At 32.3% G+C, this 57,671-nt stretch carries 56 protein-coding genes and 1 riboswitch (1 of these 57 running past the window's edge); of the genes, 26 read left to right on the top strand and 30 right to left on the bottom strand.

The window, feature by feature from the left end; genetic code table 11:
• The 5 genes from FOF46_RS05545 to FOF46_RS05525 form a co-directional block, all read right to left on the bottom strand.
• Positions 1–1,001, bottom strand: partial view of a tetratricopeptide repeat protein gene (locus FOF46_RS05545; protein ID WP_143915761.1) — the 5' portion only. It extends 634 nt beyond the left edge of the window; 1,001 of the gene's 1,635 nt are visible here — the first part of the coding sequence; it begins with the start codon at positions 999–1,001; its stop codon lies beyond the left edge, outside the window.
• Between the two features lie 272 nt (positions 1,002–1,273).
• Positions 1,274–2,251 (bottom strand): TolB family protein, encoded by a 978-nt coding sequence (locus FOF46_RS05540; protein WP_143915760.1) that lies wholly within the window; start codon positions 2,249–2,251, stop codon positions 1,274–1,276.
• 6 nt (positions 2,252–2,257) lie between these two features.
• Positions 2,258–3,166, bottom strand: coding sequence for a TolB family protein (locus FOF46_RS05535; protein WP_167571752.1), 909 nt, complete (start codon positions 3,164–3,166; stop codon positions 2,258–2,260).
• A 13-nt stretch (positions 3,167–3,179) separates the two neighbouring features.
• The gene (locus FOF46_RS05530; RefSeq protein WP_143915758.1) at positions 3,180–4,232 is read right to left on the bottom strand and encodes a DUF2911 domain-containing protein; all 1,053 of its coding nucleotides are present in this window, start codon (positions 4,230–4,232) and stop codon (positions 3,180–3,182) included.
• A 244-nt stretch (positions 4,233–4,476) separates the two neighbouring features.
• Positions 4,477–4,950 carry a hypothetical protein gene (locus FOF46_RS05525; RefSeq protein WP_109434017.1) on the bottom strand — a complete coding sequence of 158 codons (474 nt, stop codon included), beginning with the start codon at positions 4,948–4,950 and terminating at the stop codon, positions 4,477–4,479.
• A 99-nt stretch (positions 4,951–5,049) separates the two neighbouring features.
• On the opposite strand from FOF46_RS05525, the gene FOF46_RS05520 reads away from it, so the two are divergent.
• The gene (locus FOF46_RS05520; protein WP_143915757.1) at positions 5,050–6,156 is read left to right on the top strand and encodes a sensor histidine kinase; all 1,107 of its coding nucleotides are present in this window, start codon (positions 5,050–5,052) and stop codon (positions 6,154–6,156) included.
• A 2-nt stretch (positions 6,157–6,158) separates the two neighbouring features.
• Positions 6,159–6,914 (top strand): LytR/AlgR family response regulator transcription factor, encoded by a 756-nt coding sequence (locus tag FOF46_RS05515; RefSeq protein WP_143915756.1) that lies wholly within the window; start codon positions 6,159–6,161, stop codon positions 6,912–6,914.
• 83 nt (positions 6,915–6,997) lie between these two features.
• On the opposite strand, the gene FOF46_RS05510 is transcribed toward FOF46_RS05515, so the two are convergent.
• The 6 genes from FOF46_RS05510 to FOF46_RS05485 all read right to left on the bottom strand — a co-directional run bounded on the left by FOF46_RS05510 (position 6,998) and on the right by FOF46_RS05485 (position 11,469).
• The gene (locus FOF46_RS05510) at positions 6,998–7,819 is read right to left on the bottom strand and encodes an MOSC domain-containing protein (protein WP_143915755.1); all 822 of its coding nucleotides are present in this window, start codon (positions 7,817–7,819) and stop codon (positions 6,998–7,000) included.
• A 29-nt stretch (positions 7,820–7,848) separates the two neighbouring features.
• Positions 7,849–8,259, bottom strand: coding sequence for a nuclear transport factor 2 family protein (locus tag FOF46_RS05505; RefSeq protein WP_200825072.1), 411 nt, complete (start codon positions 8,257–8,259; stop codon positions 7,849–7,851).
• A gap of 164 nt (positions 8,260–8,423) precedes the next feature.
• Positions 8,424–9,176: a LytR/AlgR family response regulator transcription factor gene (locus FOF46_RS05500; protein ID WP_143915754.1), complete on the bottom strand. Its 753-nt coding sequence runs from the start codon at positions 9,174–9,176 to the stop codon at positions 8,424–8,426.
• Positions 9,157–10,239 (bottom strand): sensor histidine kinase, encoded by a 1,083-nt coding sequence (locus FOF46_RS05495; RefSeq protein WP_235010881.1) that lies wholly within the window; start codon positions 10,237–10,239, stop codon positions 9,157–9,159. Before FOF46_RS05495 ends, FOF46_RS05500 begins: the two co-directional genes overlap by 20 nt.
• A gap of 10 nt (positions 10,240–10,249) precedes the next feature.
• Positions 10,250–11,050 (bottom strand): hypothetical protein, encoded by an 801-nt coding sequence (locus FOF46_RS05490; protein WP_143915753.1) that lies wholly within the window; start codon positions 11,048–11,050, stop codon positions 10,250–10,252.
• A complete protein-coding gene (locus FOF46_RS05485; RefSeq protein ID WP_109434025.1) occupies positions 11,047–11,469 on the bottom strand; it encodes an ABA4-like family protein in 423 nt (140 codons plus the stop codon). The genes FOF46_RS05490 and FOF46_RS05485 overlap by 4 nt, the downstream gene beginning before the upstream one ends.
• A gap of 354 nt (positions 11,470–11,823) precedes the next feature.
• Here FOF46_RS05485 and FOF46_RS05480 point away from each other — a divergent pair, with 354 nt between their 5' ends.
• Positions 11,824–12,894 (top strand): DUF5700 domain-containing putative Zn-dependent protease, encoded by a 1,071-nt coding sequence (locus tag FOF46_RS05480; RefSeq protein ID WP_143915752.1) that lies wholly within the window; start codon positions 11,824–11,826, stop codon positions 12,892–12,894.
• Positions 12,895–12,998: 104 nt separating this feature from the next.
• On the opposite strand, the gene FOF46_RS05475 is transcribed toward FOF46_RS05480, so the two are convergent.
• From FOF46_RS05475 to FOF46_RS05460, 5 genes are all read right to left on the bottom strand, one after another.
• A complete protein-coding gene (locus tag FOF46_RS05475) occupies positions 12,999–13,565 on the bottom strand; it encodes an RNA polymerase sigma factor (protein ID WP_160114004.1) in 567 nt (188 codons plus the stop codon).
• A gap of 318 nt (positions 13,566–13,883) precedes the next feature.
• Positions 13,884–14,552: a response regulator gene (locus FOF46_RS05470; protein ID WP_143915751.1), complete on the bottom strand. Its 669-nt coding sequence runs from the start codon at positions 14,550–14,552 to the stop codon at positions 13,884–13,886.
• A 12-nt stretch (positions 14,553–14,564) separates the two neighbouring features.
• Positions 14,565–16,544, bottom strand: a complete 1,980-nt coding sequence (locus FOF46_RS05465) for a tetratricopeptide repeat-containing sensor histidine kinase (RefSeq protein ID WP_143915750.1) — start codon at positions 16,542–16,544, stop codon at positions 14,565–14,567.
• A 32-nt stretch (positions 16,545–16,576) separates the two neighbouring features.
• Positions 16,577–16,741, bottom strand: a complete 165-nt coding sequence (locus FOF46_RS31380) for a hypothetical protein (RefSeq protein WP_160114005.1) — start codon at positions 16,739–16,741, stop codon at positions 16,577–16,579.
• 572 nt (positions 16,742–17,313) lie between these two features.
• Positions 17,314–17,559, bottom strand: a complete 246-nt coding sequence (locus FOF46_RS05460; protein WP_109434030.1) for a hypothetical protein — start codon at positions 17,557–17,559, stop codon at positions 17,314–17,316.
• A gap of 812 nt (positions 17,560–18,371) precedes the next feature.
• Between FOF46_RS05460 and cobW the strand changes: the two genes are divergently transcribed.
• The 12 genes from cobW to FOF46_RS05400 are packed head-to-tail and all read left to right on the top strand — an operon-like array spanning position 18,372 to position 29,308.
• Entirely contained in the window at positions 18,372–19,451 is a 1,080-nt protein-coding gene (gene cobW / locus FOF46_RS05455) for a cobalamin biosynthesis protein CobW (RefSeq protein ID WP_143915749.1), read from the top strand.
• A 4-nt stretch (positions 19,452–19,455) separates the two neighbouring features.
• Positions 19,456–20,043, top strand: coding sequence for a cob(I)yrinic acid a,c-diamide adenosyltransferase (locus tag FOF46_RS05450; protein WP_143915748.1), 588 nt, complete (start codon positions 19,456–19,458; stop codon positions 20,041–20,043).
• A gap of 2 nt (positions 20,044–20,045) precedes the next feature.
• On the top strand, positions 20,046–20,738 hold the full coding sequence (gene cobI, locus FOF46_RS05445; RefSeq protein WP_167571751.1) for a precorrin-2 C(20)-methyltransferase: 693 nt from the start codon (positions 20,046–20,048) through the stop codon (positions 20,736–20,738).
• The gene (gene cobJ, locus FOF46_RS05440) at positions 20,735–22,090 is read left to right on the top strand and encodes a precorrin-3B C(17)-methyltransferase (protein WP_143915746.1); all 1,356 of its coding nucleotides are present in this window, start codon (positions 20,735–20,737) and stop codon (positions 22,088–22,090) included. The genes cobI and cobJ overlap by 4 nt, the downstream gene beginning before the upstream one ends.
• Before the next feature lie 5 nt (positions 22,091–22,095).
• Positions 22,096–22,758, top strand: coding sequence for a 5,6-dimethylbenzimidazole synthase (gene bluB, locus FOF46_RS05435; protein WP_143915745.1), 663 nt, complete (start codon positions 22,096–22,098; stop codon positions 22,756–22,758).
• A gap of 24 nt (positions 22,759–22,782) precedes the next feature.
• The gene (cbiE, locus tag FOF46_RS05430) at positions 22,783–23,973 is read left to right on the top strand and encodes a precorrin-6y C5,15-methyltransferase (decarboxylating) subunit CbiE (RefSeq protein WP_143915744.1); all 1,191 of its coding nucleotides are present in this window, start codon (positions 22,783–22,785) and stop codon (positions 23,971–23,973) included.
• Positions 23,970–24,509 carry a hypothetical protein gene (locus tag FOF46_RS05425; RefSeq protein ID WP_143915743.1) on the top strand — a complete coding sequence of 180 codons (540 nt, stop codon included), beginning with the start codon at positions 23,970–23,972 and terminating at the stop codon, positions 24,507–24,509. The genes cbiE and FOF46_RS05425 overlap by 4 nt, the downstream gene beginning before the upstream one ends.
• Positions 24,510–24,549: 40 nt before the next feature.
• The gene (gene cobM, locus FOF46_RS05420; RefSeq protein WP_244299570.1) at positions 24,550–26,403 is read left to right on the top strand and encodes a precorrin-4 C(11)-methyltransferase; all 1,854 of its coding nucleotides are present in this window, start codon (positions 24,550–24,552) and stop codon (positions 26,401–26,403) included.
• Positions 26,403–27,134: a precorrin-6A/cobalt-precorrin-6A reductase gene (locus FOF46_RS05415; protein WP_143915742.1), complete on the top strand. Its 732-nt coding sequence runs from the start codon at positions 26,403–26,405 to the stop codon at positions 27,132–27,134. Before cobM ends, FOF46_RS05415 begins: the two co-directional genes overlap by 1 nt.
• 3 nt (positions 27,135–27,137) lie before the next feature.
• Positions 27,138–28,235 (top strand): cobalt-precorrin-5B (C(1))-methyltransferase, encoded by a 1,098-nt coding sequence (locus tag FOF46_RS05410; RefSeq protein ID WP_143915741.1) that lies wholly within the window; start codon positions 27,138–27,140, stop codon positions 28,233–28,235.
• Positions 28,232–28,942, top strand: coding sequence for a hypothetical protein (locus FOF46_RS05405; protein ID WP_109434040.1), 711 nt, complete (start codon positions 28,232–28,234; stop codon positions 28,940–28,942). Before FOF46_RS05410 ends, FOF46_RS05405 begins: the two co-directional genes overlap by 4 nt.
• A 48-nt stretch (positions 28,943–28,990) precedes the next feature.
• Entirely contained in the window at positions 28,991–29,308 is a 318-nt protein-coding gene (locus tag FOF46_RS05400; RefSeq protein WP_109434041.1) for a histidine kinase, read from the top strand.
• Positions 29,309–29,338: 30 nt separating this feature from the next.
• On the opposite strand, the gene FOF46_RS05395 is transcribed toward FOF46_RS05400, so the two are convergent.
• The gene (locus tag FOF46_RS05395) at positions 29,339–30,502 is read right to left on the bottom strand and encodes a response regulator (protein ID WP_109434042.1); all 1,164 of its coding nucleotides are present in this window, start codon (positions 30,500–30,502) and stop codon (positions 29,339–29,341) included.
• Positions 30,503–31,245: 743 nt separating this feature from the next.
• Between FOF46_RS05395 and FOF46_RS05390 the strand changes: the two genes are divergently transcribed.
• The 4 genes from FOF46_RS05390 to FOF46_RS05375 all read left to right on the top strand — a co-directional run bounded on the left by FOF46_RS05390 (position 31,246) and on the right by FOF46_RS05375 (position 39,532).
• Entirely contained in the window at positions 31,246–32,910 is a 1,665-nt protein-coding gene (locus FOF46_RS05390; RefSeq protein ID WP_143915740.1) for an AAA family ATPase, read from the top strand.
• Between the two features lie 11 nt (positions 32,911–32,921).
• Positions 32,922–34,253: a cobyrinic acid a,c-diamide synthase CobB gene (locus FOF46_RS05385; RefSeq protein WP_143915739.1), complete on the top strand. Its 1,332-nt coding sequence runs from the start codon at positions 32,922–32,924 to the stop codon at positions 34,251–34,253.
• A 134-nt stretch (positions 34,254–34,387) separates the two neighbouring features.
• Positions 34,388–38,134 carry a cobaltochelatase subunit CobN gene (gene cobN / locus FOF46_RS05380; protein WP_143915738.1) on the top strand — a complete coding sequence of 1,249 codons (3,747 nt, stop codon included), beginning with the start codon at positions 34,388–34,390 and terminating at the stop codon, positions 38,132–38,134.
• A 96-nt stretch (positions 38,135–38,230) separates the two neighbouring features.
• Complete coding sequence (locus FOF46_RS05375) at positions 38,231–39,532, top strand: serine hydrolase domain-containing protein (protein WP_143915737.1); 1,302 nt, start codon at positions 38,231–38,233, stop codon at positions 39,530–39,532.
• Between the two features lie 93 nt (positions 39,533–39,625).
• Here the strand turns inward: FOF46_RS05375 and FOF46_RS05370 are convergent, their stop codons facing one another.
• The 12 genes from FOF46_RS05370 to FOF46_RS31375 all read right to left on the bottom strand — a co-directional run bounded on the left by FOF46_RS05370 (position 39,626) and on the right by FOF46_RS31375 (position 50,772).
• Positions 39,626–40,027 carry an HIT family protein gene (locus FOF46_RS05370; RefSeq protein ID WP_143915736.1) on the bottom strand — a complete coding sequence of 134 codons (402 nt, stop codon included), beginning with the start codon at positions 40,025–40,027 and terminating at the stop codon, positions 39,626–39,628.
• Positions 40,028–40,060: 33 nt separating this feature from the next.
• Positions 40,061–40,999 carry a sirohydrochlorin chelatase gene (locus tag FOF46_RS05365; protein ID WP_109434049.1) on the bottom strand — a complete coding sequence of 313 codons (939 nt, stop codon included), beginning with the start codon at positions 40,997–40,999 and terminating at the stop codon, positions 40,061–40,063.
• A 71-nt stretch (positions 41,000–41,070) separates the two neighbouring features.
• On the bottom strand, positions 41,071–41,793 hold the full coding sequence (gene cobA / locus FOF46_RS05360) for a uroporphyrinogen-III C-methyltransferase (protein ID WP_143915735.1): 723 nt from the start codon (positions 41,791–41,793) through the stop codon (positions 41,071–41,073).
• Between the two features lie 2 nt (positions 41,794–41,795).
• On the bottom strand, positions 41,796–42,608 hold the full coding sequence (locus tag FOF46_RS05355) for an NAD(P)-binding domain-containing protein (protein ID WP_109434051.1): 813 nt from the start codon (positions 42,606–42,608) through the stop codon (positions 41,796–41,798).
• A complete protein-coding gene (locus tag FOF46_RS05350; RefSeq protein ID WP_109434052.1) occupies positions 42,598–43,422 on the bottom strand; it encodes a (2Fe-2S) ferredoxin domain-containing protein in 825 nt (274 codons plus the stop codon). Before FOF46_RS05350 ends, FOF46_RS05355 begins: the two co-directional genes overlap by 11 nt.
• 2 nt (positions 43,423–43,424) lie before the next feature.
• Positions 43,425–45,686: a TonB-dependent receptor gene (locus FOF46_RS05345; protein ID WP_143915734.1), complete on the bottom strand. Its 2,262-nt coding sequence runs from the start codon at positions 45,684–45,686 to the stop codon at positions 43,425–43,427.
• 104 nt (positions 45,687–45,790) lie between these two features.
• Positions 45,791–45,980: riboswitch (cobalamin riboswitch) on the bottom strand.
• Positions 45,981–45,992: 12 nt separating this feature from the next.
• Positions 45,993–46,517, bottom strand: coding sequence for an AAA family ATPase (locus FOF46_RS05340; RefSeq protein ID WP_109434054.1), 525 nt, complete (start codon positions 46,515–46,517; stop codon positions 45,993–45,995).
• Complete coding sequence (cbiB, locus tag FOF46_RS05335; RefSeq protein WP_143915733.1) at positions 46,514–47,443, bottom strand: adenosylcobinamide-phosphate synthase CbiB; 930 nt, start codon at positions 47,441–47,443, stop codon at positions 46,514–46,516. Before cbiB ends, FOF46_RS05340 begins: the two co-directional genes overlap by 4 nt.
• Complete coding sequence (locus tag FOF46_RS05330) at positions 47,428–48,447, bottom strand: pyridoxal phosphate-dependent aminotransferase (protein ID WP_143915732.1); 1,020 nt, start codon at positions 48,445–48,447, stop codon at positions 47,428–47,430. The genes cbiB and FOF46_RS05330 overlap by 16 nt, the downstream gene beginning before the upstream one ends.
• Positions 48,444–49,913 carry a cobyric acid synthase gene (locus FOF46_RS05325; RefSeq protein WP_143915731.1) on the bottom strand — a complete coding sequence of 490 codons (1,470 nt, stop codon included), beginning with the start codon at positions 49,911–49,913 and terminating at the stop codon, positions 48,444–48,446. The genes FOF46_RS05330 and FOF46_RS05325 overlap by 4 nt, the downstream gene beginning before the upstream one ends.
• An 87-nt stretch (positions 49,914–50,000) precedes the next feature.
• Positions 50,001–50,498: a DinB family protein gene (locus FOF46_RS05320; protein WP_143915730.1), complete on the bottom strand. Its 498-nt coding sequence runs from the start codon at positions 50,496–50,498 to the stop codon at positions 50,001–50,003.
• Between the two features lie 106 nt (positions 50,499–50,604).
• A complete protein-coding gene (locus tag FOF46_RS31375; RefSeq protein ID WP_160114007.1) occupies positions 50,605–50,772 on the bottom strand; it encodes a hypothetical protein in 168 nt (55 codons plus the stop codon).
• A 354-nt stretch (positions 50,773–51,126) separates the two neighbouring features.
• On the opposite strand from FOF46_RS31375, the gene FOF46_RS05315 reads away from it, so the two are divergent.
• The 4 genes from FOF46_RS05315 to FOF46_RS05300 all read left to right on the top strand — a co-directional run bounded on the left by FOF46_RS05315 (position 51,127) and on the right by FOF46_RS05300 (position 55,827).
• Positions 51,127–53,004: a sulfatase family protein gene (locus tag FOF46_RS05315; protein WP_143915729.1), complete on the top strand. Its 1,878-nt coding sequence runs from the start codon at positions 51,127–51,129 to the stop codon at positions 53,002–53,004.
• 381 nt (positions 53,005–53,385) lie between these two features.
• The gene (locus tag FOF46_RS05310; RefSeq protein ID WP_143915728.1) at positions 53,386–54,084 is read left to right on the top strand and encodes a hypothetical protein; all 699 of its coding nucleotides are present in this window, start codon (positions 53,386–53,388) and stop codon (positions 54,082–54,084) included.
• A gap of 898 nt (positions 54,085–54,982) precedes the next feature.
• Positions 54,983–55,618, top strand: a complete 636-nt coding sequence (locus FOF46_RS05305; RefSeq protein WP_143915727.1) for a hypothetical protein — start codon at positions 54,983–54,985, stop codon at positions 55,616–55,618.
• Positions 55,618–55,827 (top strand): hypothetical protein, encoded by a 210-nt coding sequence (locus FOF46_RS05300; RefSeq protein ID WP_143915726.1) that lies wholly within the window; start codon positions 55,618–55,620, stop codon positions 55,825–55,827. Before FOF46_RS05305 ends, FOF46_RS05300 begins: the two co-directional genes overlap by 1 nt.
• A gap of 5 nt (positions 55,828–55,832) precedes the next feature.
• Here FOF46_RS05300 and FOF46_RS05295 read toward each other — a convergent pair whose 3' ends face one another.
• On the bottom strand, positions 55,833–56,276 hold the full coding sequence (locus FOF46_RS05295) for a hypothetical protein (RefSeq protein WP_143915725.1): 444 nt from the start codon (positions 56,274–56,276) through the stop codon (positions 55,833–55,835).
• Between the two features lie 152 nt (positions 56,277–56,428).
• Between FOF46_RS05295 and FOF46_RS05290 the strand changes: the two genes are divergently transcribed.
• From FOF46_RS05290 to FOF46_RS31370, 3 genes are all read left to right on the top strand, one after another.
• A complete protein-coding gene (locus FOF46_RS05290) occupies positions 56,429–56,707 on the top strand; it encodes a hypothetical protein (RefSeq protein WP_143915724.1) in 279 nt (92 codons plus the stop codon).
• Between the two features lie 131 nt (positions 56,708–56,838).
• A complete protein-coding gene (locus FOF46_RS05285) occupies positions 56,839–57,036 on the top strand; it encodes a hypothetical protein (RefSeq protein WP_143915723.1) in 198 nt (65 codons plus the stop codon).
• A 21-nt stretch (positions 57,037–57,057) separates the two neighbouring features.
• Positions 57,058–57,219, top strand: coding sequence for a hypothetical protein (locus FOF46_RS31370; RefSeq protein WP_167571750.1), 162 nt, complete (start codon positions 57,058–57,060; stop codon positions 57,217–57,219).
• The last annotated feature ends 452 nt before the right edge of the window (positions 57,220–57,671 follow it).

The raw sequence follows: 57,671 nt of genomic DNA, 5'->3' as shown, positions 1-57,671 counted from the left end.
TCTAAGGCTTGTATTTTTTTGACATTTTCAATATTAAATACAGAATCAGAGTACTTCTTATACATTCGATAATCTTCTAAAGCTTTTTCATAATCCTTTAACTTTTTCTTGAGAAAACTCCTTCTTAAATATGATTTTGAAATCCTGGATTTGGCGTCTTGCTCCTTGGCTATTATTAATGCTTCATTGACATAGGTCAATGCTGTTTCATACTCTTTAAGTTGCATATAACTTCCTGCAATATTATAATTCGCCCTTTGTTGAGAAAGTTTCTGATTGGTTTTAATATCATATGCCAAATTCTCAAGGTAGATACGTATTGCTTTTTCATAATCTTTTTTAGTATGATACCATGCTGCCAGATTAGAGTTTACTCTATATATATTTTCTTTATCTTTTAATATATTAAAACTTTTCTTCGCTACCTGGTAACAGTAAAATGCAGAATCCATTTGTTTAGCTTGTCGATACGCTACTCCTAGCATATTATAACCAATAGCGACACCTAAGTCTTCTTGGAGCAAGTCTTTTATTATAATGGTTCTTTTAAAATAATCTATTGCTTTTTTATAATCTTTTTGATCCCTATATACCATAGCCATATTATGATATATATCTGCAATATTAGAAGAGTCGTTTAGCTTTTCATAAAATGTTTTGGATTTTAGATAGGAGTCAACAGCTTCTGGATAATTACCTTTTCGTTTATGCACTATCCCTAAAGCTTCATATACAGTTGCATAATGTTGTAATTGTTTATGTTCGGGATTCTTTTTTATAAGTTCTAAAGCTTCTAACAAGTAACGTTCTGCTTTACTAAAATCTCTGCTAATTTGATAATTCCCTAACAATAATAGAGCATCGATTTTCTCGACATCTTTATCTGCATACTCAACTTCTTGCTGTAGACGAAGCAGTAACGTATCCTTTTCTTGAGAGTACATGGTGATTGTAATCCATAGAAAAATTATACTACAGCAATATGAGGGGTATTTTTTCATTTTGACAGTACACTATTTTGTGGGTATTCTTAGTACTAAGATAAGGCTAATTAAAGAAGTTATAAGCATTATCCTTGCAACAATCTTCAACAGTTACAATACTATGTTTTATTCCTAGTTCTAGATCCAAAAAAGTACTCATACCACAGAATTCTTTGATACTTTCTAAAAAAAACTTCTAGCTTATACTGTATTAAAATCAAAAACCCAATTGCGTTTTAATAAAAAGTAAAGTAAACTCTTAATAGACTTTTAATCGTTTTTTACACATACTATTTATCCAATTGGATTGCTCCCCAAACAGGTGTATACTCGGATTCTGGTGTTTCTGTTATTTGTTTTAAATTCGATCCGTTTTTTGCAATGGTGAATACATCAAAATTATCATTTGTAATATTAGAAAAAACCAGTTCTTGTCCATCGGGTGACCAAGATGTTTTTACTATCCAATATAGATTAGAATCTTTATAATAATTATAGGTATTGTTTTTATTTTGAAGGTTAGCTGTTATGTTCTTTTGATTTGCGCCTGTGCTATCCATTACATAAAGATCCAGATAGCCATTCCTATCTGAGAAAAATGCAATTTTTTTTCCGTCAGGAGATACAGCAGGAGCAAAATCATTACCAGAAAGATTATTAGTCAGGTTTGTTATCTGATTATCTTTTATAGTAACTTGGTAAATATCGTTTACCCTATTCTTTTCACTATAAAATACTATTGATTCCCCATCAGATGACCAACTGGGTATTCTGTTTTCATTCCCCATTGTTCCAGTAAGCATTTTTTCATTATTTCCATGTTTATCAGCTATAAAAATATGAGTACTTCTTTGAACATTTTTTTCATATGCAATCATTTCTCCATTTGGAGAATACACACCATTAGTGTAATAATTAGAATTAGGTGAAATTCTTTTTGTCGTATTATTTTCTATATTATGAGTTGCTAGTTTCCAACCTCCATAACGATATGTATTGAAAAGGATGGTTTTACCATTTGGAGATATCTCGGCATTATACTCTCCCATTCCAGACTTAAAAGGGATTAACACTTTTTTATCTGAACCATCAGGATTCATCATATATATTGACCAACCGCTATAGCTTTTGTCTTTTTTAGAAAAAAGGATTTTTGATGATACGGATATTTTGTCTACACAAAAAATCTTATCTTCCGACGTATGATTCTCAAATTGTGAATTATAAAATGATAGTATACATAAGCATCCTAAAACAAGCTGTTTCATAGTATTTTAATTCATCCAATATGGTGTCATATCGGTATCATTATTATGAGTTATCTGTTCTAAACCTGATCCATCGCTATTAATAATAAAAAGTTCTAAATTACCTTCTAACATGATATTAAAAACAATCTGTTTACCATCTGCCGACCAACTTGTTTTATAAGCCCAACACTCTTTTGTTTTAAAATCATCTGTTTTTAATTTCGGAGTCAAATTCATCATATTCTTACCTTGTAAGTCCATCACATATAAATGAATTTGTCCTTTCCTATTTGATAAAAATGCAATTCTATCTTCTTTTCTAGAAGTTGAAGAAGCAAAATGATGCGAAGTGTCATCAGTTAACCTTTTAAGATGCATGCCATCACTACCTTTACTGTAAATATTGTAATATTGATCTCTTCTGGAGGCAAACACAATTTGTTTGCTGTCTTTGCTCCAATCAGGAGTACGATGACTCCCCAAAGCCTTTGTTAATTGCTTTACATTTTTACCGTTGATATCGGCTATAAACAAGTCTGCATTACGAGTATTCCAATTGTATTCGTGGTAAACAATGTGTAACCCATCAGGAGAAAACATTGCATTGTATTCGTAGTTAGAACGATTCGTTAATTTTTTTACATTATGAATTTTTCCATTTTTAAAATCCGCAATTCCTAGTTTCCAACCGCTAAAGCGATAGGTATTAAAAATTATTTTGGAACCATCTAATGAAGTTACAGCATTATATTCTCCTCTCCTTGGTACCGTTCCTTTTAATAATAATTTTGTACTCTTTGTTTCTGTATCATATATCATTATCCCTGGTGTTTCTTCAGTATTAAGTCCTCCTAGGCTTCTAGAGAATATTATTTTTGATTGGGCATTACCATATAACGTTAAACTGAATAGAAGTATGAATAGCAATCTCATTTTCATAACAATTTTATTCTTTTTCAATTTTAGCAATAACTCCATCTAAATATGCATATTGATTTTGAGGTGCTTTTTGTTTCGCTTGCTTATAAAACTTCAAAGCCATTTTTTTATTTCCACTTTTTAAATACGCTTCTCCTAAACTATCGGTAAATCCCCAAATAAAAGGGTGACTCTGATTTTGTTTGATATTGAAGGAGAAAACTTCAATTGCTTTTTTAGTTTTGCCCATGTTTAACAACTGGTAGCCGTAATTATTCAATTGATTTGGAGTCCCCATTGGAATGGCCTCTTCCATTATTTTTTCTGCAAGATCTGGTTTTCCTTTTTTCATTAGTAAACCGGCTTTAACCTGTAAGTTACTAAATCCTTTACTTGCATTTATAGACTTGTCAATCCAAGCCATTGCTTCTTCGGGATTGACATCATTTTGCAAGCAATAATTTGCGGCCTGCATATGACCACGCCAACCAAAACCCGCCAATCCTTTTAATTCTTGTCGAATATTATTCAATACTACGGTAGTAACATCAAATTCTATTTTAAAAGGTATTTTAGTTTTTTCCCATTGCAAAGAAGCTGTTAGACTTTTATTTCCACGCTCTGTAAAATCATAGCTTAACCATTCTTGAAAAGGAATTGTTTCTGGTTTTACAGTTACTTGTAATGCAATCTCTTTTTCTAAAGGGATATTCGTACCCCAGGATTTTGAAAATTTTGAAAATAAAACTTTAACCTCATCTCTATCAGGAATCATATATAACCCATAAGTACCTGCTGCTATAGGCTTGCCTTCTATCATAGCATCGTGTGTAAAATGTATCGTTGTATTTTCGTTTGCTCCTGCACGCCAACCTGTGCCATAGGGTACTATGTTTCCAAAGATTTGCCTCCCTCTTACACTAGGACTATGATAAGTAATCGTTACATCAGAAAGCCCCAAACGTTGAGTTATTGTTGATTGTTGACTCACACGAGGTAAGCTAATATTTTGTGAATATGTGATTGAAGTTATTACTGTAAAAAACAATACTAATACTATTTTTGATGCTACACTTTTCATGATTGTATGGTTTTATATATGTCACAAATGTATTGGACAGAATATGTTCATACCATAAAATTGTGATCAACGGTTAGTTTTGTGATCAACCGTTAAAAAAGAAGAAATAAAGATTATATTGTATAGCTTCTGATAGATTAATTTAAGTAAACTAACCATCCATCACAAAACCAACAGAACGTCACATTTACATTTCCTGAAGATTGTACTTCAATTAATTTTGTGGATTAATAATAGAATTATGTTAATTAGTAGTAAACCCTGCAGAAATGATCTCTCTTTTAATATCATATTCTTTATTATCATAACATAATATAGAATTACCAATAGAGATTTTTTCGTTAGGATTTATGGTATACGCTCTAACCATAGTTGCGTTGGGGTTTCCAGGAAAATTAAAACTAGCTTCTATGGCTAATGTTATAATTTTATCGGCAGTATTCGATAAAAATAAAACATTACCACAATCACTGGGATGTTCGCTTATAGATAGATTAGAAATTGCTTCTTGACCATATAGATCACCATGTGCATCAAATCCTCCACTTTTATTGGAAAAAAGTTGATGATAAATTTCAAGATAAGATAACTCACTAATGTCTTTCTGTTCTTTTTCAGTAGAATTTACATTAATTTTATCTGAATTTTGTTTATCACTTTTACAATTTGTAAAAATTGTGAAAGGTAAAAGACAGAGTATAATAATGTAAAATTTCATTTGGAAATATTTAAAATTGAACTCATAACAAATATATAGATAATTTTAAAGGATACTAATTAATGCCTTTCGATAGGGCAAAATTGCTAATGTCAATTTATGCATTTAACTAAAAAGTTATATTATAAAAATTTACCTATATCTATAAAAAAAATAGTTTGGGGAGCATTGGCGACAAGTATATTTTTTGTTTTAAAAGCATATACCAACCATTTAATCAATGCATACAATTATGAGTTTAGCTGGGTACTAATTTCGTTAAAAACAGGGATTACATATTTTATCTGGGTGGTTTTAACACCTTTAGTTTATCAACTAACTAATACTCTTCAAAATACTAAAGCAAATATTAGTATTAAAATCTTTAAATTTTTATTAGGAGCAATGCTTCTTGCTTTTTTTCATCAATTGCTTATTTCGAGGTTGAATGATGGTATATACTATCTTAATAGTGGTTATTTCAAATCTTTTTTTGGACATAATAACCTTGTTGTACTTGTGATTGGTAGTTTTTCAAGTTTTATAGAACTTCTTGTGATTTCGGCCGTTTTTTTGGCTTCGGACTATCAAAAAAAATACATATTAAATCAAAAAGCACTTATAGCTGCCCAACTTAATGCTTTACGAATGCAGTTACAACCTCATTTTTTATTCAACACCTTACATTCTATTGCCGCAATGATCGATATTGACACCAAAAATGCTCAGAAAATGTTAAGCAAATTAGGGCTTTTATTACGCAATATGTTAGAGTATGATGCAGAACAAATGGTAACCGTAAAAGAAGAACTCAACTTTATTAAAGATTATCTGGATCTTGAACAGGTGCGCTATCAAGACAGGATAACTATAAAATATAATATTTCTGAAGAGACTTTATCACTAAAAGTACCTAGTATGATTTTCCAGCCTTTGGTAGAAAATGCAATCAAATATGGGGTCATTCCAACTGTAGATGAGGGGGAAATTAATATCAATATACATTTAGAATACTGTGATATACTGCAAGAACGAGGGTTAATATTAGAAATAACCAATACCGTACATATACAAAATGGTTATAAAAAACCCGAAGGAACTGGCTTAGGCCTTAAAAATGTTAATAAAAGACTGCAACAGTTTTATGACAATACATATACTTTCAATGCTCATTTTGAAACTCCTGATGTATACATAGCAAAAATAATAGTCCCCATAATCAAATAATTATGAAACTTAGATGTATTATAATTGATGACGAATACTTGGCTAGACAACGTCTACTAAAACTTCTTGAAAATTTTGAAGATCTTCTGGTGGTTGCGACATGCAAAAATGGAAAAGACGCTTTAGAAAAAATTACATTGAAGGAACCTGACTTGATCTTTTTAGATATCCAGATGCCTGATATGAATGGGTTTACTGTTTTATCAAAATTACATTTAAAACCTCATGTTATATTTACCACTGCTTATGATACTTTTGCATTAAAAGCATTTGAAATTAATGCAGTTGACTATCTCTTAAAACCATTTGATGAAGATCGCTTAAGTATCGCAATAGAGCGTATTATCCAGCTAAAAAAAAGAAAAGAGTCCTCTCTTTTAGAAGATCAAATCAAGAAACTTCTCTCCACATACCAATCTACTCAAACAAATTACTTACATAAAATTACCCTTAAAACCAGAGGTAAAGATGTAACTATTTTTATTGATGATGTTATCTGCTTTAAAAGTGATGGAAATTATGTTAAGGTAATCACCGAAGCCAAAACTCATCTTCATAGAATTACAATGAACACTTTATATAAAAACCTGGATACTAATCAATTTTTGAGAATTCACAGATCCATAGTATTAAATAAAATCTATATAAAACAATGCACATATGTCAATAACAATGAGTTTAGATTTGTACTAAAAAATGGAGAAGAATATATTTCATCTCGCAAATACAGTACTTCTATTACAGCATATTTGTCTTAACTAATTGCTTTTTACGTTACGGTATTTATTTATACTCTAAATGAAGTGTTTTTTTATTTAATTCTCACCTTTTTATCTTCATATCAATGAGTTTGTGAATCATTGTATCTAAGGTTTACAGGTTCTAATATTTCTATGGTATCTCCTAATATAATCTTCTTTCCTTTTTCTGTATCTGGTAAATATGTATTCACAGTTAAATGATACATACTTCCGTAATGTGCCAAATCACTATTTTCTGGTAAACTTTTGGCTCTGCTTTTCATCATTTTTCTAGCAAACGATCGATCTGATTCTCCTGTAAAAGGGTCTTGTGGAGGGACATTGCATCTCGCTCTTGGGCTTACTCCTATCATTTCGACATCACCTATTTTAAAACGCATTCCAATTCCTGGAGTTTTAAATAGTTTTTCTTCCCAAAATTCGGCAACACCTTCGATTTCTATATTTGCTCTAAAACGTAGTCGAATATTTTCAAGTGAATAGCTATTTAGGTCTTTGTGTATAGAAACTAAAGACTTTTTACTCACTATAGTTACACTACTTGCTGAAGGAATATCCATTAGTTCTCCTTCAGTTCGATGTATTAGAATTACTTTTAGATCAAAAAAATTGGATAGATAAGCATCCAGATCTGTATTACCTTCTCTAAGTTCAAATTCACTTATATCACCGCCTTCTCGATGGGATAATTGTACAATTCCTTTTTGCAGATCGTATGTAGCTTTTAATTCATTGACCCTACCTGTGCGTTTACCATTGACATAGCGACCATCTTCAGCAACCATTGCATAGGCTCTATCATACTTAAGAGATCGTATTCCTATTTCTGCTTCAGAAACTTCAATAGGGTCAAGAGATTTTATTGGATAAATACGAATTTTGGATACATAAGGATTTTTCATAATTTATAGTATACATTTAATGCTCATAACTACAATTTTCTATCCTCTTCAGAAATAGGGAGGTCGTTAATACTAGCATAACGTTTTTCCATCAGTCCGTTTTCATCAAACTGCCAGTTTTCATTTCCGTATGCTCTAAACCATTGACCTTCGTTATTGCGATATTCATATTCAAACCGAACAGCGATTCTATTTTCTCTAAATCCCCAAAGTTCTTTTTTAAGTTTATACTCTAACTCATGATCCCATTTATTTGCTAAAAACGCTTGTACCTCATCTCTACCATTAATAAAATCAATACGGTTTCGCCATTCTGTATCTTTACTGTAGGCCATAGATACTTTTACAGGATCTTTACTATTCCAGGCATCTTCTGCCATTTGGACTTTCTGTTTTGCAGTTTCCTCATTAAATGGAGGAAGTGGATGTTTTTGTTCCATTATTATTTTATTTTTTAACCTTTAGCTAATATTCTTTCTTGTTGAAAACATCTTAGTCGTATCAACATTACAAAGCTTAGAAGTATAAATACCTTTTCTTTAAAAAATAAATATGAAGACTCAATTTTTAAAAGTGAAGAATTGCTTTAATATGAAAATAATGGTTACTTATTCATCCATTCTTTAAAATCACTTGTCTTTTGTCTGCTAACAATAAACCCTTGATCTCTTGGATTCAAAACAGAAAGCTTAACTCGGTGATTAAAATATGGTTCTATTTTCTGAATTGAATTTTTAGAAATAATTTGTCCGCGATTAATTCTATAGAATTGATCATGATCCAAAGAGTTAAATAATTGATCCATGGTCTCATCAATAATATATCTTTTACCAGAAGTTACTCCAAAAGTGATGCTTTCTTGAGAATAAACATATAAAAGATCTGAAATTCTAATTTGTACAAATCCGTTTCCATCTTTAACAAGAATCCCTTCTCGTATATTGGTTGATTGTATACTCCCCAAGAGTTGTTTTAATATAGCAGGCTCTAATGCATTTGGTTTATTTGATTTATTGAATTTATTTAACGCAATACCTAATTCATTTTGTTGAATAGGTTTTAGTAAATAGTCTATGCTATTTACTTTAAAAGCCTGAATCGCATATTGGTCAAAAGCTGTTGTAAAAATAATTGGTGCTTCTACGTCAATTTTCTGAAAGATTTCAAAACTCAATCCATCAGCCAATTGAATGTCCATGAATACTAAATCCGGGGTAACATGTTTTTGAAACCATAATACTGCGTCTTCAACCGTATCAATTATATCTAACAGTTGATAATCGAAATTACATACTTTTAGCATGTTCTGTAATTGATTTGCTGCTCTTGGTTCATCTTCAACGATCAGTATATGCATAGTTATTTTTTTGATTAGACAATTTTAATAACGGAAGGGATACTATAAATCGATTTCCTTCATTTTTGATTTCAAGTGTTTTACTAGAAATTAATGCGTATCGTTTTTTAATATTCTTTAACCCAACTTTGGTTGATGGTAGTTGAGTAGATTTTGGTTGCATCTTATTATCAACTATTAAGTGGTTATCCTTTACTCCTACATTGATTACTAATGGTTTTGCTTTAGAAATTACATTGTGTTTAATTGCGTTTTCTAATAAAAGTTGCAAACTCATTGGCACAATCATCTCATCTAATGAAACTTCAGAAATATTCCAATTCAGTTTTAAATTGTCTCCAAACCTTTCTAATTGTATATGGATATAAGCTTGAGCAAATTTTAATTCCTCTCGTAGCGAGGTAAGGTTAATCCTTCCAGATTCTAATATAAAACGATATACATCTGATAATTTATCTACAAATTCTTTTGCCTCCTTCTTAGAATTTTGATCAATAATATCTCGAAGTGTATTGAGTGTATTGAATAAAAAATGAGGTTGTGCTTGATTTCTTAGTGTGTCTAATTGCACTTGTACAATTATTTGTTTTGCCTCTTCCTCTTCTCGAATAGACTTTTTAAGTCTTAAATTATAATAAATGGCTTCATATATTGCCATAGTCATTGTACTAATTATAATAATAGGTAATAATACTTTAGAGGCGCTAATAGGATTATAATTTTTATCAAAAATAAATGACAACAGTCTATTTCCTAATACATCCACCAATATTACGGTACTAACAATGGCAATAAACAATAGTATAAGTCGCTTTAAGTCATCTTTTAAATCAGGGTATTTCTTTCGTAAAAGAATGATTATCGCACGTATAATAAACCAATCACAAATGGTCATGAATAGTGATGTACTCCAATTCATAACAGCTTCTGCAAAAGGAAAATGAACAAATGAATTATTAAAGAGAAAGTCTGTAATAAAACTTAGGACTAAAATACCAATCACAACAAACCAAAAGTCATTAAAACCTAAATATTTTATACGTTTCTCCCTGTTGATTAGCATTATAATTTAATTACAGTTTAATTAAAGCCATACCTTGTTTGGCTTGATAGAAAGTAAACCCAATCCATGTTGCATATAATAATCCAAAAACAGTTACAGCAATAATCTGATTTCTACTTTTTGTATTCCATTTCTTAGATAGCCATAATGCGAATAACGGAATTATTTGTATGCCATGCAATCCAAAAAAGTGCGCTATCCTTAAATCCCCTCCAACGGTACTCCAATTAACCAATGGCAGCCCCGCTCCACCATCTGCTACACCAACATTATGAGAAAATTGACTTATCATTTGACCACCTATCCAGCTGCCTATAACTATAATTATCCAACCTAGTAATATTGCCCATTGTACCGATGCGGTAGTTTTTAATTTTAACCTAATAGTTTCGAAGATAAACAATACCATGATTAAAACATTTATTCCAATCAAAATACCCATCGCTGCAAAAAGCAAACCATCAAACAAGGAAGATTGGTTATAATGAGATTGTACCCCTCGAGATGCCTGATAAATGATAATACCTATTTCTAATAATAAGGTCCATGAATTGATATTATTTAAGATATTTTTCTTCCTTTTAGAAAAAGGATATAATGTCATAAGGTATCCTACCGTCAAGATATAAATACTACCAGAAATTGAGAATTTCAGTGGTTTAATCCAAACATTCACTCCCATTAGTGTTCTATCATCTACCAGAAGTCCTATTATACATCCAATAGCAGAAATTAGAAGGGTAATAACTATCCAATATAATATTGGACTTTCTTCTTTTACTGTGCTAAATATTTTTTTAATGTAAATCATGATTGTTTTTGTTTAAATGCTCTGATAATCATAAAAAGCAGGAACCCAACCGGACCAAACATAAATGTTGCAAAAAGACAGGGAGCCATTATCAATTGATGAATACCTAGTTTTTTATTTTGATCTAGCATCCACATACCTACTACAAGATCAAAAGCGAGGTAATGCACCCAGCCGGCGAGAACGGCATTTTCTTCTGTAAATAATGCCATGACCGAACTAAGGCTACCAAAATCCATCATCCCACCTATCTGTATCGCTAGAAAAATATAGATGGCATATACTGCAGATAACAGCAATGGAATTACTTTAAAATCAATTAAAAACCTGGTGACTTTCCATTTAGGTAACAGGATCATCAAGATCCACATGGGCATAGCAGTCATATTTGCAAGTGAAAAAACTTCTGTGGGTGTCATATTTATTTATTTTTAAAAAAGGTATAATTTGATTAGTTGATGGTTCAAATATGGAATGGTTTGACAGAAAATGAAATGAGTTTAAGTTCAACCGTCGTTAAATCCACTTGAATCGTAACATTTCTCTTTCAATCCAAAATGGTGCTCGTCCAAATAATGAATGACCCTGCAGGTTGATACTAAAAGAGGTATCAAATTACTCATCTACCAAAGCATGTTAAATGTATTTTTAGGATCAATCCCTTTAATAAAAACCACCCTGCTTTCCTTTTTATAAAATAAAACCAGTCTATAACTGTAACCTTACTTATTTATATGTATCTATACTTTATAACACTCAATTCAAAAAAAGTAATGAAAAAGATATACCTTATCCTGATGGTTCTTTTATCTCTTCCAAAACTATATACGCAAGAGATTAATATTTCATATGATTATTCTTCTGTGAAAAAACTAATAGAGATATTGGATAGTGATGAGCTTAATGAAAAGGATTTTAAAGAACTGGTTGCACTGCATGGTACCAAAGCTTATTTAAGAAAGTTGTCTACTTTTTTTCCAGGGATTAATGAATCTAGCTTTAAAAAAAGTTTAACAGCTGCATTAAAAGGAGAATATCTGGACAAAGACCCTTTTATGTTTAGCAAACTGACACCTCTTATTCCACATGCACAAAAACTCCTTGCAGAAGTGATTCAAAAAGAAAAAGAACTTGCCAAAAATTCAGTATTTCTATTAAAAGAATATTCTCCTAAAAATGTAAAGTTGGATGTTACTGTATATATGATTTTAGGTGTTATTGGTGGTGGTTGGACTTTTGATGATGCTCCTAATTCATTTTATGTTGATTTTGCTTCTATGAAAGGTGATTATAATGGATTATCATACTTATCAACACATGAACTATTTCATTTAGTCCAATATCAATACATGAATGAATCTCCAGAACAAAGTTCTGATAAAGTGAATTATCTTTTGGATCAAATGATAAGAGAAGGAACTGCTACATATGTAGCCGATTTTTCAAAAATCTCATCTTCTGGACCGTATATTGATTTTAGTAAAAAGGAATATAGTAGAAATTTTAGACGAATGGAAACTAACTTTGCTCTTCTGGAGACAATTCTATTCCGGGCAAAACATGATGCTACTGTAAACATCGATTTGCTTTACAATATTGGTCTTAGTGGAATGTACCAAAGTCCAATGTATTATGTAGGATATCATATGATTAAATTAATTGAGAAATATAATGATAAACCAGAACTTTTAGCCTTATTACGCAAACCTCCTGTAGACATCATTCTTAGCTATATACAACTATGCGAAGCTTATAAGGATAAAGATAATGAGTTTGTAGTATTTTCTGAAACGACTGTAAAAATTCTGGAATCAATGAAAAGTCAAGAAAGCAACAAAAAATAAAATGATTCAATTAAAAATCACCATTACATTATAGTTTTCTTTTTGTTTAAAATAGTACTATTTAAATATAAATAAACTTAAGGGTAGTATAATTTTAATCTGAATTAACATATGGCCCTTAACTCTTCATACATTGGGTCTTTTTCGATCATTTTTAATAATTGTCTTTTTGCCTCGAATTTCTTTTTTCTAGTATACCCTTCAGAATATCCTGTGATTATCGATATTTCTTTCATTGATTTCCCTTCAAAAAAAAGATATAATAGTTTCTTATTATCTGCACTCAGCTTCTGAAAGTGTTTTCTATAGAGGTGTTCTCGTTCTTGATTTTCAATATTAGCTATTAAAGGATCATTAATTCCTTCTTCAAAACGATTTTGTCCGTCATCGATAATAAGTTTTTCTTTTTTCTTTAACCGATTTCTCCAAAGGTTTCTGCAAATACCATAAAAATAAGTTTTTATAGGTACTCTAATTTCTAAAAGACCTGATCTTAACTTCTGATATAATACAACCAAAGCGTCCTGAAAAACATCTTCTACATCCTCCAGGTTTCCATAATTACGAAGAATATACCCTTGGATATATCGTATATTATCCCTGTAAAAACAAGTTAGTATTCTTTCATCTCCTTCAATAATTCCAGCTATGATTACTTGATCGTTGTTCATCGTTATAGTTAGTTTATACCGTTTCGAGATTATAGATAAGCTCTTCACCATTGATCATTCACTTGCTTTTACGATGCAAACATAAATTGACTATAACATATGTCCTTACAGATTTCTGTAATATGGTCTATTTTTTTGAAAAAAAACGTACCCTATACATTTATTAATCATGTTTAATACTTTATCAATCAATTTTAAAAATTGGTAAGAAGGAAGAATTTCTTTTACCTAATGATCCAAAGTATCAAATAATTGTTGTAGAAATCATTTACACAACTCGTTGTCTATTCTAGAATTTAATTAGTATTGTTTACACTGCTATAACAATCCTAAATCCTTTACAATAGCCACTAAATGAGTAGTGTTTTTGGCTTTAAAATCATCAAAAAGTTTACTGACTCTTTTGTCGATAGCGCTTTCACTATTCGGAGATATTTTTTGTTTTTTAAGCTTGGTTCTGATTTCTTTTTTAGTAAACCCTTGTGATAATTCTTCTAGCAACATCATATCCAAATCATCAAGATGAATCATTGTATTTATTGCTGTATTATTAGTTAGTTCTGGTGGTCGTACAGTATTATTCTGATATACTCCATTCACACATGCTATTAATTCTTTTATTGCGTGCTGACCTTTACAGACATATCCATTGATGTCGAGTTTTTCGAATAACATATTAATTTTGTCCGGTCTATTTTCTTGAGAATATACAATTACTTTGATATCTGGTTGTACACTTCTAATATCCTTTATCAAATCGATGCCCGAAGCTCTGGTTTGAATTTTATGATCTTCTCTAAAAGAAAGATCTGTAATTAGTAATTCGAATGCTTCCTTGTCATTATAGGCTTTTCTGAATTTTAGATAAGCATCATCACAGTATTTGGCCTCCTGGATATTATGAATTCCAATTTTATCATTAAGTATTTTTATAATGCCTTGATTGGCAATTTCATAGTCTTCTGCCACCAATACTTTAGTAAACATTTTGCTAACTTTTTAATTAGGGATTTGTATCACGGCCTTGAAGCCTTTATCTTTTTCTGAATCAAAGATAAGAGTTCCACGTATAGCCTCAATACGCTTTTCTGTATTCCGAAGTCCATTTTTGGATTTTACATGTTCTTCTGCCATCCCTACACCATTATCTGAATATTTAATCTGTAATGTATTATTTGTATTAGAAAACATTAATTTAACTAAACTCGCTTGACTATGCTTCTGCATATTCGTCATTAATTCCTGTAGCACTCTGTATACAGTTAGTTTTATGGTTTTATCCATATCATTCCAATCCATTTTATCAAACCCAATGACAATCAATCGAATACCATTCTGCGCATAGTTTTGTAGCATGTTATTCAATTCTTCAGCATAGGTCTCTCCGGTTTCGAATTCATTATTTTCACGGGATATATCTCGTGCTCTTATATAAGTACTATTGAGTTTATCTTTAATTTGGGGGTCATGTGGATCATTCTGATATTGTAGCATCACCTGGAAAATATCATTACCCAGTTCATCATGTAAGCGTTTAGAAATACGTGTCTCTGTTTCATAACTAGCTTCAAATTGCGCTATTTTATTTTGCTGATTGAGGTTACGCATTTGTTGTCTAAAAAAGTAAACCACAAACCCAATACCTGTAAGTAATAATAATATTCCTAGCAGGTATATTGCGTTTTGATTACGAACTCTGGAGATTTTCCAGTTTTTCCGTTCGTTCTCTTTTAGTAGATTTTCATTCTCAAACCGTGTGGGTGCATAGATTTCTCGTGTCTTTTTTCTGAGCTCCATGAGCTGAAGGCTTGCTTCTTTAAAACGTTGATGGTCTTCTAAAGAATCTGGATCCAGTTCTGTAATCAAAGTCAACACTTCTAATGATGCTTCATAATCACCAAAATCTTTTATTGTTTGATAAGCCTCATGAGCATGATATTTTGCTTTTTCTAGATCTTTATTTCTGTAGTATTTAGTGAGATGTATATTGCTAGCAAATAGACCGAACTGATTATTTTCTTTTTGTCTAATGCTTAAGGCTTCTATAAGCATCTCTTCACTTTCAAAATTTTCAGGATTATCTAAAAATTTGACATGACCAAGATTACTTAGGATTTGTGCGTATTGTGTTTGTTTTTGAATTACATTTTCATCTTTTAGTAAGGTTTGTAAAATATCAATACTTTCCTTGTATTTTTTTTGTTTTGCCAAAATACTAGCCCGGGAGTTTCTAAAAATTGGTAAATTTTTTACCCCTATTTTATTTTTAGCAATTGAATCATTAAATAGATTTAAAATTTTAGAATTCCAAAGTAAAGCTTCCTCTTGATTTCCTAGCTCATAAAAAGATAGACCTATACTTTGATATAATCCAGATATAATTCTATGTCGAGAAGAACTTTCTACATACTTTAAACCGTCTGTAGCGGTTGTTTTACTGGCATTATAATCTCCTAAAGCAATCTGAATATTAGCCATAGACTTTAAACATTTACCTGCATTGATACTGTCTTTAAGGTTTCTAAGAATCTTAAACGATTGGTTATAATATTTAAAAGCTTCCAAGTAATTGTCAGTTTCTTTATAGAAATACCCGATTTTATAATACGCTTTTCCCAGATTATTACTATCGGTATTTTTTTGAGCGAGTTTTACCATCAAATTAGCTTGTCCAATTGCTTTTTGATAATGACCAGATTTGAATAAAATGTTTGATTTCAATCTAAGTCCTTTATATACTAATGAGTCCATATTAAGATTATTAGCAGCATTTAAAAAACTATCAATCGCTTCTAATTTTTCAGTTTCCGTATTGGATCGTTGAGAAGCTCGATTAAAATATGTATTTAAAGTATCAATTTTTTTTTGTATTGGTATTGAAGATAAATTATTAGGTTTAGTATCAGTACGGCATGAATAACAAAGTATTATGAAAAAAACACCTAAAAAAAAGAGGGACGTAAACGTATATCGTTTCATCCCTCAAAAGTACTAAATTAAATTATTTGAATTTAATCTATATCGCCATCATCTTCTAATACGTCTTGATCTCCTTTAGTACTTAACACCTCAGTATGTAGTTTTTCATTTTCTGTCACACTATCATCGGGTGTACAAGAAGTAAGGTTAACGCATAGGAGTAGAGCTATTAATAATATGTGTTTTAAGGTTTTCATTGTGCTAAATTTTTTGTTTTCCAATTGTTTGGGGTACGCCCATAGGTGTCAACCCCAGATTGATATACTACTGTATACCCATACCTATGGGAATTAATTGATCGTTTTTGGGAAAGTAAATCCTGTACAGTCACCATACCCTACTTTCCCCTTTTTTGGGTAGCAGTGAGCTGTAATTGGATCTTTTTGGTGGGTCAGTTTTCTGTATTCTCTATACAATCCAGGTGTAAACCAAACATTTTGTTAGGCTCACATATACTGTGGGTATCGATTTTTAGATATACTCCGTTTTTAGGGGCCATTTATCCCAAGAAAACGTTATATAGATCTAAAAAATCTACATTGCTATAAAAAATACTGACTATTGATGTCGGTAACAGTTAGAGTACATAATCAAATACTAAGTGATTCTAAATAGTAGGTATATCATTGATTATCTTGGTTCGTTCTTCAAATTAGCATGCTAATATGATCTATTGATTGCTCCTAAAGAAATCGTTGTTTTTATTACTATTTTTCAGTTTGTCTTGGGAGACAAACTCAATCGCTTATAATAATTACCCTTATAAAGCTTATGAAACTATAGCTTTACAAGAAGTGTAACTGCCTTTGATTACTACTTCATCTTCATGGAAATTCTTACTTATAAAGTGAAGTGTTTTTTCCAGTTCTTTGTTACCATCAGATTGGGTCATCTTTTCTGGAAGAGGATTTACAACCGAAGTATATAAACCCATTCCAAGGATGCTTCCGAATACATCGGCTAACAGGCAATTTCTGATCTCCTGCTCCTTGTTATAAAATTTATTATACTTCATTGTTTTTGTCTTTTTTTGTTATTGTTAATTGTTCTACAAAGATGCGAATATTTTTTAATATACGCAACTATTTTTTGAGTTTATTTTACTGAAAATCAAATAGTTAAACTACAAATTAAGCATAGAAATCCCTATCCGTTTTACAACGAATTTTGGGTGTTTTGGTAATTATCTGTATATATGATACTTACTTTCCAATTTCTATTTTTTATGTACTAATCAATCTTTATTCATTCATTTAAAAAGTTTTACAATTTTGTTTTAATTCATTTAATTATAATTGACATTTCAATTCTTTTTATAGTATACTTACTATTCTACTTCATGATTTAGAATAGATCTTAAGGTTTTATTTTACTTTGCATCAAAAAATACTCCATAAAAAAAGCGTCCAATATATTGGACGCTTGCTATTCTGTATTAGTTCTCTAATTTATATCATTCTAAAAAATGATTAAAATAGCTACATAGCGTCCGATCATCGATAGATACTTCAGTAATCCATCGAGTATCACCTGTATTAAACAGTGACTTTATTATGATATGTATACTATTTGGTTTCATTGTGTTATACAAATATTAATGATTCTAGTATTATTTTCCAAATTAAATCTTAAATATTTCTAACACCTATTATATTTTAGATACCACAGAATAAAAAAAGCCAACTGTTTGAAGCAAGTTTAGTTTTTATGAGACTTGATATGTAGAAGTCGAGCACATCAAAATTGTTATCATAAACATATTAGAATTTCCTTTTTCATTTAAGTTATAATAGATAGTTTTGTTAGGAATCATTTTTGACAAAATTTATGGCTTTAAACACTCAAAAAATACCAGTAACGATAATTACTGGTTTTCTAGGATCTGGTAAAACAACCTTAATACATAAAATCGCTAAAAATGCCAATGGTAGACGATTAGCAATTATCGTTAATGAATTTGGAGAATTAGGAATGGATGGTGAGATCCTAAAAGGAAATGATTGTGGATGTGAAGAGGAAAATATACTCGAATTGAGTAATGGATGTCTTTGCTGTACAGTTCAAGAAGAATTTCTCCCCACAATGCTTCAGTTAATGGAGCGTAAACAAGATATTGACCATATCATTATAGAGACTTCGGGGTTAGCATTGCCTAAACCATTATTGAAAGCGTTTAATTGGCCGGATTTAAAACCTCAAATAACAGTAGATGCAGTAATTACAGTTGTAGATTGTGTAGGACAAGCGACTGGAGAAATTTGTGATCGAGATAAAGTACAATCTCAACGTTTGGATGATGAAAACTTAGATCACGAATCTTCTATCGAAGAATTATTTGAAGACCAACTTTCTTGTGCAGATCTTATTGTAATGACCAAATCTGATTTGATTGATGATTCAGCATATACACAAGTACATGATATTATTCAGAATCGTGTAGGAGACAACATAAAATTAATTTCTGCTGTAAAAGGAGATATTCCTGTAGAAGTATTATTAGGAATCGATGCTAAGGCAGAAGATCATGTGGATAGTAAACATTCTCACCATGAAAATCATCATCACCATGATCATGACCATCACCATGATCACGATCATGACGAAACCATCAATTCTATAGTAATTGAAGTGAAAGCCCCACATACTCCCCAACAATTAGTTGATACGCTAAAATCACTAGTGGTTGAGCATCATATCTATCGAATCAAAGGAATTATTCATGTTCCTGGAAAACCTATGCGTATGATAGTTCAAGGAGTAGCTGATAGATTTGAGAATTATTTTGACAGAAAGTGGGCTGATGACGAAATAAAAGCTACACGATTAGTAATAATAGGAGAAGAAATAGAAGAAGAAAAATTACAGCAAGCGTTAGAACAAAAACTAATGACAACTATAGAAGCCTAGTCCTATGAAAATATATACACGAAAAGGAGACACTGGCATGACAGGTGTTTTTGGAGGAAAAAGAGAATCTAAGGATTCAGCTCGTATTGAATGTAATGGAGCATTAGACGAAGCCAACTCTACTATCGGGTTACTGCGATCAAAATTAGGCAATGATCATGAATGGCAACAAAACTTGCATAAAATCCAAAAGGATTTAATGGATATGATGTCTCATTTGGCAAGACCCTCTGATTCTAAAAAAGAAAACCCTAATCCAAAACCTATAGATGGAGCCGATTTTTGCGAACAATGGATGGATGATATGGAATCTAAAATAAGCTCTCCTTCAGATTATTTTCTACTACCAGGTGGAAACGAAATTTCAGCACTATGCCATGTATGTCGCACACAGATTAGAAGAGGAGAGCGCAGATTGGTAACGTTAATGCACGAAGATCCTGCATCTGTAGAAGAATATGTAGTCGCTTATATTAACAGATTGTCAGATTTGTTCTTCACCATGGCCAGAGCCGAAATGGATAAAGCAGGTGTTGCAGAAGAAAAATGGCAACTCTTCTTATATAAGCGAAAAAAGAAAAAAACGACATAATTTTGAATAGTATATACGGAATTGCCTTAGGGCCAGGAGATCCAGAGCTCCTTACCCTAAAAGCTTTACGAATATTAAAAGAAGTAGATCTTATTTTTTATCCCGGATCAATCACAGAAGGAATAAAAAAAAGTTTTGTGTTTCCTATTCTACAATACCACAAGTTAGAAAACAAAGAACTAAGAGGTTTCTTTTTAAAAATGTCGAATGATAGAAAACAGGCTTCAGAAATTTATGACTCCACAGCAAAAGAAATTCAGGAAGCGTATCATTCAGGAAAAAAAATAGCCATTGTTTGTGAAGGAGATATTAGTTTATATGCCTCTTTCTCCTATATATTGGCCGAACTTCAAAACTTACAATTACCTGTATCATTAGTCCCTGGAATCAATTCTTTTTCTTTAGGAGCAGCGCAACATAAGATTCCGTTAAGTTTGCTCAATGATAAAATAGTTGTTATCCCCAGAGTTAAACATATCACAGAAATCACTACATATTTTTTAGAGTTTGATACCGTGATATTAATGAAAATAAGATCTGGGTGGAGTAATTTTCAATCAGAATTAGCAAAAAAAGATTGGAAATGTTACTATTGTGAACGTTTAGGAACCAAGCAGGAATATATAACAACAGATTTAACGACACTGACTCATAGAGAAATACCATATTTCTCTTTATTAATTATTAAAAAATGATCAAAGTTGTAGGGCTTGGCCCTGGACATTCAGACTATATTATCCCGATGGCTACACAAGCAATTTCTGAAGCTACGGTAGTAATTGGGTATCACTATTACTTTCAATTCATACAACATCTGGTTCATCCTGATGCTTTATGCATCGGAAAAGAACTTAGTGAGGAGGAAAAAAGAGCAGAAATTGCAATACAACATGCCTTAGAAGGAGAACATGTGGTCGTGATTGGTTCTGGAGATGCTAGTATATATGCAATGGCATCTATCGTATATCAAAAAGTTGCTGAGCAAGCATTAGATATTCCTATAGAAACAGTACCTGGGATTTCTGCTTTTATTACAGCAGGGAGTAAACTGGGTGCAATACTAGGTCACGATTTTTGTTGTATCTCATTATCTGATTTAATGACACCATGGACAACTATTGAGAAACGTATTCGCGCTGCGGCAATGGGTGATTTTGTAACGGGGCTATATAACCCTAAAAGCAAAAAACGATACTGGCAACTTCAAACTTTGCAACGTATTTATCTGGAGTATCGCTCCGCTGAAACACCAGTTGCTATCTGTAAACAATTAGGAAGAACAGAAGAAGAAATCAAGATCACAACCTTAGGAGATTTTGATGTCAATGATGTGGATATGTTTTGTGTAGTACTTATAGGGAACAGTCAAACGTTTAACTATAAAGATCATTTGATCACTCCAAGAGGCTATTTAAACAGGAAACCAGAAACAGGATCAGAAATTCAACAAGCTAGTTTTTCTGAAATAACAAATAATATACCTCAAAACACACTAGAAAAAGATGCCCTTTGGGCAGCTATACGATGCATTCACACTTCGGGAGATTATGAGTACATCAAGTATTTGAAAACTTCAGAACAGGCAATAACAATTTGGCATAAATATCTTCAGGCTGGAGGTACGATTGTGACCGATGTTACTATGGTTCAAGCTGGTATCACAAAAGGGTATATTTCCAAATATAACAATAAAGTAGTATGCTTATTAAATGATCCTGAAACATTAAAATTAGCTGAAGAAGAAGGCTTAACAAGAACACAAGCTGGTATAAAACTAGCAGCAAAAAAATATCCAAAGGCATTATTTGTTATTGGCAATGCTCCAACTGCATTAATTGAAATCACGGATCAAATCCAGGAAGGCACCCTATCTCCAACAGGAGTTATCGGAGCGCCTGTAGGGTTTATCAATGTCATCGAATCTAAAGAAAGATTAAAAACAATAACAGAGATCCCATATGCTCTGATTACAGAAAAACGAGGAGGAAGTAATTTTGCTGCAGCTATTGTAAATGCAGCTTTTACTCTTGAAGAAGCTAAACTATAAGTATTATGGAGGAACAACCACAACGCATATTTACTAAAGAAGAGCAACAGTTACTCGAAGAAATCTTGGCACATCGAAGAGATGTTCGAGGGAATCATTTTCTAAATACTCCTATTCCTCAAAACGCTATTGACACTATTTTAGATGCTGCGCTTGCAGCTCCTTCTGTAGGCTTCTCACAACCTTGGGAATTTGTATTAATTAAAGATCAAACCACAAAACAAGCAATAAAAGCAACTTTCTCTGAAGAGACACAACGAGCAGCTCTGTTGTTTGAAGACCAAAAACAAAAAGAATATATCAAACTTAAGTTAGAAGGGATTGTAGAATCTCCTCTAAACATAGCTGTATTTTACAAACCAAAAGATGGCCCTGTACTAGGACAAACTAGCATGCCTAATATGGGTAAATACAGTGTAGTTTGTGCAATACAAAATATGTGGCTCATGGCTAGATCCCTCAATATTGGAATGGGATGGGTGAGCATTTTGGATCCTGAAAAAGTAAAAACTGTACTTAACGCTCCCTCTGAGAATCAATTAATCGGTTATTTATGCTTTGGATATACTGATATGTTTTATAATCAACCTGAATTAGAACTCAAAAAATGGGATCGCAAAAAACTCCAAAAAGACGTAGTCTTTGAAGAAAAGTATAAATCTCCTTAGATTACAGAATATTATATTGACATTATGATGATTTTTCATGTAATAGGTATCGCAAATAAGACACCCAGTTTCACGATAGAGCAGCAACAGGTGATTCTTAACACTGCAATATTCAGCGGAGGAAAACGCCATTATAAATTAGTCAAAAACAAACTTCCGGAAAATCATAAATGGATTCACATTGCATCGCCAATGGCAGATGTATTTAATGCTTATCAAAAAGCAAACGAACCTATTGTCATTTTTGCCTCTGGAAACCCTTTATTTTATGGATTCTCAAACACATTACAACATAAATTTCCTAATGCAAAAATTATAACCACACCGTATTTTAGTTCAATTCAACTACTTGCCAATGCAACAAATACAAATAGTAATCAATTACAAACTGTAAGTGTTCATGGAAGAAACTGGAATGCTTTTGATGCTATTCTAATTCAGCAAAAAGAATTGATCGGTGTATTAACCGATACAGAAAAAACTCCGGCCATCATTGTGCAACGCATGTTAGAATATGGTTATTCGAATTATGAAATCATTATAGGAGAAGATATTGAAGGGGATCGGGAACAATTTCATGAGTTGACATTAATAGAAGCTTCAAAAAGAATGTTTCATCCATTAAACTGTGTGCTCCTCAAAAAGAAATTTCATCGTACTATTGATTTTGGAATAAAGGATCTTGATTTTATAGGTTTACCGAATAGGCCAAATATGATTACTAAGATGCCTATTCGACTAACAACATTACATCTTTTAGAGGTTATAAATAGTAACATACTTTGGGATATCGGATTTTGTACCGGATCTATAACTATTGAAGCAAAACTAAAAAATCCAAACCTCGAAGTCATTGCTTTCGAAAAAAGACAAGAATGCGAACGTATTATTATAGAAAACCAGAAACGTTTTGGTGTTCCTGGTGTTAAGATAATAATTGGAGATTTTTTTGAACAAGACCTTAGTCAATTTCCAAAACCAGATGCTATTTTTATTGGCGGACATGGTGGTAAATTAGAAGAACTCTTTCTCAAAATTCATCCTTTTCTAAAACCAGAAACCAATATTGTCATTAATACAGTCAAAGAAAACTCAATAGAACTGTTTAAAAAAGGTTGTTCAAAAATCGGATACAGTATCAATAATACTCATAAAATAAGCTTGGATTTACATAATACAATTACCTTACTAAAAGCCAAAAGGGAAATAAAATGATAAAAAAAATATTCTTCTGGGGTTGTGTTTTAATCGGATATACAGTTTTTGGGCAGGATATTGTAAAAAAAGAAGTTCTTAAACAAGAAGTAGATACACTACATTTTCAACCTGGAAACTTCACCACAGTAAGGCAAATTTCAGTACGTATAGGTGCAGGGTTACAAAATGATTTTTATTCTGAAGTTGGAGCAGCATTACATACCTGCAGATATGGAGATACAGGTTATTTTTCTAAAACTTATTATGCAGCTTTAGAATGGATGCCTGATCAAAACAATGATATTTATGGCATAAAAATCGGTTACGAGACAAGTGCTTTATTATTAATTACAGGCTTAGAAATAAAATATCAAACAGATTTTAAAATAAATGATATTGTAATCACTCCAAAAATAGGTTTAGGTATATTTGGTGATGCCAATATATTTTATGGATATAATATATCTACAAATAACACCCCTTTTTCTAGAATAAGGAATCATCAATTTTCGATTGTATTTAATTTAAATAAACATTTTCTAAGATATCCTTAACCAATATCTTTGACAATTAAAAGGTCCTAATAACATACGCATGTCAGAACCCATTATAAAAGTTGCAATACTCTGTTTTACAGATCAAGGATTATCTATCGCTAAAACATTACAAAAAGAGTTTTATCGTTCCAAAATTCTCACAACCAGAGATACTACTTCCAGTAAGGATATCAAACAGATTGATTCTGTAGCCGAGCTAATGAAAAATTCTTTTCACAACTATGATGCTTGGATTTTTATAGGAGCTTTGGGTATTTGTGTTCGTAGTATAGCACATCATATCGAGGACAAAACTACAGATCCAGCTGTTATTAATATAGATGATCAAGGTAAATTTGTCCAGTCGGTATTAAGTGGTCATATTGGTAGAGCAAATGTTGTTACCAAACAAATAAGTAAAATACTAGATGCACAAGCTGTGATATCTACTTCGAGTGATTTGCAAGAATTATGGGCATTAGATACACTTGCAGAAAGATATCGCTGGAAAGTAAAAAGTTCTATTAGCACCAATGAAATTATCTCTTTGTTTGTAAATAGAAAATCAACTGCACTGATCCTAAAAACCAAAGACAAAGGAACTCAATACCTCGAAAAAACATGTCCAGATTTTGTTGACATATTTTACAACCTCGATGATTGTGATATAAACGAATACGAGTTACTAATTTATATAGGGTATGAAGTTTTTGATAGTAAAACTCCAATAATCTCATATTATCCTGCTTGTATTGCAATAGGAAGTGGTTGTGCTAAAGACATAGAACCTTCGTTATTAATCAAGGGATTAGAATCTGCATTAGAAAAAGAAAATGTAGCTATAGAAAGTGTATATGCTATCGGATCTGCAACAATCAAGAATAAAGAGCAGGCTTACCTTGATTTTGCAAAACAATATAACATCCCATTTATAACATATTCAGGCGAAGAACTTAATACTATTACCGTAGCTAACCCATCAGAAGTAGTAAAAAAGAAAGTTGGAGTATATGGCGTTTCTGAAGCAGCAGCTGCTTTGATTGCTGATCAGTCAACTTGGCTTACAGAAAAAACAAAAGTGTTGACTCAATCAGGTAAGAAATTCACCTATGCTTTTAGTTTATTAAGCGTATATGAACGTAAAGCTAGTATTGCTATTGTAGGTGCTGGATCTGGAGATCCAGAATTATTAACTCTAAAAGGACAATACATTTTAGAAAATGCAGATTGTATTTTATATGCAGGTAGTTTAGTACCAGAAGCATTAACTCATATGGCAAAAGAAGGTGCTTTGGTTCGCAATTCTGCCTCTATGACCCTAGAAGAACAAGTAGCGATCATGGATCAATATTATGCACAAGGAAAATCCATTGTTCGTTTACATTCTGGTGACCCTTCAATTTATGGAGCGATACAAGAGCAAATGACCATTTTTGACGAAAAAGGATATGAATATTATATCGTTCCGGGGATTTCATCATTTCAGGCTGCGGCAGCACATCTAAAATCAGAATTTACTATTCCCGAAATAGCGCAAACTATTATCCTTACCAGAGGTGAAGGTAATACTCCAATGCCAGAGCATGAGAAAATAGCAGATATGGCAAAATTGAGAGCTACCATGTGTATTTTCTTAAGCGTGGGTATTGCAAAAAAAATACAGGAGCAACTCTTAGAACATTATCCAGAAGACACTCCGTTAGCCATATTGTATCGAGTGAGCTGGCCAGATGAGCAGGTATGGACAGGTAAACTTTCAGAGTTAACTACAATAATTAAAGAAAATAAACTCACTAGAACGGTTATGATTGTAGTAGGAGAAGCTATTGGAGCTCGAAAAAATCGCTCTTGGTTGTACGATGATAAATGGCATCATATTTTTAGAAAAAAAGAAAAAACAATTCAATCCTGATGATACTTGTATTTGGCGGAACTACAGAAGGTAAATGTGTTGCTAAAACATTGGATGAACTAGATATTCAATACTATTATTCTACTAAAACCAAAGTAGAGTATATTGGAAAAGGAATTCCGATATTTGGTGAAATGACTACAACGTTATTAGAAGCTTTCTGTAAGAAACAGAATATTACTCATATCATCAATGCTTCTCATCCTTTTGCGATACAATTACATCAAACCATTGCTAATATTTCTCTGGAATTACCTTTAATACGTTTTCAGAGAAAGCATTCTCCCAAAACTTTACATCGACTTGTTTCTTATGTTGATACCTTTGAAGAAGCCATACATCATTTTAATAAAAACCACTATCAATCATTACTTGCTCTATCTGGAGTACAAACTATTATAAAGTTAAAAATGTATTGGAAAACCTATCCTACTTGGTTTCGAATTTTGGATAGAGATTCTTCCCGAGTAATAGCTACAGCAACTAACTTTCCTAAAACTCATTTACTATTTGGGTATCCACAAACTAAAAATGAAGAAATAGCTTTGTTTACTAAAATAGCGCCAGAAGTAATTTTTACCAAAGAAAGTGGAAATAATGGAAAATTAGAAGAGAAAATACAAGCTGCATTGGCTGTAAATATTCCTATTGTTATTTTAAAAAAACCAGAAATTTCTAATCGGTATCTTTGTGTTGATACAGCAGATGAATTAAACAAGTTAGTAACTTAATTTTTGGGAGAACTAAAAGACATACCAGATAAACCATTACGTAGAGGTTATACTACAGGAGCTTGTGCAACTGCTTGTACAAAAGCAGCTTTATTAAGTTTAGTCACTCAACAAAAAATCAAAGAAACACAAATACAATTACCTATTGGGGAAACGGTTACATTTCTGGTTGAGTTAGTTTCACTCACCCAAAAAGAAGCTACATATTCTACCATAAAAGATGCTGGTGATGATCCTGATGTAACCCATCAGGCAGAGATTATGGCTACTGTCAATCTTAATACCACTGGGGACATTATTTTTAAAAGAGGAGAAGGGGTTGGACTAGTAACACTTCCCGGGTTAGAAATCTCTGTAGGAGAACCTGCTATTAATCCAGTACCCAGGGAAATGATGAGCATCGTTTGCAAAAAAATACTATCTGATTACCAACTCGAAACTAATGGTGTGACAATCACAATATCTGTAAAAAACGGCGAACAATTAGCAAAAAGAACACTTAATAGTCGTCTGGGGATTTTACATGGAATTTCAATTTTAGGAACTACCGGCATTGTGACTCCTTTTTCTGCTGCCTCTTACATTGCTAGTATTCGACAAGGAATAGATGTTGCCATAGCTAATGGAAAAACTCAATTGTTAATTAATTCGGGGGCACGTAGTGAAAAAATGTTGAAAGCATTATTTCCTGAAATTGATGATATTTCATGTGTGCACTATGGTAATTGGATACAAGAAACTTTTGAGAAAATTGACAAATCCCCGCAGATTACTAAAGTATTTATGGGTATAATGTTAGGTAAAGCAGCAAAATTAGCACAAGGTAATACCAACACCCATAGCGGAAAAACAACTTGGGATAAAAACTTCATCCATCAACTGGCGATAGAAGCAGGCTATCCAATAGAAATTGCCAACAAAGTTTTATCACTAAATATGGCAGGACGTCTAAGGGAAATTTTTACTTTTACAACCCAAGAAAAATTTTATCAAAAACTAATAGAACGATGCCATTACCATTGTCAGAAAATAGCTCCAAAAGTGCAGCTTCAAATATATTTGATCAATAATGATGGAATCCATATAGCATATACTTTATGAACATAATGAATCTTGCCCGACCTCTAATCGCAGGAGTATTACATTCTTTTGAACCCGATCATATGTCCGCGGTTTCTGTATTGGCAGCAGAAAATGCTATTAAGAAGAAAAAAGTATCTTTTAAAACTGTATTTACAGCATCTCAGTGGGCATTAGGACATTCTGTTACTTTGTTAATGTTTGGTGGAATTGCGCTAGTATTTAGAGCGGCGTTGCTCACTTTTGTTGAAAGTATTTCCTTCTGGGCAGAATTTTCTGTTGGTCCTATTATGATTTGGCTAGGCGTAATGGCAATTCGTAGAAATCATAAGATCAATGCAATGATGGCTGATCATAAAAAAATAGAAGCCCATGAACATCTTGCTAATAACCCTATTCATTTACATGGTAAAACCGGTGAAGAAATAGCTATGAATCCTATCAATCGATCTTTTTGGATCGGTATGCTCCATGGGTTAGCTGGAACTGGAGGTGCACTTACCTCAGCACTTATTATTAGTGCTGATACTATATCCGATGCAATATTAATCCTAATTGTAGAGTCTATTGGTATTATTTTCTCTATGGCTGTCTATAGCTATGTCCTTATTTTTACCATGAGTCGTTTTATAGAACGTAATATATCCGTTTTTAAATGGATGAATGGTGTAATTGGTATTATTTCTATACTAGTTGGATTGATGGTATTACAAAGTGTACTTTTTTAATAATTCAAATAATTTTGTTTATCACGTTCTAATCAAAAAATCACTTCAATGGAACAACCAAACTTATCAGAGATTAATAAGCTATCTAATGGGGATAAAATTTTTGAAGAAAAAATTTTTAATGTTATCAAAAAAGAATTCCCGTTAGAAAAAGATCAATACTTCAGTAATTTAGAGCATAAAAACCTTATAAAAGCTGCAGAAGACGTCCATAAATTAAAGCACAAGATCAGTATTCTCGGACTTGAAAAAAGTTATGAAATTGCTACTGATTATGAAAACAATTTAAAAAAAGGAAGTTACAAACTAAAGGAAGATTTTGAAAAAACTCTACAAGTGATCACAGAATATATAAATACACTATAATTTATACCTATTTCCTTTTAGCCATACCACTTACCTAACCTTGGATTTGACTTTAAAGTTATAATAATAAGCAATTTGGGCAAGCTGCCCTACAATTTTCACAGAATCTTTCATAGATAGTTTGGAACCATCTGCATGTATCCAACGTTTAAGAGGTTGCTCACATATATAGGAAATTGCTTTTTCTCTTCCATAAAATTTACGCATCTTCATAAAAATCTCTACATCAAATAACCATTTTGTTATAAACTTCTCTCGAAACATTTCATTCGCTATTTCTTTATCCATGATTTTAGCTCCACATTGTGTATCATTAAAAGACATGCTTAAGATATTTCGAATAATCAAATTAATGGTTTTACTGATAATTTTTCGTGCTGACTCTTTGGTAATGTTTGCTCCCATCCTACTCATTCTGGAGCCGCTTACAATTTTAAACTTGGAAGATTCTATAGTTTTAACCAAATCATCAAAATCTTTAAAATCTGTTGATAAATCAGCATCCAAATATCCTATATAGTCTAACTGTGAGTCCTTGGCAAGATGAAGAACCCCTTGTCTTACAGCTTCTCCTTTTCCACCATTTTTAACACAATTATAGACACTAATGTTATCTTCTCTACCTTCAGATAATTTTTTTAACACTTCTAATGTATTGTCTGTACTTCCATCATTAACAAAACATAAATGGTATCCTAGATTACTATGGGTAAAATCAATGAATTCTTTACTTAAAATTCTTTTTTCTTCGTTATAACAAGGTATTACAACACCAACACAATGTCTTTGTAACATTTGACCTTTAGAACTATTGTCTAACTTTTTTTTAGATTTTATACCAAATATTCTCGCTATTCGTGCCGAAATTTCATTCAGAGATAATGGCTTTTTCATATAATCATCTATCCCCAGATCAAATCCATCTACGATAGTATCCTCATTAGTATTACCAGACATTACCAAAATCTTAACATCTGACTTTTTTTCTTGACGAATATTTTCAATTACTTCAAGACCAGACATTCCATCCATATTAATATCAACGATTACAATATCTGGTTTAAAACTATCAAAAAGTTCTAATCCGGATTGCCCATCACTGGCACATTTAATAGTGTATCCTATATCAGACAGATGTTTTTCTAAGGATAATAAAACAAGTTGTTGATCATCTATTGCCAAAATTTTTTTCATTCAAAGTAGGTTTTACGATATAACCATCCTATACATTAATACAGAATATATCGTTGTTCAAAAACTAAATAGGGGTAATTAAAAAAACAGGGATTTTAACGTACACGAACCTTATCGACTTCCGTATTCGTTTACATTTTGACAAGAAATAACTAACTCTTTGTTATCAAAGAAAAGTAATAACTATTCTAAAAATAGGAAATTATTGGGGAATTAAGTTTGTAAAGTATTTATATTTTATAAAACACTTCTTAATTTTTGTCGTATTTAAATCAAAATTAGAGATGTGTTTCAATTTATTTCTATCATAATTCTCGTCTATTTTTAAAGATTTATTTCTTAATAAAGGTAAAATTCCTAATCAAGAATACCTAGGTTTTAAAGTGCTAACCAGAAAAACAGCGTCATGTTTGTCCTCTAGCTTTTTTTTAATTCAATTTGTTTAACAAAAAAGAAGAGGAAAGAAAATTCGAACTATTCAAAAAATAATGGATGTTCTATATTCTTCAGAAAGAGTATGGTGCCAGGTGTGTTTATTTTTATCTTAGAGGCCCTAATTTTGAAAAAAGGGTGTTGCCTTATACCTTATACACCAAACTTTTCAATTGATGAAAGTTCTATCAAAACAGGAATAAATTATTTTCCATCAAAGATTGTAGAAAGATTAAATGATTGAACTTATAAAAAACCTTAATTCATAACTGTTATAAATCCGTATTTTTACATTTCATATAAAGATACAGATGCCATCAAAATATAGTTATCCTTTTACTGCAATACCAGCTCAAGAAGATTTGAAATTATGTTTACTACTCAACCTAGTAGATCCTAGTATAGGAGGAGTTCTGGCTACAGGTGATAAAGGAACCGCTAAAACAACCATGGTACGTGGATTGAGTCAATTAATGGGAAGTGATTTTCCATTTGTGAATCTACCCATTGGTGCTACAGAGGATAGAGTACTGGGGAGTATTAATCTGGAAGCTTTAATTAATCAAAAAACAACCGTTGTCGATAAAGGTTTATTAGCACAAGCTCATCTAGGTTTTTTATATATTGATGAGGTTAATCTATTAAATGATTATTTAATGGATGTTTTACTAGATGCATCCGCAACAGGTGGTTATCATCTGGAGCGAGAAGGAATCTCCCAATGGATGGACAGTCGTTTTTGCCTGGTAGGCACTATGAATCCAGAAGAAGGTTCGTTACGTCCTCAGTTATTAGATCGATTTGGTTTGAGTGTTACAATTCAAACCCCTACAGACAAAAAAATACGTTCTCAGATAGCTATGCAACGTCTTACCTTTGATAGTGATCCTGTTAGATTCTATCAACAATTTGAAAAAAAAGAACAATCTATTAAAGAACAGGTCCTTTTAGCAAAACAGCAATTACAAACCATCCAAATTCCTGAAAGTGTTCAAGAACTATGTGCAGCATTAACAATTACTAACCAGGTAGAAGGAATGCGCGCAGATATTTTGTTACTCAAAACTGCCAGAGCCTATGCGGCTTATCATAATCACTCAGAAGTGACTTCAGAAATGGTAAATATCATTGCTCCTTTCGTTTTACAACACAGAGCTAAGGAATATACGCCACCAAATGATCCAGGTACTAACGATAATAATGATAAGGAAAAAGAGCAATCGCAAGAGGAAACAACACCTCAACAATCATCTAACAATTCTGAATTTCAATTACCAGAATCTGTACAACAAGGCCTGCAATTCTCTGCACCAAAAAATAACAAAAAACAAGAGATAAAACTGGATGCCCTTGATACCGTTTCATTAGCTTCTTATCCTGCAAAACAACATACCGAACTTGCTATAGTAAAATCTGTAAAAGCATATTTAAAAACAGGAATATTTAACCCTGTTTATAAACAACTCATTCAAAAGTCAACGGCTCGTATTGTATTTTTGGTCGACACTAGTACTTCTATGGCTTTAGATCACCAAATGGGGTATTTAAAAGGAATTATTGAAAAAACAATAATATCATATCCACTACAAAAGATACAATATGCTATTGTGGGGTTACACAATACAACCGCTAAAATTCTACAAGAATTCACATCTAATACTAAGCAAATTGTTACAACTAATTATCAATTAAAAACTGGTGGAAAGACCAATTTGGGTGCTGCATTTTTTAAAGTATATGAATTATTGAGATCTTTAAATACTCAGACTACACAGTTATTTATTTTTACAGACGGAAAAGCAAATACAGGAGCTAAAGATCCATTTCAATATGCTATAACTACATACAAAACATACCTTAGTAAAATACCAAAAACTACCGTTATAGATACAGAGCGTGGTTTTTTAAAATTAGGTAAAGCCAAACAACTAGCAGAGCAACTAAAACTCAATTATTCGGTCGTTTCTGATTTTTAATATTTATACAAATGTCCAAAGCATTTTTAATAGCTGCTCCATGGAGTAATTCAGGAAAAACAACACTTACCTTAGGAATACTACGTTGGTTTCTTAATCAAGGATATAGAGTGCAACCCTTTAAATGCGGACCTGATTACATCGATACCATTCATCATAGTACTGCTGCCAAAAAACCAGCTATTAACTTAGATACGGTGATGATGCCAAAGGAGCATGTGATATCCATTTTTAACAAATATCAACAAGCTTCTGATATTAGTATTATCGAAGGTGTCATGGGATTGTTTGATGGTGCTGTTAAAGATCAGGGAAGCTCGGCAGAAATTGCCAAACTTTTAGACATACCCGTAATTCTTGTTGTTAATGCGAGTAGTATGGCTTATACTATTGCTCCTATTTTACATGGATTAAAAACATTTGACCCCGAAGTTAACATAGCTGGAGTAATTTTTAATTTTGTAAAAACTGAGTCACACTATGTCTTTCTTAAAGAGGCATGTGATGTTGTTGGAATTCCATCTTTAGGATATATTCCTCCTAACGAAGAAATTGCTATTCCATCTCGTCATCTGGGGTTACATATTGATCATACTTTTGAAAATGTTATTGAGAAAGCAGCTTCTCATATAGCAAATAACATCTCTATATCTAAACTATTAGAATCTATAAAAGACACTAAAAATGGTAGGAAAGAAAAACCAGTAAAAGAGATAATTCCTAAAACAAAAACGATTGCTATTGCTAAAGACGAAGCCTTTAGTTTTACATATTTAGAAAACCTGAAATGGCTTGAAACGATAGGAAATATCATCTATTTTAGCCCAATACACGATACAAAACTTCCTGATGCTGATTATATTTATTTAGCAGGTGGGTATCCAGAATTACATCTTCAAAAGTTATCTAAAAATACAGCTATGAGAGCTCAGATCAAGGCAGCAGCTGATCGAGGGGTTACGATTTATGCAGAATGCGGAGGGATGATGTATTTGGGAAATACTATTATTGATGAGGATTCAGTCGCATACCCTATGGTCGGGGTTTTTCCATTGAATACTTCTATGGAAGGCAAAAAGTTGTCTTTAGGGTATCGAAAAGTAGTATGGAATGATTTGGAAATATGGGGACATGAATTTCACTATTCCAAGGTCTCAGGTGATGATACCATTCTTAGTACAGGGAAAGTATTTTCTGCAAGAGGAAAAGAAGTTCTCACAAAAATATATACCTATCAAAACGTATATGCCAGCTATATTCATTTATATTGGGCGGCAATAAACCCAAATTCTATATTAAGTTTTTTATTCCAATCTAAATCTACTTCAAATACTGATACATAAACCAATTTTGATTCTCACCGTAGCTATTGGCTGCGCTTTCGAATTAAAATAGATTTGGAGCACCACTCTTTATTGTATATTTGGTTTTCATTACAAAATCCCAATACAGAGTTTGGGTTAAAACAAGAAAACCTATGCATTTAGTCGCAACCATACCCGGTGGATGGAATCCAAATGATGATGAAATTTTTTATATAGATCAGCAACCGGGCGATATTGTATTTTTAAGTGCAGGAGATACCGAAATTCATACGCTGAATGAAGCGTATAAACAATTGTATGAAATAGATGGAGAATCCTTGCCAAGTTTGCGTATGACCAACCTGGTATATCTTAAACAAGAATTAACAATCGACACCTATCTGGATGAAGTACTTGAAAAGGCTAAGGTAATTGTATGCAGCATGTTAGGAGGCATTAGTTATTATAAATATTTGGTAGAATCTCTGGTTGCATTGCAAGAACGAATTGGTAATACTGTACTATTTTTACCCGCTCATGAACCCGATTTTGAATTGATGAAATTATCCTCTGCAGATATTCATATTGTGCACCAATGCAGACAATATTTACAAGAAGGAGGAAAAGAAAATACTATTGCGCTTTTCAATTACCTACGGCATACCTTTTTTGATGCACAACTCACTATCACTCCTGCTCAATCAATAGCCGATACTTTTTTATATACTGCGGATAAAGGAATGCTTACCCAAGAGGCTTTAGAGACTTCTTTGGATACTGGCAAACCCAACGTGGTGATATTGGCATATCGCACTCATTATCTTTCTGATAATGTAGCTCCAATACATGAGATGAGTGAAGCATTACATGTTCGAGGAATGAATACTTTTGTTGTTTTCGCCAGTAACTTAAGAGATGCAAAACTAGTAGAACAAGTGCAGCAATTAATGACACATTCAGGGAAGCGAGAAGTCCATACAATTATTAATACTACAGGGTTTACCATCAAACCGATGGATGGATCCACTTTTATTTTTGAAAATCTAAAAGTTCCTGTATTACAAGCTATATTTTCTACATCTAATAAAGATGTTTGGAAGGATGGCCTTTTTGGATTACCTCCTACAGATATTGCCATGAATATTGCATTGCCAGAAATTGACGGACGTATTATAGGCCGTGCAGTATCTTTTAAAAAAGAAATAGAAAAGGATACGCTTACTGACAGTTCTATTCTAAAATATGAAGCCTATACTCCTGCCTGCGAATTTATGGCAGAATTGGCGCAGCATTGGACAACACTACAGTATAAAAAAAATAGTGAAAAGAAAATAGCCATTATTTTACCCAACTATCCTAATAAAGATAGCCGTCTAGCTAATGGTGTAGGGTTAGATACTCCAGAAAGTTGTATTGTTTTACTAAACGCTCTCAAATTGAAAGGATATAACGTAGGAGAACAGTTACCCAAAAGTGGAACCGAGTTAATGCATTGGATCACACAAGTGACTACCAACGATGTAACCACAACAATAACCAGACCACATGCTTTGGTATTTGACCATACAGCATTTCAACAATGTTTCTCTGCATTATCAGAAGAACTCAGAAACAAAATAACTGAGCATTGGGGAACACCAGAAGACGACCCATATCATACAGGAAAAGGGTTTATCATTTCTGGGTTTTTATTGGGAAATATCTTCGTAAGTATTCAACCTTCCAGAGGTTATAATCAGGATCCACAAGCAATTTATCATTCTCCTGATTTGCCTCCAACCTATCAATACTTAGCCTATTATTTTTGGTTACAAACAACATACGGTACTGATGCGGTGATACACTTAGGAAAACATGGTAACCTCGAATGGTTACCTGGTAAGAGTGTGTCATTAGATCCTGAAACTTGCTTTCCGGCAGCAGTATTTGGAGCATTACCCCATTTTTATCCTTTCATTATTAATGATCCGGGAGAAGGAACACAGGCGAAAAGAAGAAATCAAGCTGTGATTATAGATCATCTGATTCCGCCAATGACTCGTGCAGAAAGTTATGGTAGTTTAATGAAGTTAGAACATTTGGTAGATGAATATTATGAAGCTGCTTCCTTAGACCCTAAACGATCTCGTGCATTAGAAAAAGAAATAGCGACACTGGTTAAAGAAACAAAACTAAATGTAGATTTAGGAATTGCTTCTGATGATGTGGATGAACTATTAGTGAAGCTGGATGGGTATTTATGTGAATTGAAAGAAGCACAGATTAGAGATGGATTGCATATTTTTGGAAAAGCACCTATTGACGAACAGTTGATTGACTTATTAATCGCTTTGCATCGTGTCCCTGGATATGGAAAGGAAGGTATTACCCAGTTACTAGCCAAAGATTTCAATATTACAGAAAATATCTTAGAGATCCCATATACAGAGGTGATGAACCTAACTATTGAAGATACATTTTGTAAAACAGCAGGTCAGGTTATTGCTCAATTAGAAGATATTGTAAAACGATTATTGATTTCTTATTTAGAAGAAAGTAACATCCCAAAACAATACCCTCTGACTGCTCAGATGTTAGAATACATTAAATTTAACACCTTACTAAAAGTTCAAAAAACAACTGATGAATTAGACTTTTTACTCTCTGGATTAGACGGTCAATACATACCTTCTGGTCCTTCTGGAGCTCCAACCCGTGGTCGATTAGATTTATTACCTACCGGTCGAAATTTTTACTCTGTGGATGTGCGTACCATTCCTACCGAAACTGCATATCGATTAGGCAAAAAAAGCGCACAATTGATTATTGATCGATACTTACAGGAAAATGGTGATTACCCTGAAACTATTGGGATTTCTGTATGGGGAACATCGACTATGCGAACAGGAGGAGATGATATTGCTCAGGCATTTGCGTTGATGGGTGTTCGCCCTATTTGGAAAAACGTAAACCGTAGAGTCACTGATTTTGAAGTCATCCCTTTGATTACATTAGGAAGACCCAGAGTGGATGTTACCTTGCGTATCTCAGGTTTTTTTAGGGATGCCTTCCCAGATGTGATCAACCTTTTTAATGCTGTAGTTACTCGATTGGCAAATCTAGATGAACCTGTTGAGGATAATCCAATCCGTAAACGTTTTTTAACAGAGCAACAACAATGGCAAACACAAGGATTACCAGAGAAAGAAGCCTCACAACGAGCTTTGTATAGAGTATTTGGCTCTAAACCTGGTGCCTATGGAGCAGGACTACAAGCTGTGATTGATGAAAAAAACTGGCAAACTCAGGAAGATCTAGCCAAAGTGTATATTAACTGGAGTGGTTATGCGTATGGAAGTTCTAAAAAGGGAGTATCTGCTCATGAATCATTTCAGAACCGATTGCAAGCCATGCAAATTGTAATGCAGAACCAAGATAATAGAGAACACGATATTTTAGACAGTGATGATTACTATCAATTCCATGGCGGATTAGCAAATGCAGTAAAAACAGTAAAAGGAGGTGAAGCTGAAATTTATTTTGGAGATAACTCCAGACCTGAAACCCCTAAAGTAAAAACCCTAAAAGAAGAACTTTTAAAGGTATATCGATCTCGGGTGGTTAATCCAAAATGGATTAAAGGTGTACAACGACATGGATATAAAGGAGCATTTGAAATGGCTGCTACCTTGGACTATTTATTTGCTTATGATGCGACTACCAATCTCATTGATGATTTTATGTACGAAGGTATTACCGAAAGTTATCTATTAACTCCAGAAAACAAAGAGTTTATACAACAAAATAATCCTTGGGCATTAAAAGACATGAGTGAGCGTCTGCTCGAAGCTATACAACGTGGCATGTGGAAAAACCCATCAGATGAGATGAAACAGGAGTTAGAAGATTTATATCTTAAAGGTGAGGGTATTGTAGAATAATTTTTTTTAAAGAAAGGTAGACCAATGCTTCTATTGGTTCATTTATAAGTTTAGTTTTTTATTGATTTGTTATTTAATAAATCAATAAACATCATCATGTACTTTCTCTTAAAAGAAATCGATACTAATTCTTTAAGTTTTAAATTTCTAAATTGGACTTCAATTCCGTTTGATAATACCCTAAAAAAGATACAACAGGTAATATTACTATTATCTATTCTTTTTATGATTCCATCTTGTCAATCAGATGATATCGTTTCAAAGAAGGATGAGGAATTAAATCTCGAATTAGAACAATTATACAAGTCATCACCTCTAGTTGGGTTTTCTGTATCTATTGTAGATAATAATGATGTTTTATATCAAAATTCATTTGGATATGCTGACACAAAGGAAGACAAAAAATATACAGAATATACTACACAAGCTATTGCATCCATCTCTAAAACGGTTATTGCGTTAGCATTAATGAAAGCTGTCGAACAAGAAAAACTTGATTTGGATACCGATATTAACCAATATTTACCTTTTGAAGTAAAACATCCACATTATTTAGAGAAACCTATCACAATCCGCCATTTAGCTACACATACTTCAGGAATTAAAGGCGTTCAAGAAATAGATTATAGGTCTTATATTTTTGAAAATCTTTCTGAAATTGATCTTTCCATTTATCCTCCAGAATCTAAACCTTTTTTTGACTTTGTAAAAGCAAATGTTGATATAGATGATGCTACCTATTTAGAAAAAGCACTTGCTATAGATGGCGAATGGTATGACGTCTCTAATTTTTCAATGAATGCACCTGGAGAAAAATATGAATATAGTAATATAGCTTCAAATTTAGCAGCATATGTTATCGAACACGCAACAGGTATTTCTTATGAAGAATATACCCACCTATACATATTTAAACCTTTAGAAATGAATACAACCAGTTGGGGAAAAGATAACATAACTTCTGATACCCATGCTACATTATATTTGAATAAAGATTTAGAAATCCCTAACTATACTAGAATAGCAGTAGCGTCTGGAGAGTTAACAACAAACAATTCAGACTTTAACAGGTATTTTATAGAAATGATTAAAGGGTATAATGGAAAAGGAAAATTATTATCAACAGAGCATTATAAAGAAATATTTACCCCTCAAACAACTCATGAAGAAATAAAGGATACTACAGGGGGATTATTTTGGATAATTAATAACAAAGGTAATATTGAGCATTCAGGAGGGGGTCTGGGAATTGTTACATCTTGTCTTTTTAACCCTACTACAAATAAAGGATATTATTTTATGACTAATATATTAGAAGATGCTATACTCAACCCTGATGTTTCGACACCAATTAATAAAATTTTGGAAACCTTAGATATATATATGGATAAATATTAGTTTAAAGGATTCAGTAACAAATAGCTGTAAAGAATAGGTTCTTTACTTTTAAATTTTTTTTCTATTATCCCCGTACTGTCGACAATTTCGATTTCATTTAATTTTATCCAGCATATCCTCAAAATCTTTTACTAATTCTGAGTCTTTGTTCCATTTAATATTTTGACCATCTCCTCTTTTTCTGGGAACAATATGGAAATGAAGATGAAATACTTCTTGTTGTGCAACTGCTCCGGAGTTGCTAATAATTTGGATATTATGAATTCCTAGTTTTTCTTCAAATAGCTTAGCAACTTTCTTTACAGAAGTAATTACGCTACGTAATTCTTGCTCTGGAATATCAAAAATAGTAGTATAATGTTTTTTGGGAATGACCAAAGTATGATATCTAGTTGTCGGATATATATCAAAAAAAGCATAGGTATCCTCTGTTTCATATACTTTCCTGGATTTGGCTTCTCCTTTTACAATTTTGCAGAATATACAATCACTCATGAGTTTTTAATATAACTATACAAATTTTATGACTCAAATCCCCAATACCTTTTTAATTTTACTACCCAAAGAGCTTTTAACCTCACCTGGTTTTTCGTCTTCCTCAAAAAGAATTCCTTTTACATTAAGATGATGCCCCACTTGTTCTTTGCCATAATCTTGTTCGAACCCTACTACTTGTTTTCGGTATTTGCAGAGTTGACAATTCATAAAGGCTGTTCCTGTTTTGGCTTCTTCCAACCGCTCATCAAAAGCCTTCATCAATAATTCATCAGTACCAAAAGGAGCAGTATACACATATTCTTGATCAGAGGCTTCATTCATATCGGTCACATGACCATAAATACGCTCTAACAAAACTCCGGTAAAAAAGAAAAAAGGAATGACAATCGTACGTTTAAAACCTAGCTTTTCGATCATTTGCAGAGATTCATCAACCTTTGGATATGCAGTACCACTATATGCTGTGGTAGCAAACCCAAATCCCATTCCTTCCCACAGCATACTGGTTAGTTTACATACATCGCTATTTGCATCTGGGTCAGTTGTACCTCTACCAACAACAACCAAACAGGTTTCTTTTCTATCCATTGGAATTAATGTGGCTTCAGTTTCCTGAATTCGCTTTACAGCAAGATCCAGTAAAAATGAATTCACACCTATATGTTTCCCCATGGTAATGGTTAAATCTTCATGATATCCTTGTATAGTATTGAGTTCATAAGGAATATCATTTTTTGCATGGGATCCTGCAAATAAAATAACCGGGAGCGCATATATTTTTCGAATTCCATTAAGATACATACGTTCTACGGCGGCTTCATAGGTAGGATGATTAAATTCTAAAAAACCATAATCAACTTCATAATCATTTTGATAACGATCTTTTAAAATCGTTACTAATTTTTTAAATGAAGTAATGGCAGCTTTTCTTCGGCTACCATGTCCGCAAAGTAATATACCCTCTTTCATACACTTGATTAAAATAAATATTCAACAACATCGAAAATGGATTCCAGCCTACCCTGGAATAACAAACTTACTTATAAAATTGGATTTGCTCCAATAATTAAAACAACAGGCATTTGCAATGCGCTATTTTTAATTTGTTCTTCTATACTGCCCAAAGTCCCTGTGATTATTTCCTGATGAACGCGGGATACATTAGATGCCGCATTTACAGGAATTGTATCATCTTTACATACCTCTAACAGTTTAGGGATAATTCTATGTAAGCTTTTTAGTCCCATATATATAGAAATTGTATTTCCAGCTTTAAGCATATGCGCTATTCCTGTGAGTTGCTCAAAAGAATAATCTGCGGTATGCGCTGTGCAAATAAGCATAGCATTAGACTTATTCCTTTCTGTAATTGGGATATTAAAAATATTAGCAGCTGCTAATGCTGCAGAAATACCAGGAATAACTTGAAAAGGAATTTTTTTTGATGTAAGATATCTTGCTTCTTCAGCTGCTCTGCCATAAACATAAGGATCTCCTGATTTAAGACGAACTACTTTTTTACCTAAAAGATAATTTGCTTCTAATAACTCATTTATTTTTTGTTGACGTTCTATTTGATCAGAAGTATCTCCAAATTTACGTCCTACATATATTTTTTCTCCATCTGTATTTATAGTCATGATTGTGTCAGAAACCAAATTATCATGAAGAATAACATTTGCTTCTTCTATAAGTCGATGTGCTTTTACAGTTAATAAATCCGGATCTCCAGGACCGGCGCCAACAATAGATACAGGGTACATTTCTAAATTAATTTTAATGGATCAGGATGTATATATGTATACTCCAGTAGTTTTTTACTCTTCGTATTAGAGATAATTTTATACGCGATGTTTTTTTGTTTGACAAAAGTTGGAGGGGTAAGTTTAATTTTATTTGCCGCCAAGGTATAAAAATCTTTGCGCAATGGATGATGGTCTGCACAACCATTAATAATTTCTCCCCAAGCATCTTTTTCTATCACAGCATTAATAAGTCCGATACAATCATCTCTATGAATAACATTGATGGGAGCATCTCCATTTTGAACCTCCTTCTTATTCGCAAGGAATCGCCCAGGTAAACGATCATATCCAATAAGACCACATAATCGAATAATTGTTAATCTTTCTCTTAATTCTTTTTGTAATAGCTGTTCTACAATAGCAACCGCTCTTCCTGATTCTTTTTCAGGTTGAATTTCTATAGTCTCAGTAACCTCATCATTTGTATTCTGATATACAGAAGTAGAGCTAACAAAAATAACTTTCTGGGTTGATGAAATGTATGGAAGTATACTTTGTATCTGTTGTTGGTATATTTCTATGATATTGGGAATACGTTTAGGTGGGAAATTGATAATAACTACTTCACTATCTAAAAGAAAATCCTTATACATTTCTTCAGAGGCTTCACTTAACTTCAGTAAAAATGCTGTAATTCCTTGTGCTTGAAATTCTGAAATTTTACTTGCGGTTGTTGTAGAACCTTTTACAGTACTCCCTTTTGAAATTAAATCAAGAGCAAGTGGTAATCCTAACCATCCACAACCTAATATGCTTATATTTTTAGGAATCATCTTCTACTATTCTAATGTGATCTGGTGACATTGACAAATATATTTTCAGGATATGCTCCCAAGTTTTATTGTCTTCTTCTTTTATCCACATGGTCACCAAATGTTTTCCTTTTTTGTTTTTAAGACGTAATGCCTTGGTAAAGATAGCCTTTTTTTTCAGCCAGATCACTTCTGCAACGCTTACTTTGCGATCCGCTATCTCTTCAGGAATATCTTTAGGAATGCCGGCAATAGCTAATGTTAATTTTAATTGTTCTCCTGTTATTTTTACTTCGTATTTATCACTATAATCTACTTGATGAGGTTGATCAATATTCAACATAGAGTCTTCTCCAACTTGTACAGCTATTGGCCTGGGAGTTTGAAAGAAATATTGAAATAATGGATATAAATGTTGGTCTGAAGCAAATGCTCTTGCTATTAAGATCTCACCATGTATCTCTTCAGTTTTACATTTAAAAACGGGAGGGGATACTGTTTTTTCATTTTCTGTTAATAATACAGACCATCCTTCCTGATACAATAGATATTCTTCTGTTGGTTGATTCTCCTGGGTATGAGATTTCATAATAGCTACTGCTTTCTCAGGAGTTAAGTTTTTATACCAAAAATTACCAGGTTGTACTATCCAGGTAGGTGCATCTTCACATCTACCGTTACACCTGGTTTTTATGGTGTGTGTATTATCCCACAACCCTTCATTACGAAGATATGCTCTTGCTTCTCGCACTGCTATTTCGCTCTTAGCTTTTTGACAAGAACCTCCATCACAAAATTGAAAGGTAGTTGTTACTTTTGGTATGTTTTTTCCCATGATTAGAAGAAATATGTTAGACTTAATTTAGCTAAAAAAGGATTCCCCGGCGTAAAATGAAAATCATCAACCGGAGCAGGTTCGTTTTGAAGTTGCGAAGAATCATAAAACAATGCTTCTATCCACTCCTGGTCAAATATATTTTCTACCGATAATCCAATCTCATAAGAGGGTTGAGTATAATTAATCACTGCATCCATCAAAAAATATTCATCTGCAATTACAGATTCATCTTCTATCAGCGGTCGCTCTCCAAGAAACCTATACCTAAGAGATCCTTTAATCCCGTTTTTAAGTTTTAAAGTAGCACCACCTGTTGAAGTGAACCTAGGAGCAGAAGGTATTTTATTGGCATCTTCAGGTTCATCTAGCAAAGTACCATAACTATAATTTAGATCAGTATCTATCCAAAAAAATGATAATGGTTGATAACGAAAAGAGGCTTCGCCTCCAACTCTTTCTGATCGTCCTTTGTTTTCGAACTCAAAGCCATCATCTGGAACAAATACGAATTCGGCATCACTTTTAAGATACCAAGCAGAAATATTCGCTATAAATCGATTTCCGATCTTAAATTCTGTTCCAAGATCATACCCTACAGCTTTAGGCAAAGGATGTATTGACTTTTGATTTACCGCTGCCTGAGAGTAATTTGAATGAAAACCAGAACTTGCCTTTGCATATAATTGCATTTTTTCGGTAAGGTCATAGAAAAGACTTATTTTAGGGCTAAATCTAAAAGCATCTGTTTTACCTTTAGTCCGTTCTGGAACTAGTTCCTCCAAGTCAAAAGTAAAATAATCGCCTCTCAAACCTGCTAGAATCGAAAATTTATTAGTCAATTTTAATCGCTCTTTTATATATACACTATAATTGGTCTCTTTAATTTTGAATGTGTTGACTGTTTCTAAAGTCTCCCTTCGAATACTATTGTTTAATCCAATCCTATTGTTATTGTATAACACACTTAATCCAAAATCTGTTTTACTCCCCAGGTTTCCGATTTTGGTATTCCAAGAAAGTTCCCCATTATAACCAAACATATCACGATCTTCAAATTGATGTATCATATCCCCAAAAATTGGATCATTTTGGAAAAATGTAAAATTAGAGTAGAGGTTATATAGATTCGATAAGTAATATATTTGATTTTTAAAGGATACCTTATCTGATAAAAGTGACTCTAATTGAAAGTTTATATGGATACGTTCAGTATCTCCACCTTCAGTATCATCTATGGCACCAAATCGATCAATACTCCCTGATTGAATAGCTCTTAAAGGGATTTGTCCAGAAGCATTCCAATTACTATGAAAGGTAGATATAGAAGTAGTTAATGTATTTTGATCATTTATATCTAAAGCATATTTAGACAAAGTATTTAATCGTCTTAGGTTTTGTGGACTATCAAAAAAACTTTTGTTGTATGTTCCTTCTATGGCTATGTAAGCATTTTCATAATTTTTGGATAAAAAATTCTTTTTGTCCAACAGTGTAACCATTCCCAATGCTCGAACAAAATCGTACTGCCCATATTCAAGTTTAATCGAATTTTTATTAAGTCTTCTTTTTGTAGTATATGAAGCTGCTCCAGAAACTGCAAAATTCCCTATAGATGTCTCATGAGGACCTTTATAATAGTTTGCATCTTCTACTGTTTCAGGAATAAGGAAGTGTAAATCTGCATATCCCTGTCCATGAGCATGCGAACTTAAATTAACAGGTATATCGTCAACAAATACGGCAAAATCAGTACCGTGATCATTATCAAAACCTCGTAAAAAAATTTGTTCGGCTTTACCACCTCCTGCATGTTGAGCAATAAACAAACCCGGAACTGCTTTTAATAAATCCTGAGCACTGTTAATAGGCCTCAGTTTTAATGATATTTTGGATACTTGATTTACTCCAATCTCTTTCTTTTTATCAGATTGAATAACTATTTCTGATAATTCTGTAATAGAATGGGGAAGACCAATATTTAAAGTTTGCTCTTTTTCTTTTAAATTAATTTTTTTGGTAATTGTGCTATATCCAATGGCAGAAAATTGAATATTGTGTTGGCCTTTTGGTAATGTTATTTGATATCGTCCATCTAAATCGCTATTGACTGTATTATTGTATTCTGCAATTTGAATAGAAACGTCCGGAATATTAGAACCAGTATTGGCATCTTTTATAATTCCTTTTAAAATAGTGTTGGATTGTGAAAAGCCGGAAAGCCCCATAAATGCCAATACGCCACTAAACATAATTTTTTTCATTAAAAAGTTAAGTTAAGTGGGAAAAGTTATAGAAATAAAAAGAATCCTTCTATAATCTTAAAGAACGATCCTTAGTTATATCTAACTCTTTACCCGAGAGTTATTATTAAAATGATATTATGGCAGGTCTCCTGACTTTACACGATTACAATCACCTTCCCATAGGGTTACTACAGTGGTATACCGATCATAATTTTTTAAGTATGTATTACAGTTGCGGGAACAGTTTTGGATTTTCACCAAATTCCCTTTTCATCTTTTATCTCTAAAAGAACCATAAATCGACAGCGAAGATACTTTTTTTGTTTAAATAATTGATCTTATAAAATCAACACGTTTTGTTAAAGTTGTTTTTGGTAATATTTCTATATTAAAGTGTAATTCTTCATAGATTTCTAAAAGATGTTTATGGATTTGTATTGATTCTTCTCTAGATTGAGGACGTTGAGGATCATTAATATAAATTTCTCCCCAAGGTGGTGCCAGAAATACAGTACTAGCGTAATATGTTGTATAAGGAAAATCTAACAGATATTGTGGAGTGGAACAGAGTTTTGTTTTTAAATAAGCAATAGTATCAGGTAATCCCCGATCTACAAAAGTAGTTTGATTAACAGGGTTTTGTAACTCTTTTATTGTCTGTTGATATACTAAATCTACAAAACCAGAAAGATCTCCCCAAGGGGTTTTATTTTTTCCTATTTGTTGTTGTTCTTTGATTATTTTCCTTGATATTTCTTCATAACACAAATATCCATTTTTTTGTAGCTCATTAATTAAACTTGTCTTTCCTGTACCAGGAGCTCCAGTTATGATATATCTTCTGTTCATGGTAAGAAAAAATATATGCTACAAATTATTGCAACAAAAACAAAAGTCACTTTTTGGTTAATTCCTGCTACAGCTTTTATCTCACGATCTTCTATGATTCTATCATTTGTTCCTATATAAGGTTTATTTACCAGTTTTTTATGATAATAGTTTGGTCCTCCAAATTTACAATCCAGAATTGCTGCCAATGCGGCTTCTGGATATCCCGCATTTGGACTTGCATGTTGTTTCCCGTATTTAAGCACAAAAGGAATCTTATGAAGTTTAGCAGTTACCACTAGCATTAAAATTGCAGTGATTCTAGCCGGTAGATAGTTAACAACATCATCCAACTTAGCCGCAAATTTTCCAAAATTGATATAGCGTTCACTTTTATATCCAATCATAGAATCTAATGTATTAATCATTTTATACCCCATAGCCCCAGAAATTCCAAACAACGCATAATAAAAAAGTGGTGCAATAACACCATCGCTAAGGTTTTCTGACATCGTTTCAAAAACGGCTGTTTTTATTTGTTGTTCATTTAACTGATCTGTCTCTCGTCCTACTATCCAGGATAATCGTTTTCGACCTTGATTTACCCCTTGTTTTAAGGCTTTAAAAACTGCTTTTCCTTCATCGATCAAACTCTTATTTGCCAGAGCAAAAAACACAAATATGGAGGTAAAAATATAATACCCTATCGGAAAAAGTTGCAACAATTTTTGAGCCGTATAAAAAAATAGTAATACAATACTTACTAATAATAATGTAAGTAACATTCCTTTGACAAAAATAAAGGAGCCTGTATTCATTTTTTTTTCTCCGATCGCAATAGTGTTTCCAAATAACCGTATTGGATGCGGAAGCCATCTTGGATCTCCAAGTATTAAATCAAGCACGTATCCAATGATTAAAGGAACTATTATTAATGTATACTCCATTCTTTCAAAGCATTAATCAGTAGTTCATTCTTTTTAGAATCTTGACTTGCAATTCGAATATAATGCTTATCCAAACCTCTAAAATTTGAAGCATCTCTTATTAATAATTGATGAGTATATGCTAAATAATCTTTCAATTTTGAAGCATCTGGTGTTTTTAGTTGTACTAAAAAATAATTTGTTTCTGAAGGTATAACCGTAAAATGATTTAGGGAGTCAATTTGTTTTTGCAAGGTTTTACTATATGTTAGGAGTATCTCCATATTTGGGTATATTGTGTCGTAATTATCAAAGATATATTTACCAGCTTCTATCGCCATTGCATTAACACTCCATGGCATTTTAGAGTGTTGAAGTCTACTTTTTGTTTCTGGATTACATACGATATACCCTAATCTTAACCCCGGTATAGAGAACAATTTGGTCAACGATTTTACGATAATAAGATTATCAAATTCTTCTAATAAAGGAATGCAAGAAGTAATCTGAACAGTAAAATCTATATATGCTTCATCGATTACAAATATTGTATCAGGATATTTGATTAATAATGCTCGTATTTCTAAAATTGTAGTACTAAAACCATCTGGATTATTCGGATTACAAGCAAACACTAAATCGTCTTCAAAATTTGTGTGCTGTAGATCTACTCGTTTATAATAACGAAGATGCATTTTGTTCCTTGCACAGGCATCTTCATATTCAGAGAATGTGGGAACGCCTATTGCTGCTTTCTTATCATAAAATAAAGTAGCAATTAAATAGAACGCTTCTGTTGCTCCATTCGTAATTAATATGTTATCCGGTTTCAACTGATGATGTGATGCTATTTTCTCTGCCAATTCATCTGCATTAGGAGTTGGATAATTTGCTATAGCGGGCAGATGTTCTCTAAGATGAGATAAGAGTTTCTCAGAAGTTCTTTCATACCAAACATTAGAACTAAAATTAGCTTTAAAATCTGTTGCATATCGATATCCATCATCGCCGTGTCCGTAGATCATGATGTTAACTGCATTTCTAAGATTATAGCTTCTATGTTTATGTGCTTTTCTAATAAATTAGCGAGCTTATCATAATTCTCTTCTTTGTATGCTTTGTAATCAAAATTTGTTTCTAATTTTTCTGAAGAGAAATTTCTCAATATATCTTCTATCACAACAGCATTATCCAAAATACCATGAATATAAGTACCCCAACAATTTTTCTGTCGATATCCTTCAGTCTGTCCTCCTATTTGATTTAAAGGTGCTGTATGTTCAAAAGTAGTTTCTCCCATATGAATCTCATATCCTGTACATATTTCTGGATATTCTTTGAACTTGAAACTACATTGTGTAGTCGTTTTTTCTGCAGTCAATTCTGTTATAATGGGTATAATCCCAAGCCCTGGAAGCGTATTTACATCACTTTCTACTCCTAAAGGATCATCTATACGATTTCCTAACATCTGATACCCTCCGCAAATACCGATAATTATTTTTTGGGATTCATGAGCTTTCAAAATCACTTCTGCAATTCCCTTTTCTCTAAGAAATAAAAGATCCTGAATAGTATTTTTACTTCCCGGAAGTATAATAACATCTGCTTCGGCAATACTTTTAGGATCATTAGAATAAAACAAATGCGTTCTTGGATCTTTTTCTAACACATTAAAATCAGTATAGTTAGAGATATAAGGAAGTAATACGATTGCTATATTAATACTTCCACTAACAGCAGTGTTCTTCTTTTTTTGTAACCCCACAGAATCTTCTTCTTCAATATAAATATCTTGTGCATAAGGCACAATTCCTAACACAGGAATTCCGGTAAGTTTTTCCAGCATATTTTTTCCTTCTTCAAATAAAGAAATATCACCTCTAAACTTATTAATGATAATTCCTTTTATCAATTTCTTTTCCCAAGGTTCTAGCAAAGCTATAGATCCATATACACTTGCAAAAACACCTCCTCTATCAATATCTGCTATCAAGTATACATCTGCATTTGCGGCTTGTGCCATCCTCATATTGACAATATCCCGATGTTTTAAATTGAGTTCACTAATACTTCCAGCCCCTTCTAAAACAATTGGGCTATATCTTTCTTGCAATCGAAAAAATGCAGTCTTAGCCTCTTCAAACAAATGTGTTTTATTATTTCCTAAAAAATAGTCCTTTATGGTTTGATCACCAATAGGTTTACCATGTAATACTACCTGAGATTTATTTGCGCCAGAAGGTTTTAACAGGATAGGGTTCATGTCTGTAGAACAATCAATATTACAAGCTTCGGCTTGCACTGCTTGCGCTCTTCCGATCTCCAGTCCATCTGGAGTTACAAAGCTATTAAGCGACATATTTTGTGCTTTGAAAGGAGCTGGAGTATAACCTCTTTGTTTTAAGAGTCTACAGATACCCGTAACCAACATACTTTTTCCAACATCAGAGCCCGTGCCCACGAACATAATAGGGCGTGATTTTTTCATGCTTATTTACTCGGTGAATTGATCCCAAAATTAGGTAAATAATTTGATTTTTGTGGTCTAAGCAGAATACCTTTATATTTAAAGTAATTATATCTGGCATCTTTTCATAATCCATTTTATTTGCCCTAGATGACTAATTTCATCATCTACAAAATGTTTTATCATATAGTAATTATTTAGGATCGGTATATGTTGATTACGAGTAAAGACCCAATTGTCATCATAGTTTTTAAGGTTTTCCAAAGTATGTTGTCTCACTTCATATAACTCTGATAAATAATATTCTAAATCATTGCTATGAATTTTTCGTGTATTCATATATTCTGGGGCTGCATCTTTATGTCTTTCTTCTTCTTGAGCATTGATTAATCTATCATAAAAAAGAGGTCTTTGATAATAGAATTCTGAGCCAGCAATATGAAATAACAACATCCCAATGCTATTACTCTTATCATCTACATAAAAGTCTAATTCTTTGGGTGTTAAACTTTTCACTATTCGCAAAGTAACATCTCTGGTATGGTTCATCTGGGAAACTAGCATTCCAATATGAATGTCGTATTCTTTACTCGGTAAAAGTATCATGATACTATGTATTTTAAAACAAAATGACTACTGAAGGGCAAAATAAAAGAGATCGACTCAATGGCTATAAGACGATCTCTTTTGTTATCGATATTTATACCATATTCTATTTAACATGATCAGTACAACTCCTATAATCTGTTTGACAATCATCACAAGTACCATAATCATTTGTACAAAATAATGCTGCTCTACCACCATTAATAGTGCTACTTTCTAATTTTGAAATCTGAATTTTTTTAAGACTCAAACCGATCTTTTTTTTATTTTTCATCTTATTTCTAATTTAATTACCTCTTACTCTATTACACAGGATTTTCAGAAAACTCCTCATTATTAAACTTTAATATATACTCTTCTTTATTCTATGATTTTTTCAGATTCTACTTCTTATTTAACATAAATATATAGACAAAGAAAACAGGTATCATACAGAAATACTTATTCCATACTTCCTGATATTTATTTGTTTACGATGAGTCAATATTTGTTCTAGAGTTATCTTTTATTTTTAAAAACCTAGAAGTAAAAAGATCAAAAACATTTATATTGAGCTCATTATCAAATCTAAAAAAGGTCAATCTCCTATTCTATATTTCTTACATTAGCTACTACAATCAATTTTCACATGATAAAATACATTCAAGAGCTATCTATAATTTCAATTCTAACTATTATTTTGTTAGCTCCTGCTTCTTCATGTAGTCAGGATAAAAACAGGATTGAAAAACCAAACATCGTTTGGATAACTTCAGAGGATAATTCAAAACATTATCTAAAGATGTTTGATGATAATGGAATTTCGACTCCTAATATTGAATCGCTTGCAGAGCATGGTATAGTTTTTCATCGGGCATTTTCAAACGCCCCAGTTTGTAGCGTTGCTCGTTCTGCGATAATTTCGGGGATTTATGGCCCAAAAATAGCTGCTCAATATCATAGAAAAATAGCAACAGTTCCTATGCCTGATTCAATATTGATGTTTCCAGCTTATTTACGTGAAGCAGGGTATTACACTACCAATAATAGCAAAGAAGATTATAATATAATTAAAGGAGATAGTGTATGGGATGAGTCCTCTAGAAAAGCATCATGGAGGAATCGATCAGAAGAGCAGCCCTTTTTTCATGTCTTTAATATTCATAATACCCATGAAGGAGAGTTACATTTTACAAAGAAGGAAATGGAATCGAATCCTACTAAAACAGACGAGAATTCCTTCAAAATACAACCTAATCATCCTGATACTAAAACTTTTAGATATTCAAACGCTCTTTATCGCGATAAGATTCAAGAGATGGATGCTAAAGTAGGTGAGGTAATTAACGAACTTAAAAAAGATGATTTACTTGAAAACACATTTATATTTTATTTTGGAGATCATGGAGGAATTTTACCCGGAAGTAAAGGGTATCTATATGAAACAGGACTACATGTACCTCTTGTAATTCATGTTCCTAAAAAATACGAACACTTAGGGAATGTTAAAAAAAGAAGTATGATTAAAGGGATGGTAAGCTTTATTGACTTAGCTCCAACTGTATTGAATTTAGCAGGAGCTCAGATTCCGGAGGGATTAGATGGAAAAGCATTTTTGGGAGAGAATATTGACCTTGAGGAAGTCGACACTAGAGATGAAACATTTAGTTATGCCGATCGATTTGATGAAAAATATGATCAGATACGTGCCATTCGTAAAGGAAAATTTAAATATATCAGAAACTATCAACCTTTTAATTATGATGGTATTATGAATAATTATCGATACAAACAATTAGCTTATCAAGAATGGCAATCCTTATATGAAGAAGGCAAATTAAATGACATACAATCTGCTTTCTTCAAAGATCGTGAGCCAGAAATGCTTTTTGACATAGAATCTGATCCATTCGAAACTAAAAATCTTATTGATGATCCAAAATATCATGATATTTCTAATGATATGCGTCAACGATTAAACAAATGGGTAAAACAAATGCCTGACTTGTCTTTTTTTCCAGAACATTTTTTAATCGAAAATGCTATTGATAACCCAGTCGAATATGGGAGATTACATATCGATCAAATCCATAAATATATAGATATTTCGAACTTATGCTTATCAAAATTTAAAAATGTAAAACAACAGGTCATTACCAGCTTAACTTCTGAGGACCCTTGGGAAAGATACTGGGGATTAATTACATGTAGCAACTTTAGAGAAGATGCTAAATCTTTGGAGTCTATAATACAAGCTATTGCTCATAATGATCCAGAAAATTTAAATCGTGTTCGGGCTGCCGAATATTTGGGTATAACAAAGCGTGAAGATCCTTCAGCTATTATGACTACTGCATTATACAATTCTAAAAAACCTGCAGAGGCACTATTAATATTGAATTCGATTGTATTGATGCAATCCAATAAGTACAGCTATAAATTTGAATTACAACTTAACAATATTTCAGCAAATCTTATAAAGAACAGAGATATTAAAAGCAGACTAGAATTCTTAAATATTTTATAGTCTTAATTTTTATCTATCCAAAATCTGATGTTTGCGCTAAGACACTTATTGTATAGGACATAATTAATAATATTATGAAGGTTTATTCTTTTTATTTTATGTAATGGTTGTATTCAATTTGGCTTATGCAGTATAAAACATTATTAGACTTTGAACTACTGCATATAAATTACCTCGGGGTAAGCCCACTAAGCATTAGTTGAGGGGAAAATTCTATTTCCAGGTAAGCCTCGGGATATTATACCCTTTGCCGGTGCCAATAAAATCACAAAACCGATTCCATTTTTAACTTCTAATTAACATATCTCATCTGCCCAGTTTCATTTTTTGAAACTGGCATGTGTTATCCTTGTAGATTATTAATTTATAACAATATTAAAAATGTCAAAAGAAAATTATGACGTCAAGTTAAGCGTATTAGAAGCTTTACCACAAGACGATGTACAACCTCCAAAAAACCCTATAGATACCTATGTACAGGAGGCAGAAAATCTATTTATATGGGTACAAGAGGATGAAGAAACACTAAGCAGTAAAGGGTTAGATTGGGATTTCTATGTGGTCGATCTGCCTATTCGCACGGGAGCCTGTCGATATGCACAAGCAGTTTGGATGAAAGAACGGTATAACCGGGAAGAAGCAGCCAAAATATGGAAAGAAGAATCGCCCAAAGCGTATGAGTTTAGAAACGATTTACTGGCCGACTTGCGTTTTGCGTTTCGCAAACGTTCTGATTTATTATCTCGTGTACGTGCCATTGCAGATGGGGAAGGAGATGCAGATATGATCCAGGACCTAATGGATATCAGTGTTTTGGGTAAGGCGAATATACCAGAACTGGAAAAAGTAAAATATGACCTTAGAAATCTGGATATTGCAGCTCAAAAATCAGACAGTTTGGCAGAATTACTGGCCAAGGCTAATGGTACTACTTTGGATAACTCTAAAGCCAAGGAACTAAGAGATAGAGCCTATATCCACCTTAAGGAAGCTATGGATGAGATACGGGATACGGGTAAATATGCGTTTAGAAAGGACCCCGAACGCTATAAGGGGTATATTAGCCGATATAAAAGGTAATCATCCCTTGCTATGACTAGCCCGCGGGGTAGTTAAGGTACAGCGCGTAGCGCGCGTTCCTTTTCTTATTGCGCGGGTTATTATTTTTTATACGCGGGTGGCTGAAACCTCTGCGCGCATTAGATACAGTACAACGCGTGTACCTTACCTCATCACGCGCTGTACCCCAATCGTTACGCACTGTCTCTTCCTGCTAACGCGCACAGCCCCCATATATCAGCGCCAGGGATAAAATATCCCGCGCTATCCCTGTTTGGGTAAGCGCTATCGATAACCTCTCACGCGCCGGGATTTTTTTATATGTATCAATAAGTATGAAGATTAGAAAAATCAGGCAGAACACACTCTCTAAATACGATTATCATAATGAATTGTCAATAATGTATACATCTGGACAACGACAAGGAAGATTTGTAAACCTAAGTTAAAAAGGTAAAAGAAAATTGAAATATATAGTCATTTTTGAATTTTAAATGAATCTCTAGAATTCCACAAAAATTAAACCATAATGTTTTTACGGTTATAAAGTACTCGTTATTAAACTATTGATTCTTAACACATACTATTTACATTTCCAAAAATTAACAATTTGACGTTTTAAGTCTGAAAATCAAGTGAAAAAGGTGGTTTTTTCCGCTTTTTTGGCATAAAAAAGGTGGCAAAAGTACACTTAAATTAACAGAAAACCAGTAGTCGGTTTTTAAAAATATTGATTTATTTTAGCCTGTAAATCAACGCTTTGCAGCTATTAAAAGTAAGGCAATAACATTCATTATTTTTTAAAAATTTGACATTATGAGAAATTTCCCAATTTATTTAAAAGCTATTTTCCTATTTTTATCCATCGCGGTTTTAACAAGCTGTGAATCTGAATCTGTTAATGAAGAAATAGGAATAAATGAACAAGATACATTCCAAGGCGATAAAGACGAAGTGGTTCCTCCTGGGGATAGGGGTTAGTAAGATTATTAACATAATAATTATTATAGGTGTTGTGGCTGCTGCCATAGCACCTTTTGTGCATATTCTTTTCCCAAAAGAGTCATCAGAAAAAGTATTTGGATTTCCGAGTATGAGAGTTTTCTTATTTTCTATAGGACTACCTATATCTCTCTTTATATTATCCCTTTTTATAGCCTTTTTTTCAAATTTCATAGAATTAAAAGAATATAAAAAGTCTATGAGAATAGGTAGTATTTGTTTTCTTTTCACTTCTTCATACTTTATCATTTGGACATTCTGGTATAGAGCTGATTTTGATATTTATCTTTATTATGGGGCAATGGTAATAGTATCTATATTTGCCAGTTTTGCAATTTCTAGATTACTCCAATCTGTAACAAAAAAAATATCAAAACTAAAATCTATTTCTGAAAAGATTCCCAATCTAGACAAACGAATAAAAACAGTGAATGATATTGCCAGTATAATGCCGGATGACAATGATGATCTAGTAACATATAAAGCAATGGTTGATGTAACTGGCGATAATTTAAAAGAAACAATCACAGAAATCAAAAAAGATTTGAATTAATGGCGAGCAAGGATAATCTTAACCATCTATCCAGAGAAGAACTTCTAAAAAAATTAAAGCGAGAATTTGAAGAATCTGAAACACTTCAGTGGTTTATTGAAGTTGAAATTAAAAGATTAACTACAAAAGGTAGTAGTTATGAAGAATTAAAAAAATTGGCTAAACTTTCTGAAGAACAAATCTCTAAATCTAATAAGAAAAACAAATAAATCCACTAGGAAGCATCATTGTTTTGCTTTATTCCCGCTAAGTAATTAGAGATGATTTCATAAAATTTATCATCCTTAATTAATTCTAAGAGTTTCTGAGATGCAAAAGTATTTATTTCCTTACCTATAATATACTTAAAAGCAGATTGTATATCCTCATCAACAGTTAACAGACGAATTAACTCATCTTTTACCTTGTCATCAGCTTTACTTTCCTTCAAAGTGGGTTTTTCAGGTTTTTGAGTTATTGTTGACTCTTTATCTCCCTTAATAAGCCAACTTAGATCAACATCAGGATAATAGTCTATAAACTTTAATATGTTATCTTCTGTGATACCACTTTTACTATCTAATACTCCACGAGTAATTCCCGTTTCCTTATAAAATTTATATTTAGTTATACCATTAGCTGCAATATATTCAAGCATTCTTTTTTTGATAGACGACATTTTTTGCTCTTTTTAATTAATAAACAAAATATATTGTTTATATTTGATTAATTAAACGAAATATAATGTTCAAATATAAATATTTATTACGGTATAACCGTAATTTTTACTCTTATTTAACATTGATTAGTAACAAAATTAATTAAAGACCTATGCTTAAGAAAGAAATACACGATAAAAATAGAGTATTGCCTATTCAGCACATGCCAAATATAACATATGAAAGAAATGTTTTTAATCTTCTACAAATTAATCCTGATCATTTTGATCAATGTGTACAAAACAATAAAACATATGCCCTTCTATTAAGAAACTGGGTAGAGGAATGTTTAGAACAAAATACACCTGTAAAAACAGTAGCAAAAAAAATTAAACAATCAGGAGTATTACACTACATGGAATTAAAACCAAAATTGAAATTTGCAATATAATAATACACTCAAAGCGCACTAATACTTAATAACAAACTCTAATCGTCATATCATTTTAAAGTATTAAAAACATCTATGACCTCTAAATTATAAGATAGATGTTTTTTAAAGTTTTGATATAAAAATATGATATGAAGAAATCCAACGTAAGGCAGCGTGTAGAAAATTGGTTACACGCTAAAGGACACTTAATAAATAAAAATGCTTTTGAACGAGAAATAAAGGTATCAAAAGGTATTGTACAGAAATATATTAAATATGATAAAAAAATAAGTGATAAACATATTAAGGAGCTCTACAAATTGATCAAGAAATTTAGAGAGATTTAGTAATTCAAATTATCACTTATCATGTTACCTGATCATATCGATGATTTACCCATAGAAGTCCTTTTAAAAGGATTAAAAAAAATAGATATCGACATAGGAGAGTTTATGTATCAACTTCTAAACGATAACCCTAAAGCAATAATGATTTATGCCAGAATATACATAGAATACAATACTAGTTAAGTTTTCCCCATAATCTTAACTCAAGCTCTAAATCGAATAAAACCTGCTTATGCTTTTTTAAACATAAAAGAACATTTTAGATACCTGTTTAGAAAAGCAATACAGATTTCTGTAATGCTTTCATTTAATGTTGTCCTAATTTCGCAAAATGATTTATCGTTCACAGAAAAATGATAAAGACTTGAAACTTTAACATTGTCATTTTACAGAATCCCGAAAAATGAAACTGGCGTGCTGTAATATTGCAATGAATAACAACGCAAAATAATAACCTAAACAAATATCAATGAAAAAAACGCTCTTATTACTTAGTTTGTTAGTCGCATTTACCGCATGCGTAACTAACGACGATAAACCACCTTTTAACGAACCTGACCCACCAAACTATGAATATACTCAAGAAGAAAAAGATGCTGAAATTCTTAGAATTGAAGAGTATATAAAACAGTTTG

This window comes from Aquimarina algiphila, assembly GCF_007489275.1.
Lineage (GTDB): Bacteria > Bacteroidota > Bacteroidia > Flavobacteriales > Flavobacteriaceae > Aquimarina > Aquimarina algiphila.
Note: the sequence above shows the minus strand (reverse complement) of the source record. Positions and strands in the feature narration are given on the sequence as shown.

Excerpts from the sequence above, each read along its gene's own strand:
- FOF46_RS05540 (WP_143915760.1), bottom strand. The coding sequence starts at position 2,251 with ATGAAACAGCTTGTTTTAGGATGCTTATGTATACTATCATTTTATAAT.
- FOF46_RS05535 (WP_167571752.1), bottom strand. The coding sequence starts at position 3,166 with ATGAGATTGCTATTCATACTTCTATTCAGTTTAACGTTATATGGTAAT.
- FOF46_RS05530 (WP_143915758.1), bottom strand. The coding sequence starts at position 4,232 with ATGAAAAGTGTAGCATCAAAAATAGTATTAGTATTGTTTTTTACAGTA.
- FOF46_RS05525 (WP_109434017.1), bottom strand. The coding sequence starts at position 4,950 with ATGAAATTTTACATTATTATACTCTGTCTTTTACCTTTCACAATTTTT.
- FOF46_RS05520 (WP_143915757.1), top strand. The coding sequence starts at position 5,050 with ATGCATTTAACTAAAAAGTTATATTATAAAAATTTACCTATATCTATA.
- FOF46_RS05515 (WP_143915756.1), top strand. The coding sequence starts at position 6,159 with ATGAAACTTAGATGTATTATAATTGATGACGAATACTTGGCTAGACAA.
- FOF46_RS05510 (WP_143915755.1), bottom strand. The coding sequence starts at position 7,819 with ATGAAAAATCCTTATGTATCCAAAATTCGTATTTATCCAATAAAATCT.
- FOF46_RS05505 (WP_200825072.1), bottom strand. The coding sequence starts at position 8,259 with ATGGAACAAAAACATCCACTTCCTCCATTTAATGAGGAAACTGCAAAA.
- FOF46_RS05500 (WP_143915754.1), bottom strand. The coding sequence starts at position 9,176 with ATGCATATACTGATCGTTGAAGATGAACCAAGAGCAGCAAATCAATTA.
- FOF46_RS05495 (WP_235010881.1), bottom strand. The coding sequence starts at position 10,239 with ATGCTAATCAACAGGGAGAAACGTATAAAATATTTAGGTTTTAATGAC.
- FOF46_RS05490 (WP_143915753.1), bottom strand. The coding sequence starts at position 11,050 with ATGATTTACATTAAAAAAATATTTAGCACAGTAAAAGAAGAAAGTCCA.
- FOF46_RS05485 (WP_109434025.1), bottom strand. The coding sequence starts at position 11,469 with ATGACACCCACAGAAGTTTTTTCACTTGCAAATATGACTGCTATGCCC.
- FOF46_RS05480 (WP_143915752.1), top strand. The coding sequence starts at position 11,824 with ATGAAAAAGATATACCTTATCCTGATGGTTCTTTTATCTCTTCCAAAA.
- FOF46_RS05475 (WP_160114004.1), bottom strand. The coding sequence starts at position 13,565 with ATGAACAACGATCAAGTAATCATAGCTGGAATTATTGAAGGAGATGAA.
- FOF46_RS05470 (WP_143915751.1), bottom strand. The coding sequence starts at position 14,552 with ATGTTTACTAAAGTATTGGTGGCAGAAGACTATGAAATTGCCAATCAA.
- FOF46_RS05465 (WP_143915750.1), bottom strand. The coding sequence starts at position 16,544 with ATGAAACGATATACGTTTACGTCCCTCTTTTTTTTAGGTGTTTTTTTC.
- FOF46_RS31380 (WP_160114005.1), bottom strand. The coding sequence starts at position 16,741 with ATGAAAACCTTAAAACACATATTATTAATAGCTCTACTCCTATGCGTT.
- FOF46_RS05460 (WP_109434030.1), bottom strand. The coding sequence starts at position 17,559 with ATGAAGTATAATAAATTTTATAACAAGGAGCAGGAGATCAGAAATTGC.
- cobW (WP_143915749.1), top strand. The coding sequence starts at position 18,372 with ATGGCTTTAAACACTCAAAAAATACCAGTAACGATAATTACTGGTTTT.
- FOF46_RS05450 (WP_143915748.1), top strand. The coding sequence starts at position 19,456 with ATGAAAATATATACACGAAAAGGAGACACTGGCATGACAGGTGTTTTT.
- cobJ (WP_143915746.1), top strand. The coding sequence starts at position 20,735 with ATGATCAAAGTTGTAGGGCTTGGCCCTGGACATTCAGACTATATTATC.
- bluB (WP_143915745.1), top strand. The coding sequence starts at position 22,096 with ATGGAGGAACAACCACAACGCATATTTACTAAAGAAGAGCAACAGTTA.
- cbiE (WP_143915744.1), top strand. The coding sequence starts at position 22,783 with ATGATGATTTTTCATGTAATAGGTATCGCAAATAAGACACCCAGTTTC.
- FOF46_RS05425 (WP_143915743.1), top strand. The coding sequence starts at position 23,970 with ATGATAAAAAAAATATTCTTCTGGGGTTGTGTTTTAATCGGATATACA.
- cobM (WP_244299570.1), top strand. The coding sequence starts at position 24,550 with ATGTCAGAACCCATTATAAAAGTTGCAATACTCTGTTTTACAGATCAA.
- FOF46_RS05415 (WP_143915742.1), top strand. The coding sequence starts at position 26,403 with ATGATACTTGTATTTGGCGGAACTACAGAAGGTAAATGTGTTGCTAAA.
- FOF46_RS05405 (WP_109434040.1), top strand. The coding sequence starts at position 28,232 with ATGAACATAATGAATCTTGCCCGACCTCTAATCGCAGGAGTATTACAT.
- FOF46_RS05400 (WP_109434041.1), top strand. The coding sequence starts at position 28,991 with ATGGAACAACCAAACTTATCAGAGATTAATAAGCTATCTAATGGGGAT.
- FOF46_RS05395 (WP_109434042.1), bottom strand. The coding sequence starts at position 30,502 with ATGAAAAAAATTTTGGCAATAGATGATCAACAACTTGTTTTATTATCC.
- FOF46_RS05390 (WP_143915740.1), top strand. The coding sequence starts at position 31,246 with ATGCCATCAAAATATAGTTATCCTTTTACTGCAATACCAGCTCAAGAA.
- FOF46_RS05385 (WP_143915739.1), top strand. The coding sequence starts at position 32,922 with ATGTCCAAAGCATTTTTAATAGCTGCTCCATGGAGTAATTCAGGAAAA.
- cobN (WP_143915738.1), top strand. The coding sequence starts at position 34,388 with ATGCATTTAGTCGCAACCATACCCGGTGGATGGAATCCAAATGATGAT.
- FOF46_RS05375 (WP_143915737.1), top strand. The coding sequence starts at position 38,231 with ATGTACTTTCTCTTAAAAGAAATCGATACTAATTCTTTAAGTTTTAAA.
- FOF46_RS05370 (WP_143915736.1), bottom strand. The coding sequence starts at position 40,027 with ATGAGTGATTGTATATTCTGCAAAATTGTAAAAGGAGAAGCCAAATCC.
- FOF46_RS05365 (WP_109434049.1), bottom strand. The coding sequence starts at position 40,999 with ATGAAAGAGGGTATATTACTTTGCGGACATGGTAGCCGAAGAAAAGCT.
- cobA (WP_143915735.1), bottom strand. The coding sequence starts at position 41,793 with ATGTACCCTGTATCTATTGTTGGCGCCGGTCCTGGAGATCCGGATTTA.
- FOF46_RS05355 (WP_109434051.1), bottom strand. The coding sequence starts at position 42,608 with ATGATTCCTAAAAATATAAGCATATTAGGTTGTGGATGGTTAGGATTA.
- FOF46_RS05350 (WP_109434052.1), bottom strand. The coding sequence starts at position 43,422 with ATGGGAAAAAACATACCAAAAGTAACAACTACCTTTCAATTTTGTGAT.
- FOF46_RS05345 (WP_143915734.1), bottom strand. The coding sequence starts at position 45,686 with ATGAAAAAAATTATGTTTAGTGGCGTATTGGCATTTATGGGGCTTTCC.
- FOF46_RS05340 (WP_109434054.1), bottom strand. The coding sequence starts at position 46,517 with ATGAACAGAAGATATATCATAACTGGAGCTCCTGGTACAGGAAAGACA.
- cbiB (WP_143915733.1), bottom strand. The coding sequence starts at position 47,443 with ATGGAGTATACATTAATAATAGTTCCTTTAATCATTGGATACGTGCTT.
- FOF46_RS05330 (WP_143915732.1), bottom strand. The coding sequence starts at position 48,447 with ATGATCTACGGACACGGCGATGATGGATATCGATATGCAACAGATTTT.
- FOF46_RS05325 (WP_143915731.1), bottom strand. The coding sequence starts at position 49,913 with ATGAAAAAATCACGCCCTATTATGTTCGTGGGCACGGGCTCTGATGTT.
- FOF46_RS05320 (WP_143915730.1), bottom strand. The coding sequence starts at position 50,498 with ATGATACTTTTACCGAGTAAAGAATACGACATTCATATTGGAATGCTA.
- FOF46_RS31375 (WP_160114007.1), bottom strand. The coding sequence starts at position 50,772 with ATGAAAAATAAAAAAAAGATCGGTTTGAGTCTTAAAAAAATTCAGATT.
- FOF46_RS05315 (WP_143915729.1), top strand. The coding sequence starts at position 51,127 with ATGATAAAATACATTCAAGAGCTATCTATAATTTCAATTCTAACTATT.
- FOF46_RS05310 (WP_143915728.1), top strand. The coding sequence starts at position 53,386 with ATGTCAAAAGAAAATTATGACGTCAAGTTAAGCGTATTAGAAGCTTTA.
- FOF46_RS05305 (WP_143915727.1), top strand. The coding sequence starts at position 54,983 with ATGAACAAGATACATTCCAAGGCGATAAAGACGAAGTGGTTCCTCCTG.
- FOF46_RS05300 (WP_143915726.1), top strand. The coding sequence starts at position 55,618 with ATGGCGAGCAAGGATAATCTTAACCATCTATCCAGAGAAGAACTTCTA.
- FOF46_RS05295 (WP_143915725.1), bottom strand. The coding sequence starts at position 56,276 with ATGTCGTCTATCAAAAAAAGAATGCTTGAATATATTGCAGCTAATGGT.
- FOF46_RS05290 (WP_143915724.1), top strand. The coding sequence starts at position 56,429 with ATGCTTAAGAAAGAAATACACGATAAAAATAGAGTATTGCCTATTCAG.
- FOF46_RS05285 (WP_143915723.1), top strand. The coding sequence starts at position 56,839 with ATGAAGAAATCCAACGTAAGGCAGCGTGTAGAAAATTGGTTACACGCT.
- FOF46_RS31370 (WP_167571750.1), top strand. The coding sequence starts at position 57,058 with ATGTTACCTGATCATATCGATGATTTACCCATAGAAGTCCTTTTAAAA.